The sequence below is a fragment of the Candidatus Nitrosocosmicus sp. FF01 genome, from assembly GCF_047711275.1.
GTDB lineage: Archaea > Thermoproteota > Nitrososphaeria > Nitrososphaerales > Nitrososphaeraceae > Nitrosocosmicus.
Genome location: NZ_JBLNIG010000004.1, coordinates 173,015 through 230,685 on the forward strand (window position 1 = coordinate 173,015; position 57,671 = coordinate 230,685).

The 57,671-nt window shown below is 34.2% G+C and carries 57 protein-coding genes and 3 pseudogenes (2 of these 60 running past the window's edge); 22 read left to right on the forward strand and 38 right to left on the reverse strand.

Going from position 1 to position 57,671, the window contains the following annotated elements:
• The 6 genes from ACMT7R_RS12980 to ACMT7R_RS13005 form a co-directional block, all read right to left on the reverse strand.
• Positions 1-877: the 5' portion of a glycosidase gene (locus tag ACMT7R_RS12980; RefSeq protein ID WP_415312376.1), read on the reverse strand. 101 nt of this gene lie to the left of the window's left edge; only the first 877 of its 978 coding nucleotides appear in the window; its start codon is at positions 875-877; its stop codon lies beyond the left edge, outside the window.
• Between the two features lie 474 nt (positions 878-1,351).
• Positions 1,352-1,555, reverse strand: a complete 204-nt coding sequence (locus ACMT7R_RS12985; protein WP_415312377.1) for a hypothetical protein — start codon at positions 1,553-1,555, stop codon at positions 1,352-1,354.
• A 488-nt stretch (positions 1,556-2,043) separates the two neighbouring features.
• Positions 2,044-2,967 (reverse strand): transcription initiation factor IIB, encoded by a 924-nt coding sequence (locus ACMT7R_RS12990; RefSeq protein WP_415312378.1) that lies wholly within the window; start codon positions 2,965-2,967, stop codon positions 2,044-2,046.
• A 155-nt stretch (positions 2,968-3,122) separates the two neighbouring features.
• Positions 3,123-3,617: a DUF2299 family protein gene (locus tag ACMT7R_RS12995; RefSeq protein ID WP_415312516.1), complete on the reverse strand. Its 495-nt coding sequence runs from the start codon at positions 3,615-3,617 to the stop codon at positions 3,123-3,125.
• Between the two features lie 50 nt (positions 3,618-3,667).
• Entirely contained in the window at positions 3,668-4,018 is a 351-nt protein-coding gene (locus tag ACMT7R_RS13000) for a hypothetical protein (RefSeq protein ID WP_415312379.1), read from the reverse strand.
• A 20-nt stretch (positions 4,019-4,038) separates the two neighbouring features.
• Entirely contained in the window at positions 4,039-4,176 is a 138-nt protein-coding gene (locus ACMT7R_RS13005; protein ID WP_415312380.1) for a hypothetical protein, read from the reverse strand.
• Between the two features lie 99 nt (positions 4,177-4,275).
• Between ACMT7R_RS13005 and ACMT7R_RS13010 the strand changes: the two genes are divergently transcribed.
• Entirely contained in the window at positions 4,276-4,632 is a 357-nt protein-coding gene (locus ACMT7R_RS13010) for a hypothetical protein (RefSeq protein WP_415312381.1), read from the forward strand.
• 294 nt (positions 4,633-4,926) lie between these two features.
• Here ACMT7R_RS13010 and ACMT7R_RS13015 read toward each other — a convergent pair whose 3' ends face one another.
• Positions 4,927-5,448 (reverse strand): hypothetical protein, encoded by a 522-nt coding sequence (locus ACMT7R_RS13015; RefSeq protein WP_415312382.1) that lies wholly within the window; start codon positions 5,446-5,448, stop codon positions 4,927-4,929.
• Between the two features lie 630 nt (positions 5,449-6,078).
• On the opposite strand from ACMT7R_RS13015, the gene ACMT7R_RS13020 reads away from it, so the two are divergent.
• Positions 6,079-6,636, forward strand: a complete 558-nt coding sequence (locus ACMT7R_RS13020; RefSeq protein WP_415312383.1) for a MarC family protein — start codon at positions 6,079-6,081, stop codon at positions 6,634-6,636.
• Positions 6,637-7,110: 474 nt separating this feature from the next.
• Here ACMT7R_RS13020 and ACMT7R_RS13025 read toward each other — a convergent pair whose 3' ends face one another.
• Positions 7,111-7,455, reverse strand: coding sequence for a hypothetical protein (locus tag ACMT7R_RS13025; RefSeq protein WP_415312384.1), 345 nt, complete (start codon positions 7,453-7,455; stop codon positions 7,111-7,113).
• A 720-nt stretch (positions 7,456-8,175) separates the two neighbouring features.
• Between ACMT7R_RS13025 and ACMT7R_RS13030 the strand changes: the two genes are divergently transcribed.
• Entirely contained in the window at positions 8,176-9,141 is a 966-nt protein-coding gene (locus ACMT7R_RS13030) for a radical SAM protein (RefSeq protein ID WP_415312385.1), read from the forward strand.
• A gap of 723 nt (positions 9,142-9,864) precedes the next feature.
• On the opposite strand, the gene ACMT7R_RS13035 is transcribed toward ACMT7R_RS13030, so the two are convergent.
• Positions 9,865-10,317 (reverse strand): response regulator, encoded by a 453-nt coding sequence (locus tag ACMT7R_RS13035; RefSeq protein WP_415312386.1) that lies wholly within the window; start codon positions 10,315-10,317, stop codon positions 9,865-9,867.
• Positions 10,318-10,603: 286 nt separating this feature from the next.
• On the opposite strand from ACMT7R_RS13035, the gene ACMT7R_RS13040 reads away from it, so the two are divergent.
• Positions 10,604-11,110, forward strand: coding sequence for a hypothetical protein (locus ACMT7R_RS13040; RefSeq protein WP_415312387.1), 507 nt, complete (start codon positions 10,604-10,606; stop codon positions 11,108-11,110).
• Positions 11,111-12,376: 1,266 nt separating this feature from the next.
• Here the strand turns inward: ACMT7R_RS13040 and ACMT7R_RS13045 are convergent.
• From ACMT7R_RS13045 to ACMT7R_RS13075, 7 genes and pseudogenes are all read right to left on the reverse strand, one after another.
• Positions 12,377-12,589, reverse strand: coding sequence for a hypothetical protein (locus ACMT7R_RS13045; protein WP_415312388.1), 213 nt, complete (start codon positions 12,587-12,589; stop codon positions 12,377-12,379).
• The gene (locus ACMT7R_RS13050; RefSeq protein ID WP_415312389.1) at positions 12,570-12,983 is read right to left on the reverse strand and encodes a DDE-type integrase/transposase/recombinase; all 414 of its coding nucleotides are present in this window, start codon (positions 12,981-12,983) and stop codon (positions 12,570-12,572) included. Before ACMT7R_RS13050 ends, ACMT7R_RS13045 begins: the two co-directional genes overlap by 20 nt.
• 873 nt (positions 12,984-13,856) lie before the next feature.
• A complete protein-coding gene (locus tag ACMT7R_RS13055) occupies positions 13,857-14,072 on the reverse strand; it encodes a hypothetical protein (protein ID WP_415312390.1) in 216 nt (71 codons plus the stop codon).
• Between the two features lie 414 nt (positions 14,073-14,486).
• Positions 14,487-14,918: pseudogene (locus ACMT7R_RS13060) on the reverse strand (DUF1326 domain-containing protein).
• 7 nt (positions 14,919-14,925) lie between these two features.
• A complete protein-coding gene (locus ACMT7R_RS13065) occupies positions 14,926-15,126 on the reverse strand; it encodes a DUF1326 domain-containing protein (RefSeq protein WP_415312391.1) in 201 nt (66 codons plus the stop codon).
• A 124-nt stretch (positions 15,127-15,250) separates the two neighbouring features.
• Positions 15,251-16,210 carry a DUF2182 domain-containing protein gene (locus ACMT7R_RS13070; protein WP_415312392.1) on the reverse strand — a complete coding sequence of 320 codons (960 nt, stop codon included), beginning with the start codon at positions 16,208-16,210 and terminating at the stop codon, positions 15,251-15,253.
• A 43-nt stretch (positions 16,211-16,253) separates the two neighbouring features.
• Positions 16,254-16,886 (reverse strand): DUF1326 domain-containing protein, encoded by a 633-nt coding sequence (locus ACMT7R_RS13075; protein ID WP_415312393.1) that lies wholly within the window; start codon positions 16,884-16,886, stop codon positions 16,254-16,256.
• Between the two features lie 377 nt (positions 16,887-17,263).
• On the opposite strand from ACMT7R_RS13075, the gene ACMT7R_RS13080 reads away from it, so the two are divergent.
• A complete protein-coding gene (locus tag ACMT7R_RS13080) occupies positions 17,264-17,944 on the forward strand; it encodes a type 1 glutamine amidotransferase domain-containing protein (protein ID WP_415312394.1) in 681 nt (226 codons plus the stop codon).
• 435 nt (positions 17,945-18,379) lie between these two features.
• Here ACMT7R_RS13080 and ACMT7R_RS13085 read toward each other — a convergent pair.
• Both ACMT7R_RS13085 and ACMT7R_RS13090 read right to left on the reverse strand, forming a co-directional pair.
• A pseudogene (locus ACMT7R_RS13085) lies at positions 18,380-18,919 on the reverse strand (DUF99 family protein).
• Positions 18,920-19,423: 504 nt separating this feature from the next.
• Positions 19,424-20,827 (reverse strand): alpha/beta hydrolase family protein, encoded by a 1,404-nt coding sequence (locus tag ACMT7R_RS13090; protein ID WP_415312395.1) that lies wholly within the window; start codon positions 20,825-20,827, stop codon positions 19,424-19,426.
• A gap of 244 nt (positions 20,828-21,071) precedes the next feature.
• Here ACMT7R_RS13090 and ACMT7R_RS13095 point away from each other — a divergent pair, with 244 nt between their 5' ends.
• Complete coding sequence (locus tag ACMT7R_RS13095) at positions 21,072-22,322, forward strand: serine hydrolase domain-containing protein (RefSeq protein WP_415312396.1); 1,251 nt, start codon at positions 21,072-21,074, stop codon at positions 22,320-22,322.
• A 191-nt stretch (positions 22,323-22,513) separates the two neighbouring features.
• On the opposite strand, the gene ACMT7R_RS13100 is transcribed toward ACMT7R_RS13095, so the two are convergent.
• The 3 genes from ACMT7R_RS13100 to ACMT7R_RS13110 form a co-directional block, all read right to left on the reverse strand.
• Positions 22,514-22,723: a hypothetical protein gene (locus tag ACMT7R_RS13100; protein WP_415312397.1), complete on the reverse strand. Its 210-nt coding sequence runs from the start codon at positions 22,721-22,723 to the stop codon at positions 22,514-22,516.
• Between the two features lie 181 nt (positions 22,724-22,904).
• A complete protein-coding gene (locus tag ACMT7R_RS13105; RefSeq protein ID WP_415312398.1) occupies positions 22,905-24,020 on the reverse strand; it encodes a serine hydrolase domain-containing protein in 1,116 nt (371 codons plus the stop codon).
• A gap of 120 nt (positions 24,021-24,140) precedes the next feature.
• Complete coding sequence (locus ACMT7R_RS13110; protein ID WP_415312399.1) at positions 24,141-24,443, reverse strand: hypothetical protein; 303 nt, start codon at positions 24,441-24,443, stop codon at positions 24,141-24,143.
• 722 nt (positions 24,444-25,165) lie between these two features.
• Between ACMT7R_RS13110 and ACMT7R_RS13115 the strand changes: the two genes are divergently transcribed.
• Complete coding sequence (locus ACMT7R_RS13115) at positions 25,166-25,474, forward strand: hypothetical protein (RefSeq protein WP_415312400.1); 309 nt, start codon at positions 25,166-25,168, stop codon at positions 25,472-25,474.
• Between the two features lie 834 nt (positions 25,475-26,308).
• Here the strand turns inward: ACMT7R_RS13115 and ACMT7R_RS13120 are convergent.
• The 3 genes from ACMT7R_RS13120 to ACMT7R_RS13130 all read right to left on the reverse strand — a co-directional run bounded on the left by ACMT7R_RS13120 (position 26,309) and on the right by ACMT7R_RS13130 (position 27,585).
• On the reverse strand, positions 26,309-26,668 hold the full coding sequence (locus ACMT7R_RS13120; protein WP_415312401.1) for a P-II family nitrogen regulator: 360 nt from the start codon (positions 26,666-26,668) through the stop codon (positions 26,309-26,311).
• Positions 26,669-26,812: 144 nt separating this feature from the next.
• The gene (locus tag ACMT7R_RS13125; RefSeq protein WP_415312402.1) at positions 26,813-27,331 is read right to left on the reverse strand and encodes a tetratricopeptide repeat protein; all 519 of its coding nucleotides are present in this window, start codon (positions 27,329-27,331) and stop codon (positions 26,813-26,815) included.
• The gene (locus ACMT7R_RS13130; protein WP_415312403.1) at positions 27,319-27,585 is read right to left on the reverse strand and encodes a hypothetical protein; all 267 of its coding nucleotides are present in this window, start codon (positions 27,583-27,585) and stop codon (positions 27,319-27,321) included. Before ACMT7R_RS13130 ends, ACMT7R_RS13125 begins: the two co-directional genes overlap by 13 nt.
• 156 nt (positions 27,586-27,741) lie before the next feature.
• On the opposite strand from ACMT7R_RS13130, the gene ACMT7R_RS13135 reads away from it, so the two are divergent.
• Positions 27,742-28,497, forward strand: a complete 756-nt coding sequence (locus ACMT7R_RS13135) for a ParB/RepB/Spo0J family partition protein (RefSeq protein ID WP_415312404.1) — start codon at positions 27,742-27,744, stop codon at positions 28,495-28,497.
• Positions 28,498-28,499: 2 nt separating this feature from the next.
• Here the strand turns inward: ACMT7R_RS13135 and ACMT7R_RS13140 are convergent, their stop codons facing one another.
• Both ACMT7R_RS13140 and ACMT7R_RS13145 read right to left on the reverse strand, forming a co-directional pair.
• Positions 28,500-28,958 carry a universal stress protein gene (locus ACMT7R_RS13140; protein ID WP_415312405.1) on the reverse strand — a complete coding sequence of 153 codons (459 nt, stop codon included), beginning with the start codon at positions 28,956-28,958 and terminating at the stop codon, positions 28,500-28,502.
• Between the two features lie 6 nt (positions 28,959-28,964).
• Positions 28,965-29,258, reverse strand: a complete 294-nt coding sequence (locus ACMT7R_RS13145) for a hypothetical protein (protein WP_415312406.1) — start codon at positions 29,256-29,258, stop codon at positions 28,965-28,967.
• Positions 29,259-29,433: 175 nt separating this feature from the next.
• Here ACMT7R_RS13145 and thsA point away from each other — a divergent pair, with 175 nt between their 5' ends.
• Positions 29,434-31,140: a thermosome subunit alpha gene (thsA, locus tag ACMT7R_RS13150; RefSeq protein WP_415312407.1), complete on the forward strand. Its 1,707-nt coding sequence runs from the start codon at positions 29,434-29,436 to the stop codon at positions 31,138-31,140.
• Positions 31,141-31,292: 152 nt separating this feature from the next.
• Here thsA and ACMT7R_RS13155 read toward each other — a convergent pair whose 3' ends face one another.
• Positions 31,293-31,685, reverse strand: coding sequence for an urease subunit gamma (locus ACMT7R_RS13155; RefSeq protein ID WP_415312408.1), 393 nt, complete (start codon positions 31,683-31,685; stop codon positions 31,293-31,295).
• Positions 31,685-32,803 carry an agmatinase family protein gene (locus ACMT7R_RS13160; protein WP_415312409.1) on the reverse strand — a complete coding sequence of 373 codons (1,119 nt, stop codon included), beginning with the start codon at positions 32,801-32,803 and terminating at the stop codon, positions 31,685-31,687. Before ACMT7R_RS13160 ends, ACMT7R_RS13155 begins: the two co-directional genes overlap by 1 nt.
• Before the next feature lie 349 nt (positions 32,804-33,152).
• Here ACMT7R_RS13160 and ACMT7R_RS13165 point away from each other — a divergent pair, with 349 nt between their 5' ends.
• Entirely contained in the window at positions 33,153-34,631 is a 1,479-nt protein-coding gene (locus ACMT7R_RS13165; protein ID WP_415312410.1) for a sodium:solute symporter family transporter, read from the forward strand.
• A gap of 66 nt (positions 34,632-34,697) precedes the next feature.
• Complete coding sequence (locus ACMT7R_RS13170; protein ID WP_415312411.1) at positions 34,698-35,225, forward strand: hypothetical protein; 528 nt, start codon at positions 34,698-34,700, stop codon at positions 35,223-35,225.
• Between the two features lie 218 nt (positions 35,226-35,443).
• Here ACMT7R_RS13170 and ACMT7R_RS13175 read toward each other — a convergent pair whose 3' ends face one another.
• Positions 35,444-35,599, reverse strand: coding sequence for a hypothetical protein (locus tag ACMT7R_RS13175; protein WP_415312412.1), 156 nt, complete (start codon positions 35,597-35,599; stop codon positions 35,444-35,446).
• 732 nt (positions 35,600-36,331) lie between these two features.
• Here ACMT7R_RS13175 and ACMT7R_RS13180 point away from each other — a divergent pair.
• On the forward strand, positions 36,332-36,790 hold the full coding sequence (locus ACMT7R_RS13180) for a hypothetical protein (RefSeq protein WP_415312413.1): 459 nt from the start codon (positions 36,332-36,334) through the stop codon (positions 36,788-36,790).
• A gap of 1,196 nt (positions 36,791-37,986) precedes the next feature.
• Here the strand turns inward: ACMT7R_RS13180 and mgtA are convergent.
• A complete protein-coding gene (gene mgtA, locus ACMT7R_RS13185; protein WP_415312414.1) occupies positions 37,987-40,431 on the reverse strand; it encodes a magnesium-translocating P-type ATPase in 2,445 nt (814 codons plus the stop codon).
• Between the two features lie 309 nt (positions 40,432-40,740).
• On the opposite strand from mgtA, the gene ACMT7R_RS13190 reads away from it, so the two are divergent.
• On the forward strand, positions 40,741-40,917 hold the full coding sequence (locus ACMT7R_RS13190) for a hypothetical protein (protein WP_415312415.1): 177 nt from the start codon (positions 40,741-40,743) through the stop codon (positions 40,915-40,917).
• A gap of 403 nt (positions 40,918-41,320) precedes the next feature.
• On the opposite strand, the gene ACMT7R_RS13195 is transcribed toward ACMT7R_RS13190, so the two are convergent.
• Entirely contained in the window at positions 41,321-41,905 is a 585-nt protein-coding gene (locus ACMT7R_RS13195; protein WP_415312416.1) for an OsmC family protein, read from the reverse strand.
• A 92-nt stretch (positions 41,906-41,997) separates the two neighbouring features.
• On the opposite strand from ACMT7R_RS13195, the gene ACMT7R_RS13200 reads away from it, so the two are divergent.
• Positions 41,998-42,591, forward strand: a complete 594-nt coding sequence (locus tag ACMT7R_RS13200; protein ID WP_415312417.1) for a hypothetical protein — start codon at positions 41,998-42,000, stop codon at positions 42,589-42,591.
• A 213-nt stretch (positions 42,592-42,804) separates the two neighbouring features.
• The gene (locus ACMT7R_RS13205; RefSeq protein ID WP_415312418.1) at positions 42,805-43,275 is read left to right on the forward strand and encodes a hypothetical protein; all 471 of its coding nucleotides are present in this window, start codon (positions 42,805-42,807) and stop codon (positions 43,273-43,275) included.
• A gap of 336 nt (positions 43,276-43,611) precedes the next feature.
• On the opposite strand, the gene ACMT7R_RS13210 is transcribed toward ACMT7R_RS13205, so the two are convergent.
• Entirely contained in the window at positions 43,612-44,310 is a 699-nt protein-coding gene (locus ACMT7R_RS13210) for a YncE family protein (protein ID WP_415312517.1), read from the reverse strand.
• A gap of 441 nt (positions 44,311-44,751) precedes the next feature.
• Between ACMT7R_RS13210 and ACMT7R_RS13215 the strand changes: the two genes are divergently transcribed.
• From ACMT7R_RS13215 to ACMT7R_RS13225, 3 genes are all read left to right on the forward strand, one after another.
• The gene (locus ACMT7R_RS13215; protein WP_415312419.1) at positions 44,752-45,183 is read left to right on the forward strand and encodes a hypothetical protein; all 432 of its coding nucleotides are present in this window, start codon (positions 44,752-44,754) and stop codon (positions 45,181-45,183) included.
• Between the two features lie 587 nt (positions 45,184-45,770).
• A complete protein-coding gene (locus ACMT7R_RS13220) occupies positions 45,771-47,729 on the forward strand; it encodes a heavy metal translocating P-type ATPase (RefSeq protein ID WP_415312420.1) in 1,959 nt (652 codons plus the stop codon).
• Positions 47,730-47,876: 147 nt separating this feature from the next.
• Positions 47,877-48,290: a hypothetical protein gene (locus tag ACMT7R_RS13225; protein ID WP_415312421.1), complete on the forward strand. Its 414-nt coding sequence runs from the start codon at positions 47,877-47,879 to the stop codon at positions 48,288-48,290.
• Positions 48,291-48,908: 618 nt separating this feature from the next.
• Here the strand turns inward: ACMT7R_RS13225 and ACMT7R_RS13230 are convergent.
• Positions 48,909-50,387 (reverse strand): multicopper oxidase family protein, encoded by a 1,479-nt coding sequence (locus ACMT7R_RS13230; protein ID WP_415312422.1) that lies wholly within the window; start codon positions 50,385-50,387, stop codon positions 48,909-48,911.
• Between the two features lie 880 nt (positions 50,388-51,267).
• On the opposite strand from ACMT7R_RS13230, the gene ACMT7R_RS13235 reads away from it, so the two are divergent.
• Together ACMT7R_RS13235 and ACMT7R_RS13240 are read left to right on the forward strand one after the other, a co-directional pair.
• The gene (locus ACMT7R_RS13235) at positions 51,268-51,627 is read left to right on the forward strand and encodes a four-helix bundle copper-binding protein (protein ID WP_415312423.1); all 360 of its coding nucleotides are present in this window, start codon (positions 51,268-51,270) and stop codon (positions 51,625-51,627) included.
• Positions 51,628-51,740: 113 nt separating this feature from the next.
• On the forward strand, positions 51,741-51,968 hold the full coding sequence (locus ACMT7R_RS13240) for a heavy-metal-associated domain-containing protein (RefSeq protein WP_415312424.1): 228 nt from the start codon (positions 51,741-51,743) through the stop codon (positions 51,966-51,968).
• Between the two features lie 737 nt (positions 51,969-52,705).
• On the opposite strand, the gene ACMT7R_RS13245 is transcribed toward ACMT7R_RS13240, so the two are convergent.
• On the reverse strand, positions 52,706-52,849 hold the full coding sequence (locus ACMT7R_RS13245) for a YHS domain-containing protein (RefSeq protein WP_415312425.1): 144 nt from the start codon (positions 52,847-52,849) through the stop codon (positions 52,706-52,708).
• A 296-nt stretch (positions 52,850-53,145) separates the two neighbouring features.
• Here ACMT7R_RS13245 and ACMT7R_RS13250 point away from each other — a divergent pair.
• Together ACMT7R_RS13250 and ACMT7R_RS13255 are read left to right on the forward strand one after the other, a co-directional pair.
• A pseudogene (locus tag ACMT7R_RS13250) lies at positions 53,146-53,607 on the forward strand (universal stress protein).
• 128 nt (positions 53,608-53,735) lie between these two features.
• On the forward strand, positions 53,736-54,533 hold the full coding sequence (locus tag ACMT7R_RS13255; protein WP_415312426.1) for a hypothetical protein: 798 nt from the start codon (positions 53,736-53,738) through the stop codon (positions 54,531-54,533).
• Between the two features lie 71 nt (positions 54,534-54,604).
• Here the strand turns inward: ACMT7R_RS13255 and ACMT7R_RS13260 are convergent, their stop codons facing one another.
• From ACMT7R_RS13260 to ACMT7R_RS13275, 4 genes are all read right to left on the reverse strand, one after another.
• Positions 54,605-55,333 (reverse strand): hypothetical protein, encoded by a 729-nt coding sequence (locus ACMT7R_RS13260; protein ID WP_415312427.1) that lies wholly within the window; start codon positions 55,331-55,333, stop codon positions 54,605-54,607.
• 1,028 nt (positions 55,334-56,361) lie between these two features.
• Positions 56,362-56,721 (reverse strand): YnfA family protein, encoded by a 360-nt coding sequence (locus ACMT7R_RS13265; RefSeq protein WP_415312428.1) that lies wholly within the window; start codon positions 56,719-56,721, stop codon positions 56,362-56,364.
• Complete coding sequence (locus ACMT7R_RS13270; protein ID WP_415312429.1) at positions 56,699-57,076, reverse strand: YnfA family protein; 378 nt, start codon at positions 57,074-57,076, stop codon at positions 56,699-56,701. The genes ACMT7R_RS13265 and ACMT7R_RS13270 overlap by 23 nt, the downstream gene beginning before the upstream one ends.
• 494 nt (positions 57,077-57,570) lie before the next feature.
• Positions 57,571-57,671, reverse strand: partial view of a Chromate resistance protein ChrB gene (locus tag ACMT7R_RS13275; RefSeq protein ID WP_415312430.1) — the final stretch only. 442 nt of this gene lie beyond the right edge of the window; the window shows 101 of its 543 coding nt (coding positions 443-543); the start codon falls outside the window, past its right edge; the stop codon is at positions 57,571-57,573.

Genomic DNA, 57,671 nt, shown 5'->3' on the forward strand with positions numbered 1-57,671 from the left:
TGATAATGCAAGCACCAGTAGGAAAAACTACGTTGCTAACATCACCATATTTTTCATATTGTTTGGAAGGTACTAAAATAGGTTCTTTGCTTCTGCATAAAATTTTATAAGGATTTTCCAAATCAAGAAGAGCAGCACCAGCGCTGTAGGTTCTATCAGCACTCACACCATGGTATATTATCAACCATCCATATTTTGTTCTAACTGGCGGGGAACCAGCACCGATTTTTAGTTCTTCCCATTTTTGTTCTGGTTTCATAAGCAATGTATGAGTCTCAAAATTTGTCAATTTATTACCCTCTCCGATCCATATGCTAGGTTTATCTATTCCGTAGGCATTACCTATCCAAGAACTTGGTCTATGTAAACAGAAATATGTTGTATTGTTACCATCAACATCATTTTTAGATCGCAACTTTGTTGGAAACAACACTACATCCTTGTTATCGGTTCCTTCATTTGTTATAATTCCCAATCTATCAAATTTTGAGTAATCGGAAGTAGTTGCTAATGCTGTTGACACCATTGGGCCGTTTTTTGGACGATCAGGTAATACCACATAAGTGATGTAAACCTGATTATCAATTTCACATAATCGAGGATCCTCGATACCAAACTTTTCATAGTCTAATGAGGGGTTAATCGCTACTCCATTACGCCTTCTAAAGACGTAACCGTCATCGCTTGACGCATAACCTATTCTTGAAAAATAGTGTTTATATTCTCCAATCGCGCGATATAACATATGAATTTTTTTTCCATCATATAGTATCGCACAGTTAAAAACAGCTACTGATTCCCACCAGTTATTCTTATCAGGTATAAGGATGGGATTATTAGAATATCTTTTCAAGATTTCAGATACTTTGGAATTCAATGGGATAGACCATTAATAACAGATTTTTCTTTTGAAATTATGTTTCCTATAATTAGTATATGCATGCTCCTTCTTATACAACAAAGGTATTAAAGACATGGTTCATAAATGGTTTTATAGTATACGCGATCTATTTGTTAGGTATAAGGATTAAGTTACGTTATTAGGACCAATTTATTTGATACATCTGTATTAATAACCGACTTTTACAAAAAAAACCGTATCCCAGAGATGATAATATAAACTTAGATATCATAATAAATTATGGTCGATTTTAAAAATTATTTTGAAAAGATACATGCGTCTAAAACTGAAGATGAGAATTATATTCAAGAGAACTTTGATACAATAATCCAAAAAAACAATATCCAATTAATAAGGCTGAATGGATACATGATGCTAATCTTTAATAACTAGGGGTATTTAGATATGATGGATTTTACCTTATCGTCATGGCTATATCAATGCAGTTAATCATGTAACTTGAATTGTTCTTCCACAGAAGGGACAATTCGTTATCTCGTTGTAGTCTACAAATCCGTTATAGGGTTCCAGATCACTGGTCCCATTATGCTTCAAAATTTTCAACCATATTCTATTATTTTTGTTAGATATTCCCATTACTCCATCTTCTATCATACGATTCATACCATCACAACATCTCTCAAGATTAGACATAAGGAAAATATCCATTTTCTTGTTATAAATGTTAGTGAAGTCTACATGAGTACCAACTAGACCTAAATAGTTGCATACTTTTAGAATATTGTAGAAGCTAATTTGACTATCCAAATATACCTGAACTATTTGAAGTCTGACTAGGTTCTAGTTTAAGAATTACCTAGAGGATCTGGTGCAAACATATCGATCCGACAGTTATTCCACTACGTAAATTACCTGCATTTACAAACAAGACATCGGTGATCATAAAATTGTGGACTAGGTGGCTAATTTATGTGCTCATCCCAAGTATGAATGAAATTTTTACATATAACTATTTGAAGACTATCAAACTCACACATCTTATGATGAATATTATAAGTTAATGATGATTACAAAAATTATTTGAATGGTATAATTCTGTAAAGAATTTTTTTCTAATATCTATACCAAGAATAGTATTTAGAAAAAGTCAGATTTCTTAACTATACTAGTTTAGATATTCATTAATTTAAGAAATGTGTATTTACAATCAAGGTGTTAACTTCTGATAACCTCTTCCTTAGAGTCATGATATTGATATTTGCTGCTGAAGCTAGTTTAGCTTGAGAGATTTTTTGTTTATGTTTTCTGCAAGTGATATAGAGAATAGCAGCAGCAATTGATAGCGAATTTTTACCTATGAATACGTTTTCATTTTGTATTGCTAATAACAAGTCTATCGACTCTCTAGCGGTTCGCTCATTTATATTGGCCTCATCTGCAATTTTTCTGATAAATATAGCGGGTTTAAACTGGACGTGGGTAATCTTTAATTCTCGCATTAACAGCCTGTAACATCTGGCAGCAAATATTTCGTCTGCTTCAACTATTTGTGAAATTTCTGCCAACGTCCTTGGTATGTTAATTTTTTTGCAAACAAGATAAACACAAGCAACTATAATTTCCTTGATAGACCTTCCCTTTATTAGGCGTTTTTCAAGAGCTTTTTTGTAATGTAAAAGAGCATCCTCTATACAGACGGACGTCAATGATAGCTTGTCTTTGATTCTGTTTAGTAAATCTATAACTATCTTTAGATTTCTCTTCTTATTTGAACAACTTACAATCTTGTTGAGAAATTCAATCTTGTTGTGTTCTTTTCTGTTAGAAAATCTTTTTGAACTGTTTGCATCGTAATCTGCAATAGATGTAGACATTCCCCTATCATTTAGAATTAATGAATGGGGCATTACGGTGTTCATACCACTTGTATATTTATAGGAATTAGTATCTAGTTCAGTATCATATATTTTGTCCTGAACGACAACACCGCAAGTCTTACAAAGCTTTTCACCATTTGTATGATCGCAGATAACAGAATGTTGATGAGTATGAAAACGGGATTGTAAATCTTCTACATTACTAACAATTAAGATATTAGACATCATTAGTGTCAGTTAGCATACTATAAGAAGCAGGTGTTTACAAAAGGTTACATATTGATACTTTACAGATATTCATATAATCATAAACGCATATGATAGTGCGATGATAATGTAAAATTTATTACGGGACCAGAGAATCAGCCAGCTATAGAGGTATTTCACCTAAATATCAGTTTCTTTCTTTGAATGTCTCGAAAATCAAAATTATTCATTACAAATTCCCACGCAAGGGAGAGGTCTTTGAGACATTCAAAAAGAAGGCTTTCAGTCAAATTTTCTAAATGTAAATCCTTACTAATAGAGATATTGTTAAAATATTTCCCATTAAAATCTGCTGTGATTTTAAAGTTCTTATCTTCATAAATATCAGTTAAGGATTCAATAAATTGTCGCTTTATTTTTATGCTTTTTATGCTACTTAATGCTTCTTTGTCTATATCGTCAAGCCTCCAATGCCAACCTACGACTACGCAGTTTTGAATTGCATAGTTTTTAAAGTAATCTAAAGATATTGAGATCGTTTTGCCATCATTAAAGAAAATCCATAATTTGTAATAGAGATATGGATGAAGACTATGATCCTCTTCTCTATAAGACAGATCAGGCGCTTCGTCAAGCCATTTCTTTATGTTTTTTAATTTAGAATATGGGATAGGTTTTCAACTTGTCCCTTTCATGCTTACTATAATCTGATTTCAGTTATTTAGATACTATTTACCTTATACGAAACAAACGAATTCCAATCCATATCGATTATTATATAGTTATCATCAACTTGCTTTGATTTTGATTTTGGGATATCGTATCTCTGTTCATAATCTCCAAAAACTACTATTCTTGAATCAGTTATTTCCATCACAAACCCTACAAAGCTATTATCCGATAAACCAACTTTCTTGTTAAATAAAGAATTAGGAAATACATCCAAAGCAGTTCCATTAGTAGCTTTATCTCCCGCAAGCTCTATTTCAAAACCTGAATTCGTAGATAGTAAAATATCATTTCTGGCTAAATGATACTTTTTTAATTCACAATTTCCAACTGGTTGTGTCATCTATGAAACAATTGTCTTAATTATTGTAAAATAACATCAGATGCCTTATTACTGCAAAAAGCATTCATGACTTCATCTTCCATCTCACTTGCTGCAATAGCCTTGTAAAGTGAAGGTATTGACATCATTAAACCATTAGTATATTTTTTGTTTTGCACATATGATATACACGTTTGTACCTATTAAGGAAATCATGTCGCATCTCGGCTCAGTTCATATAACAAAATCTTATAGATTGAAGACGTCTTATTCCATATGTGTTTACCAGAAATAAAACGCCTCCGGAATACGTCTATCGGTCCCTGTATTTGTATTTTTCAGGCCTATCGCTTAGGAGAACCTCTGAAAAACTATCTTGTTTTATAAAGAGAAACCATGTTACCATTTGGAACTGGATACAAAAATACCATCCTCTAAAGATATCATCCAATAGAAAGAGAATTTCAGAACATGTTGTTGATGAGACCGTATTGAAGGTAGGGTCAGAGTACATCTGGCTATGGATGGCTATCGAACCAGAAAATAAGCAGATCCTCGCACTATCCATATCAAAGGAGAGAAGCATGTTTGTAGCCGTAAGATGTCTTTCAGGTTTAGTCAAAATCCATGGATAGCATCCTGTATCCACTGATGGAGGTACTTGGTACCCGATGGCTTGTAGATTTCTTGGGTTAGAACATCACATTCATTCTCCGTTTGCGAAAAGCATTATCGAAAGAACTATGCAATACATTAAGGACAGGACCGAGTGTTTCGATGATTATTTTCCATGTAAATTAAAACATTCTAAACTAAAACATGTACAGCATTGGCTAAGGTCTTTGTAGATTATCGTAACAGGGAATAAAACAAATTAAATGAACAGAGCCTTCTGTTCAGTATTTGAGACGGTGGGAGTGATTTGATAACTAATTAGCAGGTAAGGGCTCACTTTTATTAACTTTGTATTTATCTAATCCAGAAAAGTCAACCTTTAAAATTACATTCATACCAACTTGATATATTTCAGATTTTGGAATGTCGTATCTTATATCGAATTCTCCGAAAACAACTATCGTATCTTTTGTTTCTTTAAGAACATGACCTACATGATCCTCATTCTTTGCCCTCACTCCTTTATTGAACAGCCCACTGGGATATTTTCCTTCATACGTTGCTAAATCTATCTGTTTATCATCTGCCTCCCAAGGTTCTGTTCTACCGGCCGGTAAAGGAGACCCTCTTGATACAGAATACTTTTCTACCTGATCGTATTTCAAACCAATTAACACATTAGCTCCTACTTGTTGAATTTCTTCAATAGGAATGTCATATCTTTCATTTTTGCCACCAAACACAATAACCTTGTCAGGTGTTTCTTTTACCACAAAACCTATATCTGATTTATCTATTGTTTTTACTCCTCTATTGAAATATTTGCCTGACGTCATATGTAATAGAAACATTTCAATCTATTTAAGTTAGATTGAGGCACTAATTGATTCTGTTGACTTTATTATCAATTTCTTTTTGTCATGGTATTTAGTAAATGTATAACCAATTTTCACTTGTATAAGTTCATAATTCATTTACTTGGAGGAAAATAACGCAAATTCTAGAATAGATGGGTAAAACCGACTTACATCAGTGATAGAATTTGGTCAAACTTGTTCCACTTATCCCCGAATTTTTATACTAAGGAACTTTATGCGGAAATCAAAATTCATTCTAAAACCTATTAAATATACTTAAAATCTTCTTGTTTGTTCAGGATATCAAATTCAGACTTTAGTCATGATTTGTCAAATATCCTTACACGGGAGGACACTGCTTTTCTGGAGATTGCGATCCCTTTTTATTTACTCCACTGCATTACGATTTCAGATTTTTCTTGACAACAATGCGTTTGCTTTATTTTAAATATCCTGCGATCTATGCAACCTATATTCTGTTGGTTGGAGGAATTTTAATTACAAGGCGATTTCTACTATAGGTATTGATTCCAGAGATAGTTTCCAATACATTACTAAATTTATTTGCCTTTTTAAATATTTTAAGAGATGATCTCTTAAGGTCTGCTATTGCTCTTTTTTGTTGTGATCAATCTAATCGGTACTATCCCATTATTTGCAAGCATTACTCAAAAAATTGCAAAAAAAGAACATAATATGGTACCAAAAACAACTGTTATCACTGCAGGTACTTTATTAATGGTCTTTGCAGCTTTAGGAACGCAAATTCTTTCAATCTTTGGAATTACCATTTCTAGCTTTATGATTACGGGGGGAATATTGCTTTTTGTAGTTTCAATAGAATTATTAACACATGGTGCTTGGAGATTTGGAGGAACTGTTTCTGATGACTCGGGTGTAGTCCCATTAGCATTTCCTTTATTGGCAGGCCCTGGTGCTATCACTGCTGTAATACTTTCATACCAAACTGCGGGATTGATCGTCACAATGTTATCAATTGCGATTGTGATAGGAATTACCTATATGGTGTTCTATTCAACTAGGACCATCTATAGAATACTTGGTAGAAGAGGTTCTCTAATTGTTAGCAGGATCTTTGCTGTTCTGATTGCGGCTATTTCTGTACAATATATAGTAGATGGTTTAAAAACAATTCAAATTTCATAAATAATTGTTATTGTATCAAGTATGACATGATAAAAAGTTTCATTAATAACAAGTAATGGATTAAAAGTATAATTAATTAACTTTTAAAAACTCAATTCTGCAAAATAAGACTATTGGAGTAGACTACCATGTAGTATTATATCACGTAAATTGCCGACATTTGCAAAGTAGGCATCGATGGTCGTAGAATTTTGGTCCATTAGGTTCATTTCGGTGTTCACTCTTGGTATGAACGCAGTTTTTGCAGATAGATATTTGAAAAGTATCTAATTTATTCATGTTTTTGATGTTCATAATACATTATTAACTATTAAGCAACCTAACACCATTATAAACCCATGATAATAATGGTAAGTATCATGATAGAAAAGTATTGCTATCTATTCGTGGAATAACTGTCTCCAGTTGGAAGAAACACTGAACTGGAATCTAAAAAGGAAAAAAACAACCTGTTTAAAATTAGAAATAAATATTTTATCTAGAATTCTCAAAAAATCGCCTAGCAAATTCCTTGGAGATTTCCTCTTCTTTAATAATTTCCCCTTTACGTCCAGGTGTTCTCATCATTTGTTGTAATACACTTCTTCTCTCATCGTCTAATTCGTTAAACCCTCTGTCATTATCATAAATCTCCTGTTTTTTTGACCTTAATTCATTAGCATATCTTGTACGAAAGGATGACTCCATATCTACTAAGGATTGTTCTTCCGCTAGGTCAACAATTACATTAGGTATATTTTTTTTAAAAATCTTATCATCGTTATTAGAGTCTGATAAAGTGGTAGAGGAGTGTTTATAATGGTTTTTTACAATTGACACACTTATATATACACTTTGTTCCTATTAAATATGTCATAACGAATACCGTTTTCTAATGGAAGTAAACAGTAAAGGAACAGTTACTGTGAATGATTTCGTCAATAAGTCAATTAATTTTCTCATTTCAATTAAACTAAGGTACGCTATTCTGGTTGGCTGGATATATTACTGACTATACTTTCCGCAGCATCATCATAGATGGGTTTACCACTTGAAACAACAAGCACATATCAATGCTAATAGTATACAAGAGAAATCTGTATTATGGAAAATACAGTTAATAGCAAGTATGACGTATAAGGAACATGGAAATTAAGAATTAATATGCCTATGCTAATGCTAAAATGTAAAACTTGTGGTATTATATTTAGTTCAGTATACACATCTGACATGAAAGAATTTACGAAAAAATCCAAAAGTAATTCAAATGGGATACATAGTTGCTCTAGGGGTCATTCTAACGAATATTCACTAGAAAATTATATAGATTTGTCCTGAATTTTTGGTTCACACATATTTCAAAATCCATCATTAGAATGGAATAACTGATTCAGGATAGGGTACAATTATGTCCCTATTACTAACCTAATTATCAATTATGTATAAATTGGATAATTTATCAACAATGATATTTACTTTAATTCAAACTTTATACCCATTTTCAATAATCAAATGTGATATTCTTAATATATCATAACATCTACTAATATTTGATTATTATTGGTAGATCTTGTATATGGTTTGGGTATGACCGACATTATTAGAGATTTCCCCGCTCATTTTAGTATGCTTACTAAATACATATCCATTAAGCTATTTAAGTCAAAACCTTTCATTTATGGTTCTGCAGATATTATCAACATATGTAACCTTCACTGCTCTCATTGTTATTGGTGGAAAACTAGAAGAAATGAAAAAGACGAATTAAGTGTAGAGGATTGGAGGAAATTAATCAATGATACTTTCAAAAAACATCACGTATACGTGGTTACTCTTGTAGGAGGAGAGCCCTTGATGAGGCAAGATGTGATCAAGACTTTCTGTGACGAAATGCCTAGACGTATATGTGTGGTAACAAATGGGACCTATCCGTTACCGCGATTCAAAAATCTTTACTTTTACTGGGTTTCTCTAGATGGTACTGAACAAATACACGATAGCATAAGAGGTAAAGGAGCATATGCAAAAACAAAGAAAAATATTTTAGACTATATAGCAGGACCCCCTAGAAATGGCAAACCTGCTTGGAAAGATATCTGGATAACTATGACTATAAATTCACTGAATTACAAGACTGTAGAGGATTTAATTGCAGAATGGAAAGGAACTATCAATAAAATTGGATTTCAGTTTCACACACCGTTTGATGATAATGATCCTCTTTGGCTTCCATTTGGAGAGAATAGAAGTAAGGTGGTTGACAACATAATTGAATTAAGAAAAAGGTATCCTGATTTTATTATGAACACAGATGAACAACTCCAGTTGATGAAAGGATCATGGGGTGGTACCAAGACTACTCCTATTGACTGTCCTTCTTGGGCGATTCTCTCTATAGATCACAAAGGAGAGACAAAGCAACCTTGTTGTATAGGAAGTTCTGATCCTAAGGCACTTAAACCGATTTGTGAAAAATGTGGTGTAGGATGTTATTCCATTTTGGTGGCCCAAGGATTGAAGAACTAATAGCATAATGATCAATCTAGCTGAATTGGTTTTTGCCATTTAATTCTCTACATACCTTCGCACAATTATCTAAATTTTAAAAGTAGTCTAAAAGTTAATTTTTGAATTATTCAGAGTTGAATTCTAACATCTGTGGTTTTATTTAAAAAAATTGGAGTTTACATTTACAAAAACGATATTGGAAGGGTCAAAATTATATCAATGCCATGTATCTTAACCCAAAATGGTAAAACTTTACAGAATACAGTTAATAAAATAGTCAATGACTTTCTCCACAATCTCCTCTCTTTTTATTATTTTCATTTTCAGTCATTGCAAATTATAATGAGTAATAGAGCATAAATAATCAATTGAAGATTTACTAAACTCTAAGAGAACTAATTATTTTGACATAAAAAATCAAAAAATTTTAATGCTAATAATAGTAAATTAAGTATCCAGATATCTTAAAGCCAAAAAGCACATTGTAGTAAGCAAGAATTAACATGTGTGTCACCGATAATATATTCATACTATTTCGCTTTGTTGTATTTTTACCAATAATTTACTCTTAAGATACTAATTGTGGTATTCCTCAAAAGGTTGTATATATTACTAAATGCAAATTTCCGAGCAATTTACTATTGCCACGATTTCCTATGACAGTGTCAAGATATGGTTGCTTGACTAAGACCCAGATGATTTTATTCTAAAATCTCAATTTGCTAGAAGGTCGACCGTTAGTTAATTAGTTTTTAGTGCTGTTACAAGCGTTGATAGTTTAAAAGGCATTGTGAGAATATCTTTTTCTTTTATTCCAGCGGTTTTTATATCCTCGGCAGGTAAGTATTCTTTTGGAGTTGTTGTGATTAGTACTAACTTTTGGTCTGGTTTTTCTAAGTATATTCTATTGGCAACATCAAGGCCAGAAGGGTTATCCAAATGGGTATCTAATATAATAGCATTGTATGGTTTTTCCTTCCTCTTGCTATCATTAAAGTAATCTGGAGCCTCATGTCCACTATTAGCTGTTTTTATACACATACCAAAAGAAGACAAATAAGTCCTAAATAGAATTAACAGCTCGCTTTCAGCCACGGCAATCAAGATCTGTACTTGCTCTAATTCTTTTTTTAATAGAAATTGAGCATCTATTACTTGCTCACTTCGAAGATAGCCATTTCTACTACATTTCACCCGTAATGGAATATAAGGGTTAACATTGTTTATATAAATAGGTAAAAATTATTTATGTCCATTCGGTCAACTACGAAGCACTATCGGAACCATTTCATATTAGGATCCTCATCTAGGTTAGATCGGTACACTACCCAGTACGCACCAATTGCCCTTTTTTGACATTAGAAACATTTGAGCTGTCAAAGAACTCTACATGGATTATTTCTAATACCTCGAATTGAATCAACTAGATTATCTTTTCATCAGTATTAAATAACCTATTGAACATATTTAGCTATATCAAGTGAAACCAATAACTCAGAACAAAATAAACAGATTCTTCATAAAGGCCTATGTAAAGTATTATGATACAATCTCTCTGAACAAAAATTTACTAATTTCAGGTTCAGCAGGCTTTCTGTCTAGTATTATTATTGCATACTTTGTTGCAGAATTTTCTACTAGTCATATTCTAAATTCTGCAATAACTGTTATCACAGGATTCCTGACATACAAGGTAATTTTTGCAATTCTTTTTCATATTGACAATAAACAAAATTACACAAAACGCTTAACTGGAAAAATTAACTTTATTGCGTTAAGACGAATCTTGATTAAGATGATATTTGCTAGCACCATATTTGATACTGTCAATAATGCAACAAGATTTATTCTCATGATACAATTACTAAAGTTAGATTACTCGGCTATAGGGGCTGCTACCATTTCATCATTTGTTGCTTCAGTACTTTCGTATGCAATCATTAACTTTGTAGTAAAATATATCCATCTGTTTACTACGAAAAGATAATATAAATTTGTAATGCGTTAGATGTTTCAAGCTAGAGATGTTAGAGCATGTAAAAGATATTGCAAATATTTAGATCGGTAACGTTCATTGGAGAGATTAACGTTACGAATTTGCCATATCAATTATCTCATTTCTTTTAAAAATATAGGTTGATTATGATTAGAACTTAATTTATTATACTGGTTCACTATAGAATTTTATTAGTTTCTTTCTCCTTTCCAAATCAAATTCATATCCCGGTATAGGATGTTGATACATACCTACAATAGGTTTGTCACAATGAGGATAGGTTTGATAATAAATCTCATAAGCTGATTTAATCTCTTTAGTAAAGCCTGTTATACGTTGAAAGGTGAGTTAATATTCACTATGATAATGTGGATAATTCATATTTATTAATAGTAATATAGCTATTCTTGGTAATAAACAATTATTACATTTCTCTTAAATAGGAAATTTTATACTATCAAATTGTACGTAGACGAATAATTGTAAATACCCTCCTTTGAAACAAATGATTAGTAATATGATCCGATTTACCAATAATCTCCAGTAATTGCTTTAATAGCTCCTTGTTTTATAACAAAGTTTCGAGCCCAATCTAAATGGGAAGAACAATAAGAATTAAACAAATCGAGAAGCAAGGGAAATTAATTGTAAATCCATAGTCTTAGAACTTTACAATCAATTGATATAATGAATCCCTTACCTTCTACAGTTTCTGCCGTGCCTAATCTATGAAATCTTATTTTTCTTACAAGAGGATCATAGGTATTTACAAGTAATGGGAATATTATAAAAATGCAGCTAGTAACGAACTATCATGAAAATAAAAAGAAAAGAACAGAACTAAACGGTGGATTTCAAGTAATAATATTGCAAGTGCAAATCTCTTTGCATCGTTTACCCCATTTCTACCTAAATGGTATTGATATTACACATTCCTTGCATAATTATATACAGAGATTCGACTATAAACATATGATCGGTTAAACAATACTACATAATATCAGGTTCAAATTTTCATAAAATCCGACATCTAAAATTCTGCATCTGCAGAATGAATGAGTTTACTGATGTGGTATAGATATTAGAAATAAATTGCGATTGTAAGGATCAGAAATTATTTAAACTAAGATCAAGATAACTTTTTTTGCAATATCTAAACATTTGAATCCTTTATTATAAACCAATAAAAGTTTTTCAACAGCCATTGTTATTTCAGCATATAGTCGCATAGGATTATTAGACTTCTCCTGGCTCTGTTCAGTTAACAGGTTTTAATTCCTTATTATGATAGTCGACAAACAGGTTCAACCAGTTTTTTACATGTTTTAGGTTGCAGTTCTTTATTCTGCAGGGAAAGTAATCATCAAAATTCTCTGTCCTATCCTTTATGTATTGTATTGTTCTTTCAATCAAACTTTTTTCATAGGAGGAATGGAGATGGTGTTCTAATTTAAGGAATTGACAAGCCATGGGGTACCAAATCACCACCGTCTGTTGAAACTGGATGCTTTCCATAGTCTCTGATTATGTTTAACAGAAACCGTTCGGCAACAAACATGTTTCTCTCTTTAGAGATAGATAGTGCGAGAATTTCCTTACTTTTTGCATCTATTGCAACCCATAACCATGTGTATTCTGAACCTACCTTAAGCAATGTTTCATCTACAATGAATTCACATATCCGTCTTTGTTTTGTCTTGATAATCTTAGGTTGGTACTTTTGAATCCAGTTCCAGATAGTGACATGATTTCGTTTGATACAGTATGATAATCTTTCAGATGTTCTCCTAAGAGATAGCCCTGAAAAATACAAATACAAGCCCCGATAGACGTATTCTGGAGGCGTTTTATTTCTGGTAAACACATATGAAATAAGACGTCTTCAAGCTATAGGTTTTTCTTAACTGAACAGAGCCCTTCTCCTTTTTATCATATTTATATACTAAATCATTGTAGTATTCTTACACACGTATTTTCTAGGTTATCATTTGATGATATTGATGATGATATGTCCTCCTTTGTAATTTCGGAAATACAAGAGGAAGGAATGTTGTGGCTATATTCATGTAATAAGTCTTTTTTGTGTGGAGATGAAATCATGGAAGGGTGTTACATTTACCTAGTTTATGCCATCACCTTCTTCTTCTTTGATTCGGATAGTCTCATATTAATGATGAACTTGATTTATACACGGGGTTAACTCAATAATCATGAATTGCGATTAATTAATGAATGAGTTAAATGGTAACATAATATTTAGTCATTACCAGTTTTTAGAATATAATCAGAAGATAGCGTCTTGACTTCTGTGAACACTTATATTATTACTATTAAAAATTATAATCTGATTCTACACATTTAGATACACATCCGCAACTAAGACAACTTTCTAAATTTGAAAAATTTTTATGGAAAGTATGATCACCCATTCGGTAAATATTTGAAATATAGTTATAATCATATAGCTGGCATTTTATTCTTAGAGTAACAGTATATAATGCCCTCGCATAGTATATTAGTCTTTTATAATGAGAATAGAAATCACAGCCTTACTATATATTCTTAATTAGAAGTATGATTTATTGCTTAATTGTCTCACTATTTTAGTAACGAATTTGGATGTATAAGTTGTATAAGTTGTATGTTAATATCAATTTTCATTCATTAAACCTTTTAGAAATAATGGCCATTGCCTATTTTTAGAGTAAAGGTCCGACAAACTTTTTTTTGATATTTATTATTTTATATCCTTTTTTGAGCATGATTCACAGTATTTTTCTACAATGGTAGCTCCGTCTACCGTAAATATTGCTTCCTGAGTAGCCGGAATGCCGCAAATTACACAGGGTTTTATCCTTCCGTCAACATCAACGAAAGGTCCAATCGATGAAAATTTCTTAAAGGAATAGGGTAAAGATACAGTCATAGGGTTAGAATTTTTTTCGCTTATCACATTATATATATACATTTCCTATCTATTAAGTATGTTATGGCGCATATCGCTGGTAGATTACTCTAATCGTTACTATGAGCTGAAATATAGAGCTTTCCACTTGTTCTATGGAGTAATGACGGAATCCATGTAGATGCATAACTAACGTTGTTTGACAAAGTATGGAATATCACATACCATTAATTGTGTGGTAACCATTGAATATTCTGCTATTGCAGTTTAAGAGATTCTGATTGAAAAGTATTGGAATGAAGTGGAGTTTGAGAATCGTAAATTATTGATCCTGCTTGTTCCTGATCTACTCATTTGTGACTCTTTCCACCGAACCCGCTACCTATTTATGGTAACAATAGCGTATAATAATAAGAAACAATTTACATGAAAATTATTATTTTAACTTATATATTGGTTTAACTATGGACCTTCCCAGTTAAAGGGTATGTGCTTACTTGACCTGCCTTCTCTTTTCCATTTAAAGCCCATTGCGTCCACTTGATCACTAATGGCTATTCCCCACGTAGCAACTCCACCTGGTCCTACCTCACTTCCTGGAGGGTTTAATGTTTGAACCCTCTTGCCTGGTGGAGTAGTAGGACCGCCAAGAGCTTCTGCTTTTGCGATTACTTTTCCAGGAATCTCTGCACTCCAATAATCCAAATCATCTGAAATCTCAAATTTGATGGGGGCAAAGTCTAATCCTCTAGTCTAGCCCATCAGTTTGGCTATTTAGGCCATAAATCCGCCCGCCTTGCCGATAAATATCATCTGAAGAGCTTCTCTTTGATCTTTGTCCGCCCTTTCGTCAAAAAAGAAACTCAGATTGATCTTTGTTTCTCCTTTCCATATATTTCCTTCAAAGGCTCCTAGAGCTAATGCATTTCAATCCGTCTAGAGATATATCACCATAATGTCCTTTGTTAATATGATATGCCGATACCCTTTCGCAATCTCCAAAGGTAGGTTCTTGAGCAAATTCCCAAGGACAGGGTATTTTACATTTACATACATCAAACCAATCTCCCGAAGCTTTCCAAGAAGGGATGTTTGTTGCCATCTAACTAGATAAACATACTAAAATTTAAGAATACCTGATTTCGAAACAAATTTTGTGATATTCAAACAAGATTATGCACACAATACAAATTACCGTAATCCTTTTTACCTGATTTATAATATTTCTAAGGCATTTGCATATTCATATCCATCTTGTCATTCATATTCATACCGTTAGTATCTTTGTCTAGATTTGAGCCTTCCATCATCATGTTGTTCATACCATTCTGCGAATCATTCATTCCATCTTCTGTTGAAATTGATATTATTCCTGTTATTGATAACAAGCCTATTATTACAAACACAAAGCCCGCTACCCTTGCAATCCAAATTCCTTTAGACCAGACTTTTTCAGCAAAAATAATTGCTGCAAATATTACCATCCATAATATGTTCATCCATCCTAATGCAATCATGAGTAAAAAATAAGGCCAACAGCATCCAAGACAGTACATGCCGTGAAACAGACCCATCTTTAATCCGTCCTTTAATTGATTTCCTCTCCATCTTTTCATAAAAAATGCTAGAGGAGATTCGCAGTAACCTAAACATCTTTTCTTCAATGAGCTAAATTGGTAAACTCCAGATATGATGAGCAAAATTCCAAACACAATCGCAAAATCTTGTGCGCTATATCCTACTAGCAGATTATTCATAATTATAGACCAAAACACTAGCAGCATAACACCTGTCAATGCCCAGACCAAGAGGTATGTTCCAACAAAGCCCGATGTTTTAATTATACGCGTAGAAATTATAGGATTCTGGAAATCTTTGTTATCGCTCTTTTTGCCACGGTTTGACACATTATCATTAAATATATTATAAAGTGAAAAATTATCATTTTTATTGACATCTTCCTGACTTGTGGAAATCAATCGATTATACAGTAATACCATTGGAATTATTGCTGGAAACATCATTGCAGCCATTCCTATGGTCCAACTTATTGCAAATATTGTAACTGCCAATGGATTTAGAGTCATCATGGCTTCCATCATATCTGGCTGTTCTATAGAGAAATACCAAGTAATGGCTGAGATGGAAATAATGGATGAAAGTATAATCTTTTGAGATTTATCCAATTAAAAACACTTTGAGATGGAAGAACTTAATAAAAAAGGTAACCTACGGCCCTTTGTATTCAACTATCGAATATAATGCATTCTTACCTGAATGGTCATAATTAAGTTGAGGAGTAGTGATTCTCATCACCTTAGTTTTCGCAGCTTCTGCGAGTTTCCAAATAAAACCTTTGGGTAATTGTATTTTTGTATCTTGCTCCTCTCCTGTAACGGGATTAACAAAGCTTTCTGATTGAACCTCTATAATACCTGGAACAGAGAAACTGCTTTTCTTACCATCTATCTTTGTTTTAATATCTACAAATTGGGGTTCTAAGAAAAATTTGAAAGTCCCAGCGAATAAAGCAAATGGTCCTTCACCCTTGGCCTGACCTGAAAATATAGATATCACAGCGTCTCTTTGTTCACCGGTTGTATTTTTTGATATGAATAACTGACCAGTACCATTTCCCTCATGAATTGCTTTAGGCCAGGAGAATGCACATATTACATCAATTCCTTCAAGACTTGTATCACCATAGTTTCCCGAACGAAGGTGAAATAATACTAATGCTCTGCAGAAACCATTAGAAGGAAATCCATTAAAATTACATGGACATCCATAATCACAGTTACAGGTTTCAACATAATCTGCTTTAAAATTCCAGGTGGGAATTTGATTTAAAGTAGAACTCATATACTTTCACTGTAATCGAAATATATTAAATTTTAAGGTATATATTAAATAACATGATTGGTCCTAAACAAATAAGTTACTAGACAATTTTAAATGACGGTTATCTTGAGATTAATCATTTGTTTTTGATGCTAACCCATGTGATTTTTCACACGATTTCCACCGAATCCGAATACCAATTTATAGCAACAACATAATATATCATCCTTTTTGTATTTAAGTAAGCTCGAGAACTGAAAAGATTGAATTATGATAAACATCCAATGGATTAAGGCATTGTTTATTAGAGTAAACTTGAAACCTATTTGATAAAAAGACTGCCTTTGTGAGTTAAAATCATTTACATTCGTTTTATATGATGCTGATTACTTATTTGTATGAAAAAAGTCCTTTTTGTATTGCCTTCTCATGATAAATTAGGAGATACCGGACAAAAAACCGGATATTGGCTTGAAGAATTCGCAAGTCCCTACTATGAATTTATAGATAATGGTTATGACGTTGTTATTGCATCTCCAAAGGGTGGAAAACCTCCAGTCGATCCAAAAAGTTTACAGCCAGAAAATCAAAGTGAATCAACTAAACGCCTTCAAAATGATCTGGTAGTTAAACAGAAATTAGAAAATACTTTGATTCTAAACGAAATTTCAGATGGCGAGTATGATACCTTGTTCTTACCTGGCGGTCATGGTCCAATGTGGGATTTGTCACAAGACAATGATTTGAAGCGGATAGTCGAGAGTTTTTACAATAACAAGAAAATAATTTCTGCAGTTTGTCATGGTCCTGCAGGATTATTACGGGCCACAGACAATAATGGTAACTCCATTCTCAAGGATAAGAGAGTGACTGGATTTACTAACGACGAAGAACACACAGTTAAACTGGATAAGACGGTTCCATTCTTACTAGAAGATAAAATGAAGGAATTAGGAGGCAACTTTAAGAAGACCGAGAACTTTAAACCATTTATTGTAAGTGATGGTCAGATAATAACTGGACAAAATCCTGCATCGTCTCTTCTAGCAGCTAAAAGGGTAGTAGAAGTCTTGAAATAATTCCATTCAAGCTCGAATCCGTAATAGCGTTGTAAATTGCAGTAGGTCAAATCTATCTTAAAATATCTTAACCCCCATACCATAAGGAACCTAATCCCACGGAAGCCAATCTTATTCAATATATAAATAAATTGAATGTAGGTAAATGTGTCAGAGATCCTACTTATTGTCTGTATTGTTCCTTTATAGAGAATCATTAGTGATTCAAATACTTAAACCAATGTTGATACTATTATTTGAAACAGGAAGACATCATTACTTGAATTCAATTGTATTAGTTTTAGAGAGTAGGATTTAACGCCATTGACAATCTGTAAGATACAATTTCTTATCAACTAGATATGCTTATAACTATTCCATTTGAAAATAATCTTATAGACAACTAATTAGAGAAATTATGTTACAGTTTATTGAAGTTAGATAACCAAGTATGGCCTATTTATTTCGTATATTTACTCGCGCAGCAATCTTTGCTATTCTAATTGGTTCAGGAATTGAACCTTGCAGAGTAAAGGAATTAACTATCGTGGATGCTTCCTTTAGACCATTTCCCCGGTATCGTATGAATAGGCTATGACGGGTCCTTAATAGGATTTTGTCTTGCATGCCGAGTTTATGATATTGTTCTAATTTTATCCTGGGGTCAGTGGAAAAATGATGATTTATAGCTCCTTCAAGTCCTTACGAGTCTTTGAAAGTTATTGCTACAATTGGAACATTGGTGCTTTCATGGATTTCTCTACCGTTTATAATATTGTACATGCTTATAGTAAGCCCATCAAGCATTATGCAATTAATGTCGTTTCTCTTTAATGACTCATACATAGATAAGATGTTTTGTGTTGCATCATTACCTTCGATCGTTGCATTTCCAAAGATCATACCGTCAATTACAAGATCACGACGCATTACTATTCCTGCAAGTGTAGAGCAAGTACTAGTTTTTTGAAGCTTTCGGTTATACGTAAAACCCATATCCCTTTTTTCTTAACATGGAATTTCATTCTTATTACCAATCTTTTTAAAGTAAAACATAATATCCATAGGATATATCCATATATACAATATGACTCTACAGAAATGTATAAATCCCATCCGAGGAACAATAGGAACTTATCAAAGAATACTGTAAATTCAATTATGAAGCAATATTAGCATCGTAGCCCAATTTGATTAACTTAATACGTAAATCTTGTAATAGTTAGAACAATAGCTTTATTGGTCTTGATGCCTCAATAATTTGTGCTTTTTATGTTATGCTACAATATGTTTCCCCGAGATCATTGATTAAATTCTGCATGAATATTAGACCCGTGTGGATATCCGTATGATATCCGCCGAACCCTTACATTGTACGGAACTTAATCCCACCGAACCAGTTACTAATACATAGTAACTATATATAACATGATTTAGATATTGTGTTAAATTTCTTATATGCCGCTTCTCTCTTACACAAAAATATTAGAATAACAAAAATTAAGAATTGTCATTTAACATTTCATCAAGCCAGTCAAATACTCTCTGATGTGTTATCGCCAATGCACCTGTTTGACAGTGTTCTTCTGCACCTTCCTCTTCTGTAAACAGTATGTATTTCTTTGATTCAGGTGGTAGTGAAACCAACCCATCGTAGACCTTTTTTGACTGCCCTGGAAAAGAATCTTCCTTTTCAGCATCTAACACAAGCGTCGGAATTTTAATATCTTTTAATATGTCTTTGACCGAATAGTTTTTTGCCCCTATAATCAATTCATAAGGGGAATTTGTTCCTGTAGTCCGCATACCATGTTTCATGTTGAATTTTACATTAGGATCAGATTCCATTAAATTAGTTAATGTAGTATTTACAAATTCTGAATTGCCTGTATTTAGTGCGTCTAACAATTCCTTTGGAAAACTTGTCTGAATAGCATCATATCCGTCATAAACGCCATTGTAAAGGACACCTGCGGATATTCGTGGCTCAAATGCAACCGCCCTCGCAGCTAGATATCCGCCCATGCTGATACCCATAAGTGCAATCCGTTTTGGATCCGCGTTAAATTCATTTTGATTGGATATTACAAAATCGGAAATTGGTGTGACTACCTTTTCCCAATCGTATCGGAATGGGAGATTCTTCTTATAAATAACTTCTCCTTGGCCTGGACCTTCAAACGTCAAACAATTATATCCTCTTTCCACAGCAGCGGCTGCAGCAGAAGCGTATAATTCCTCCAATGTCGAATCAAAACCACCTACCACTATTAGTGTAGGGTATGTGGTAGTAGTATTTTTGTTAATGTTGTTATTAGTATTTTTATTGTCTCCTAGTTGTTGTTGTTGATCGATTTGTTTGCTATCCTGGTTTATTTTTCCTCTCACTGCGTGGTAAAAATAGCCAGGTAATGTGGTTCCTTCATACGGTATCTGAATTGGTTCTACAAGGTAGGTAAATAGAGATGTAGCTTTTTTAAAACAATCTTTACTAAGATCTAAAGTAGTTAGAACCCGTGGATCATCAGGCTCAATCAACAAAAATCCAGAAGCACGATAATAATTTGAAGCCCTTAAATATGCCTCCTTGGCACTGGTTAAGTGATTTTTAGCTAGACAATCTTCTGCATATTGATGAATCCTTTTTGCAGTTTTTAACCATTCTTCATGCCAGCTTTCAAAATCACCTTCCTTGACGCGATAAGCTGTAGATATACATTCTCCGATATCTGCACATTTGTAATATGTTTCACCTATTGTTCTGAGTAATTGTAAAGAGAATGTCGAATCATTGAAAATAAACTTCATCATGATTATTACGTCACATGCCCAATAAGTATTACTTGTATGCAATCCAACTCCAATAATGTGGATGACACCTATGTCAAAGTCTTTATCAATCACAAGATAATAACCTAGTGTATGATTATTATTAAAATAATAGAGCGGTCGAAATTGTTCCCCTAACGATTATACGGTACCAAACTTTATCCTACCTAACCCATTGCCAATTATAGTAACAATATTTCTTTTCGATTCATATATTTAACTAACCCGATACTTAGCAATTACCATTGAAAGATAATTCGAGTCTAATATGGTCACTTTATTCTTTACTGTGCTTATTTTGTCAATATTAGTTCCAACAATGTTAAAAACTAATGTGGTATCTGCCTCTTCCCAGACTGAATTTCCAAAAACATTTAAATCCTCTTCTTTAGGCAGCCAAGTTAATGACTCTGTACCTCAATTCAAAATTACAAATGACCTAAAAAATTTATTAAAAAACATTGTGGACACGAATAGAACCAAAGGCGCATTTGTAGTAGGACTTGTTGATCCAAATGGAACTCAATTTTATGGCTATGGAAATGCAAGCAAAGCAAATAATTTCACTGTTAATCAAAACACAATTTTTGCCATTGGATCTAACACCAAAGTTTTTACCGCAGTACTTTTAGCTGATATGGTCGTAAATGGCCTCATTAAACTAGATGACCCTATAGAAAGTTATCTGCCTTCAGATGTTGATGTGCCTGAGTATAGGGGACACAAGATTACCGTGGAGGATTTAGCAACTCATACTTCAGGATTACCTGAATTTCCAGATAATTATTGTTCTGAAATAGCAGGTGAAAATCCCCAAACTCCTAATGAAAAAATTCAATTTCAAATGAAATTTGCTGACTGTGCCAAGGATTATACGATTGACCAATTCTATCAGGGACTTTCTAATACTACCATTACAAGGGAACCAGGGACAAAATTAGAATACTCGACATTTGGTTCTGCATTGCTTGGAAACATCTTGCTGTCTTTATCAAACGAAACATCTTACGAAGATCTACTAAAAAACCGGATTTTAGATGTTTTGGGAATGAATGACACTCGGATATTTCTTTCTGATGAACAAAAATCGAGGTTGGCAATTGGACATTTGTATGGACAAGAACCAACATTGTTTAACTACTCAAATCCCATAGTTCCAGGTGGTGGACTCTACTCATCTGCCAGTGATATGTTAAAGTTTATCTCTGCTAACATCGGATTGATGAAAACAAAATTACATGATGCTATGCAACAATCACATTTAATAAGACATACTTCTGGCGAGACAATGGAAAATAACATACAGATAACCAGTCAAAATAGTATAGATTCTGTAGGGTTTTATATTGGATTAGGATGGTTTGCTACAACGAATTTTGGTACTGAAATAATACGACACAATGGTGCGACAGGAGGCGGGTATAATGCCTTTATGGCTTTTAATCCTGACACTGAAAGGGGTATCATAATTATTTGTAGTTCAGATATGAGTAATGCAAACATTACAACTGCTGGTCTTTATGAATATAATCCTCTTTCATATTTTGTATGGAATTTACTCAAAGGATGAATAATGTAATTTAATCGGTTAATTGCAAATGAGTGGTATTTATGAATCAAATTTGTTTCACATACCACCGAACCAGCTACTTGTTTTGGTAACGGATGAAAATGCAAAAAGGATAAACTATTTCCGATTGTTTAAATTATCAATAAACTACCGCCATTTTATATATCAACAAATTTTCAATTAAATGGAATTTATTTGTGTGTTCTTATGAATTCTCTTAATGTGGATGCTTCTTCTTTGTATGCCTTGATTGTGTGAGATTTACCGTCTGGACATACTATTGATACTTTTACTATGTTGACCTCTGCATCAGAAGCATAGACTGGTGGTTCCACTTTTTCTATTTTGCAATTTGCATTGAGCAGTTTCTTTAATTCAGAAATACAGTTAAGTTCTGGCATATGTAAATTTCGTATACAATGCTATTTATCAATCATTTTGATGGCATTTTTCAAACAGGTGGTGAGAGTTAGGGCATATGTACTTTGATATTTATTCTTCCAAGAATTATGATATTCCTACATCTTCCCAATTACAAACTCATATGAAATTGCACACTCGTCCCATCGAACCCGCTACTATTTATGGTAGCGATGTTGGGGCCAGGTACGCAGCGAGTGCTTTGAAGATGTCGGTGGCGATGCTCGTGCCCTCCGCGGCGTTCGGGCCGTGCGTGTTGTCGATCACGATCGAGAGCTGCTGCGACGGCAGGTACGCGGCAATCCCCTCGTATCCGTTGAAGATCGGGTTCTGCAACACCCACCCATTAGCGATGGCGACCCCAAGTCCGTAGCCGATCTGCCCAGGCGCTCCCGGCAAGCCCTTCGACAGATCCTCGACCTGCTCGCTGGCTGACTCCTTCGAGAGCATCTTGCCGGTGCCTACCGCCTTGATGAGCGTGGTCATGTCGTGCAGCGTCGACGTCATGATGAGTCCGTCGCCGAGGCCCCACGACGGGCTCCATCCCGTCGACTCCTCGTAGACACCGCGCTCCGACGTGTAGGCGTGGAGTGCGGGTGAAGGGATGGCCGGGAGCTTCGTGATATTCGTTTCGGTGAGCTCGAGCGGACCGAGGAACTTCTGCTGCAAGAGATCGGTGATCGACTTCCCGGTGATCTTTTCGACAACGTTGCCAAGGATGATAAAGTTGGTGTGCGCGTAGTGGAAGCATGCGCCCGGGTCGCAGACGATCGGCTGCGCGAACGCATATTGCAGCAGCTCGTCGTCCGTCCAGTGGCGGAACGGCTCCGCGAGCTGCGCCGCCTGGAAGGTTGGGTTCTCCTGGATGTAGTCGGGGTAGCCGGAGGTGGCACTCGAGAGCATCCGCAGCGTCACCTTGTCGGCGTTGGGGTACTGCGGGAACCACTTTGACAGGGTATCGTTGAGGCTGAGCTTGTCCTGCTCCTGCAGCTGCAGCACCAGAGTCGTGAGCATGGGGATAGTCATCGCGCCGGGACGGAACTTCATATCCGGCGTCGCCGGCACTCCCTCCTGGGAATCCCCAAGACCCGTCTTGACGACGGTGTCGTTGTCGACGTCGACGCGCAGGAGCACCCCTTTGGCGTCCTCCTTCTGCATGACACTCTGCGTGATCGAGATAATCTGCTTCGACACCTCGGCCTTGCTCGTGCACGTGCCGCCGATGTCGATATGGTTCGACGAGCACTTCGAGTTGGTCGTCGTTGTATTGGTACCCATAGTAGAATTCGCAAGCGTATTGTTTACTCCAGTCATGTTCTCAACTTGTCCCATTGCTGTAGTTGGAACGAGTATGAACGCTGCCAGCACTAAGCCTAAGTAAAAGGGTTTCATTTATAGTTACTCCAGTTTCGTCACGAACATACCCACGGCCTTCATTGAACTAACACTAAATTGATTCAATCCAAGCTCTTTAGGAATCCCACCAATTACAACAGATCGATCCGTGGGTTCAATGACCGTTCCATTATTATCTTTTGTAGAAGAAGGATTCCACACAAAATTACCTCCACCATCATCTCCTATGGTGGTATGACCTTTTACAATATCTGTCACATTTAATTTAAATGAATCTTGAATTATTTTTCCACCTATAACACGTAATTCACTTATTCTATCTACTGTTATTACGGACCCTATCATATTTTCAAGTATGCAGATTGATATAAAAATTTTTGATGTCAATAGACAAAATCAAGAATCATCCGAAAATGACAATCAATACGGGTCTAAACTGCTAAAACTAGTTAATTCATGAGCAATTTCTGCATTGAGTTTATATTAAAATATTCATTCAAGAACTTATCCATGCTTGGAAGATTCGAAAGTCACTGATGAATATTAAGATATTAACTGGTGCATAAGATAGAAAGATTTGTGAATCATTTATGGATATAGAAATGCACCTATAATCCAAACTTCTGAAATGTCGTGTTTTACGAAGATATAAAATTTTTATAGAAATTAGGATATTCTTTCTTACGGTTATCGATCCATCACGCATATTTTGTTTGTATCCATACTAACTTTGCGTTAGGATTGGGCCATTTAAATAGTCAAATTTGTTACTAGTCCCATTGAGCCCGCATTAAAAATTTATTACTTCTTATTACAAATAGATTACAAACTGATTATGATATCAAAATAAAAAAATACTTTATCAAACCCATGTGGGTATCCTCAAGAGTTCCATCGAATCCTTATACCATACGGAACTTAATCCCAGCGAACCCGCAACAATATTGGTCTTTTTATTCCACCCCGTTCATTATATTAGTATACATCATCATGAGCGACCGTGACCCCAACAAACAACCTGAGAAACTTGAATTACAATCTAGACAAATTGCCGTGATACTAGACAAATGACCATAACCAAAACCCAACAAATAGAGCTGACCAGAAAAATTTTTAAAATACTTGGGGGTGAAAAGAACGTATACAATTTACACTTTTACTGGAATAAGGGCGACGGGTTAGAGTTTTACACTGGTAGTATATCAAAGGTTCAAAAGAAACAAATCAAAAAATTGTTTGATAGAAATAGATTCTACATACTGGTAGAGAATTCAAAACCTAACCCATTAGAATCATATCATCCTAACAATGGTTTACACTTTTGGATATACGAAAAGCCCACCTATAAAAACCCCCCCCAACATTATGAGCCTTAACATACAAGCGCCCCATCTTTTAATACCTCATTATATTATAGACTCACCATCTCTGTCTTTTATCTTTTCTAAGGAAAAAGAATCTGCGTAAATCAATTTCTAACCTAAAAAAGTGTATTTATCAACAAATAATACTTTTGTTATGTATTCATTCCGTAATAAAACCTAAATCCTACCCTACCTGATGTTATAATAAATTCTTATTCGACTTGAACTTATACTAAGAGATTTTGGATTTATCTAAATCATTATTGGTTTGAATAATATTGGAGAAAGATTTTAATTTTAAATCTCAACCGAACCCTTATACCATACGGAATCATCCAACAGCATCTTTCAAGAAAGTGGATACGATAATAAATTTCGGAAATAATATCAAATCGAAGGATTTCATTCATTCTTGAATTACATCCCTCAGGATACGGCAATTTGAGAATTAATTTGAATCTCTGCCATATGCCTACTAGATCGACAATCTATTCCTGGAAATATTGATTTCTGTTTTGGTTATATCAAGTTACACAATTCTTCAATAAAGAAATCAATGTAGGACTCTATGTTCCGAGGTTAACTTTCCACTAGCCGGCTTCATCACTCTGATGAATAATAATTTGATACTTGGCCTATAGTCAACACAATGGTGATAACTATAATGACCCTATACAATAGTTTGGTAACGGTAACGATCTTAAAGATACCTGCAAATAGAAATATGATTTTTGTATCACAATAAATCAATTATCAAAATCATTTAAAAATTTTTAACTTTTTCTTAATTTTTCGTAAATATAAGGTAAAATAATTGTGGGATTTTCATTAGACAATGATTCTAGATTACTGAGTAATTAACAAGGCGTCATCTCGTAGAGTTGTTCCCAGTTCATATGCATTCAAAACATCTTTTACAAAAAGAACTCCAAAAGGTCCTTCTTTACTTTCAAAACTATTTGTTATCTCATTGACTATCATATCAACTTTGTTATCCGAAACTATAGAAATCACATGTGTTTTGCCTATAAATCGGGCCAAGGTAGTTCTTCCAGTTTGATAAGATTGAATATTTTCTGGAGTTTCTTTTGGAGTTCTGCCTGTTCCTTGAACATCAAAAAAGGTTACACCAGCTTTATGTTTTTGAAGGATGTCTGTTACCTTTGAAAGATCCTTTGAATCTATAAAGATATCAATTTCTTTCATCTCTATACTTGAGAGGAGATCATATTAAACTTTACTAATTATGTCATAATTAATTAATAAATAAATAATCTTTCAAATTGCAGAATACATATGAAAATAAATAATTAAGAAACGATATCTATTAAAATTAACTTTTGATTAACCTTAAGATCTTAATTTGATCTTTGAAAATAGGAATGGGTCTAACTTTTTGGCCATAGTAAGACATGACTGTGCACTTGCTGTTTTTCCCTGCATTTCGAGACATCTACCTTTGTTGTACCACGCTTTTGAATACTCTTGGTTGATTGCAATAGCTTCATCAAAACAAGATATCGCTTCGTCAATTTTTCGCTGCTTGATCAGAGTTAAGGCTTTATTATGCCATGTTATGGCGTTTTTGGGGTTAAGTTCTAAGGCCTTTGCGTACATATTGATTGATTCGTTTAGCTTACCCATATGGTCCAAAATCAGCGCCTTGTCACCATAAGCATAATCACATTGTGGATCAATCTCTATAACTTTCTCCAAAATGGATAATGCGTTAGTAAAATTATTTTTGCTGACTTCCTTTTCACTTTCTATCACCAACTGTCTCAGGTTTGATTCCTTATTATGGTCCGTATTATTCAAACCAGATTTTGCTGTTTTGGGTTTTAAATAACTCAAAATTACTTTAAACAACTACACACACCCAATCTATCTAAAATATAGAAACATAGGCTAATATCCCTTTTCTTAATTGGTAGTGATTTAAATCTCGGATCCAATTCTTTTAGATCCTCTATGAATTCATAGATTTCCTCTACAGATACACTATCACTTGAATTCTTTTTTTGAATACTGCTAACATAGAGTGATACGATATATGAAACAAAAGTTGCCTTGCTGATCTCGCTATATTCAAGATCTGGATTGGCCTTGACCTGACTTTGCATCAAGTATTCTTCTGATTAAGTGATATAAACATTGATTAAATAAGAGTAGATTACGAATAAAGAGCGGCATTTTATACGTATTATACCAAATGAATTAATTGTATATGTATTATCGAATAAATATTTAATATATATGTATCAGATATATTATGGTGTTTGAAGATTAAAAATATTCCTCTTGATCTGATAGATATTGCTAATGAAAACGTTAGAAAGGATTTTTCTTTTGGGAATAATCCCAGTGATGATTTAATGAATGATCACTTATCAAAGTTTGAATTACTCCAGCCTGTGGTGGTGAGATTTGATAATCTTACAAAACGTTATAAACTATTGATCGGTAGGAGAAGGTTTCATGCCTTGCATCAGAAAGGGGAAAAGGAAATTCCCGCGGTTATATCAAACCTACGTGGAGCTGAGGCAGAAGCGGCTTCATTATTTGAGAATTTGATTAGAAGAGATCTGTCTCCACTGGAAAAAGCTCAGATGGTCAATAAGTTAGTGAAATCAACAAAATCAGGGATCACCGGGGTGTCAAAAAAATACGGCCTGCCAAAAAGTACTGTTAGCGAGTGGCTAAGCATCCTTACACTTCCGAAGGAATTGCAACGAAAAATTGAGAACGGTGAAATAACTTTGCACGAGGGAATCAAAATTGCAAGACAACCTGTAGAAATACAAAACAAGTTAGCCATGGCAGAACCCAACTCTTTATCTGAGGAAATGGTAAAGTTTGGAATCAAGAGAGGAGCACCCAAAGGGCTCTTAACCGTCCGACTAGTGTTTAATCCCTCAAAGGACATCGATAAGAGAATGTGGAAAGACCTTGAAGAAAAGGCCAAAGAAAATGGCTATGATATAAACGACTTTGTAAAGAAAATACTTTCAGAATATCTAAAGAAAAGCAGGTAGGTTCATCTTATTACCAAAACAGGACATTTTGAATGGCTGATTATTCCTGAAGCAATACTTCCAACGAGCATCTGTTTAAAACGAGATAAACCCCGTGATCCAATGACAACCAAATCAACTTCATTATTCTCAATGAAATCGACTATAGTTTCAATCTTGGAATTTTTTTTATCCTCCAAAATTTCTACGTTATTTTTAATTCCCTTTGCAGTAGCCCTTTCTTGAATAGGTTCTATCCATTTTAAAGCATTTTTTCTTCTTGCATTCTCAAATCCGTTGATCAGTTTGGTATCACCATATCGTGCACGTAATCCAATTGCCCCTCCTTGCTTAATATTATCCAAAATATGGATGAAAGTAATGGATGAATTTTCGAGTCCACTTATATAAATAGCATATTCGGTTGCCTTAGCAGAGGCTTCAGAACCGTCAAACGGCATTAAAATGTTTTTAAAGAGCATAACTATTTACAATGGGGCCATTTTGTCTATAAGCCTAGAATAGATTACTTGGCCGTCTTTTTCCTGTATTATCAGATCAACAGTGTATTGTAGATTGTCTAGCATAAAGGTCACCTGGACATCCCATCCATCTCTTGACTGGGATTCAGTATCCATATCATCGCTGTGAGTAATTATCTGATCCGCAGAATATGGAAAAACTTCACGTATCTTGATACTCTGGACCGAAGAACCGAAAAGTGCGTTTAATGCTTTTTTTGAAGCGTCCTCAATTTCTTTTTCAGTTGACACAACTGCCATTATGGAATTATTAAATAATAACTATAAAAAAGTATTGTAAATAAATGGAATTTACATATCTGAACATGGAATATGATACGTAGATTACATTAATTATTTAAGAACAAATTCTAATTTTGTGTAAAATACTTCTTTCACATTACCATATATAAACTACCAAAATAATACCAGAATCGTGTCAAATCTTGAGTTACTAAGCAATGATGACCGCAGGACAAATGGAAAGGACGTAAGAAAGTTCAATATTCATGCAGCGAGGCTGATCAAAGGTATAATTGAGAGATCCTTTGGTCCTCAAGGGAATGAAAAGATTTACATAGATATTATCGGCGAAGCAACTTTTACTAAGGATGGTGCGGCTTTTTTACGAAAAATTGATGTTCAGCATCCTGCAGCCAAAGTGCTGATAGATGCGGCCAATACCGTGGATAATGAGGTTGGTGACGGAACTTTATCGGTGGCAATAATTTCTGCAGTCTTATTGGAAAAAGCTGAAGAAATGCTATCTTCAAATTTGTATCCTGCAACAATATCCAATGGATATTCATTAGGATTACAGTACTCCTTAGAGGCATTAAATAAAATTTCAAAGAATATAAGAAAATTTGATATGAGTTTTGTTCAAAAAGTACTAACCAATGCGTTTGGAACAAAAATTCTGTCTTTTCCGTCAGATCAATCCAAAGAAAGGAGCATCGCCGATCTAGTTTTTGATGCAATCAATACGGTGTATATGAACAACGGCAATACATTGGACATTGATAGTATAAAGATTGAAGAAAAATTAGGCAATGTTGATGAGAGTCGACTAATTGATGGAATTCTGATTGATAAAACAATAGATAATGGTAACATGCCAAGAGTTAAGGAGAATGCAGCTATACTTTTGTTAGATGATGATTTAGAACCCAAGAGAACAAGGACAGATGCCATATTGTCTATCAAGAATCCGAAAAATATGGGTCTTTTTTACGTAGAGGAAAATAACATAATTAAAGAGAAACTACAAAATATAGTCGATTGTGGTGTCGATGTAGTATTTAGTAGGAAGGGAATAGGACTATTTGCCCAGGATCTTTTGTCGAAAGCAGGGATAATCTCCGTTAGGAGAGTAAAGGAAAATGATTTGCATTGGTTAGAGAAAGCCACTGGAGGCAAGATAATAAAAGAACTAAATGTAAAAGACATCAAAGGGAATCTTGGATTTTCAGGAAAGGTGTACGAAAAGAAGGTTAATGACGACAAGATGGTATTTGTTGAAAAATGTAATTCTCCAAAGGCAGTCACAATATTGATACGAGCAAATTCAAAAATGATTTTGGATGAATACCATAGAGCGATTGTTAGGGGTATTACAATGGCTAAAAGATTCATTCAAAATCCGTCAATTGTAATAGGAGGTGGATCATGCGAGGCGATTTTAGCCCATTACATAAGGAAAAAGGCTCACAGTATTTCCGGCGGAGAGCAAATAGCGTTAACAAAATTTGCCGATGCCATTGAAGAAATCCCATTGACATTAGCTAGAAATTCAGGCATGAATGTGATTGATTCCCTCATAAAATTAAGACATAACTTATCTAAAGAGATTGTTGATGAGAAAATAAAGTGGTTTGGAATAGATACCAACAAAAGAAATATTTGCGAACTGGATTGGGAATTAATAGAGCCCACCGTTGTTAAAGAACAGATATTGATTACTGCCACAGAAGTAAGTAGATTGCTAGTAAACATAGACGACATCATCATAAAAAAACCTTTGATGAATACACATACTCACGAAGATGGAACAGTACATTCCCATGAAGGCGGAAATGAGAAACATGATCATTATTTTGATAAACTGGGAAAACAACAGCGACCAAATCATCACTATTATTAACTATTTTTAAAATTCAACTAGCTAATTGTTTATATCCCACTAGATAGAGAAAGAGCAGATTTTCTACAAAAATTTTTAACTAGGAAGACGAAAGATGATAGTCCCCCCCTATTGCCGCGATATTTTATCTTCGTTTTGAATGCCTTATCGGTCTAAATTAAATTACATGAAGTCGTTGTTGAGTCACTGCAGTAGTAAATCAGATTTTCTATATCAAAGTGAAACTGTTTTTTTCCTATTGTAATTTCAAAGTTGTTTTTTTTCATAATTTCAGGAACACCAATCATCACTCCATCATGAGACAATAGTTTTGATATCTTTTCCTTTATTTGACTTAAATTCTTCCCGAGTCTTATTTCTTTTATAATATATCCACAGTACAGCCAGATCGATTCATCGAGGTTAACTCTTAATCCATGGTTAACCTTTGTTCTGATCTTTTCATAGGTATTATAAAAAATAATTTCATCTATGTTATCAGCTAAAAAAAAATATTTTTGAGTTGGTGGCATTATTCCAATACAACTTACTTTTATTCTGATCATTAGTCCCTCTTTGGTATCTTTGCTTTTGGACCATTACCAAAATCATATGTATGTCCCTTACCTCTGTAAAATTTAGGTCGTACCGGTCTTCCTTCGGTTTCCCCTCTTTTAGTTAATGATAAACCTGCCATTAATTCGACTATTAATCTATTTGCTAGTCCCGAGGTTATACCTCCATTGTATGAATTAACATCGCTTACATCATATGTAGGAGAAACTTCAACCAAATCAAAAGCAAATCTATCAGGATCGAAGGATGTAGACAGCAATCTCATTAATCTCATTCCCTCTCTAGAGGTCAATCCATTTGGCTCTGGTTCACCGGTTCCAGGAGCATATGCGGGGTCAAATGTATCAATATCCCAACTAACATAGACTGCATCCACATTATCATTAGCCCTATCGGCAGCCTCTTTGGCGATTTGATCTATACCAAGCTCTTCAACATCCAGCATTGTAAACCATTGAAAGTCCTGGTCTGCCATCCACTTGTAAAGATCAGGACCCGGCCAATAACCCCGTGGCCCAATCAAGGTGTAATTCTTTCCTTTAAGGCACCCAAGTTCCATAATTCTTCTTATATGGGCCCCATGATCGTATTTGAATCCACACAAGCCCTGTGGAGCGCAATCGGCATGACAGTCTATATGTATCATTCCTATATTTTTATACTTCTTTGATAGAGCACGGACATTTGCAAAAGTAACAGAATGGTCTCCTCCCAGTATGATAGGGATTGCATCAATATCAAGAATTTCTTTTACTTTATTTGTCATTCTTCTATGGGATTCGATAACATCTCCAGGTGAAATATTTACATCACCATAATCAACAGCCTTAAAAATTCCGAATGGATCGACACCAGTTTCGATATTAAAATGCTCATATGGTGGAGAAGGAACTGTTGATGCAGCTCTTATAGCACGGGGACCATAACGGGTTCCAGGCCTAATTGTGGTCCCAAAATCAAAGGGCTCCCCTACAATTGCAATATCTGGGTTCACCTTTTTTAATTCTTCATATTTTTTTATGTAAGGTAATTTAAGAAATGTAGGTATGCCAACAAAAATAGGTTCATCATTTCCCTTATATGAGTCGCCATAAAATTCCATTCCCATAATATATCAATATTTACTAATTCAAATAGCTAATTAAATATTGTTAAGTAAACTACGTTTCGAAGAGAGTTCGACAACCGAATTATTTGAACACAATTTTATCAGAATCAACATTTTCAGGTATATTACGTCTAGACGGTATGATATAAAAGGATGCGAAAATTCCAAAGTAGTTATCAAAATTAGATCTAAATAATTAGATAATTCATAATAGAAGTGTAAGGATTTTGAATTACAGTATCTTATGATTTACCTGTTCTATGAATTGTAATAATATTTATATATTTACTAATTATATAAATGGGAAATGGTTGTAATTGATGGTTATGGAATAGCTGTGCTTTCATTTATGGGCCTAGTATTGACTGTTGGTATTTTAACTTCTTTATTGGTCAAAAAAAGCAGTAAAAGATATATGGTCGCAGGGAAAAGCTTGCCACTATTATTTGTAGGAACGATGCTTTCGGCCCAATCAATAGATGGTAATTCCTCCCTTGGTAACGTGGCGCTTGTATATGAATTTGGTTTTTGGGCTGGAGCGGTAATACCAATCGGCTTAGCAATGTGCCTAATATTGACAGGTACCGTTTACGGAAAAAAACTGAACAAGATGTCGATGCTCACTCTCCCTGATTTCTACTATAGAAGATATGGTGTAGGAGCGGAAGGAATTAGCTCTATATTGCTATCCTTAAGTTTTATCGTTCTTGTAGCAGGAAACTTTGCAGCAGGTGGTTTTATATTATCGACTGTCTTGCAAATACCACTCTTTTGGGCAATGCTGATAGTGTCTTCTGCCGTTTTAGTTTATACATTTGCAGGCGGTCTATTCTCCTCAGCATATACCGATATTTTTCAAGTATATCTCACAATTGGGTCTTTTTGGGCGGCATTCTTGTTCTTTGCATTAGGTTTTGGCGGCGTAGATTTCGGAACTATCCTGGCATCGACTCCTTCAGATTACCTAGATTTAAGTGGGCTAACTGATCCGGACAAGGGTGCTATTGTTAACTGGGCAGGCATTCTAGCGTTAGGATTGGGTGATGTGGTGGCTTTAGACTTTATGGAAAGAGTCTTTTCGGCGAGGGATGGAAAGACTGCACGAAGGGGTGCACTTATGGGAGCCACTTTAACGATCTCTGTTATAGTACCTGTTGGTATGATGGGAATAATTGCATTATATCTATTACCCAACGTTGAGGATCCGTACACCGTTTATCCATTGATGGCAATACATTTGTTGCCTTTTCCTATAGGAGCTGCTCTATTGATGGGAGTTCTGGGGGCTTCGATGTCTACATCTAACGGTGGATTGTTAGCTATATCCAGTGTAATAGCGCGGAATCTGATACAAAGAGACATTTTAAGATCATGGTTGAAAAAAACCGGACTAGAGGATAAGAAGTTGCTTATTACAACTAGATGTATCACGATACCGATTATGTTGGCGGGGCTCATGTTGGGGTCAACAATCCCTCGGCCTGGGGTTTATCTAATACTTGCATTTGACATTGTTTTTGCAGGAGCCTGGGCGCCTCTAACATTGGGATTGTTTTGGAAAAAATCTAATCTTCCTGCAGCATTGGCCTCTTTAATATTCGGCTCCGCTCTAAGATTAGTGATGTACTTTATTACCCCTGTACAGTATGCGGGATTTGATACACTTATACCGCCGATTGCTTCATTTGGAGTGTTCATAGCTGTTGCACTGCTTACCCAAAAGAAATATCCCGGATCCAAACGCCATGGAGTAATTGAGTATGTGCCGCCAGAAGAGGACGTTGTTAACGGAGAGGACTTGAAAGGTTACATTCCTCCTAAAACCTAATCTCCCGTTACTCATTTCTTTCAAATGTTTTCAAATAAATTAATAAGTATAAGCGAAAATACTAAGGTGATGCCTACGAAGGGATATGCAACCATCGGTCTAAAACCATCAGTTTTAACTAAATTACAAAATTGCACTGATGAACATTATCCCGGAATGTTTCTTCCTAGTGCCCTTATTATGATGATGAACGAGATAAAAAGGGGGCAATATTCTGTTGAAACTCATAACATGAAGTTGGACTTATCCGGAGGCTATGTTTCATTAACTATTAGGCTTGATGTAAGAACATGGTTAAGAGAAAACTATGAGATTTACAAAGAAGAGTATATGAAAAAATACAGGTCAAGAAACTTTACACAGTTTGCAGGCATATTTATGATGAATATGTTTGAATCCAAATCTAGGACTAGCCGATATATCATTAAACTTAAAGAATCGGACTTTTTATGGCTAGAAGAGGAATTTAAAAAGCGAAAAGAGGATTATAAAATGAGATTTGGGATCACGGAGTTTGATAAATTCGCAGACATTTTCATCAAGGAGATATTTGAGAAATTAAACATGGCCAAAAAAGTTTTAACAATGGATTAAAAATCTTTTATCGAGTTAGTTTTTACGAGGATATTTAATTAATCATTCTGTAACTAATATTTGGGATCCCTCCTCTCTTGGGGTATTATTAATCCAATAATGAATGGTTTATATCAAATTATAGTAAAAACACTTACTGACCGATCTCATTTTCAGATGTCTGACATAGCGAGTATATCGAACGAATCAATCTGATAAAAACAGAATAATATAAAATACTATAGCCTTTTTACTTTAGGGAATTGTTGATTAACTTTTTGTTCTCTCTTTTTTATATCTTCTTCAATTTCGGGTTGAAATTTATTCTTGGCAAACCATGCTATTAATCCACAGGTTCCTATTATAAAAGCAATGGTCAATGCTTCAGTTAACATTTAGCTATTAAAAAAAGAGCATTCAATAAATAGATATAGAATAGAATATTCTTACAACTTACAAACTTTACTTGAAAATTTCATATGTTTCCTTTAACATTCAAACAAAAATTGTACCGCCGATCTTTCTTATATAGATAATCTAAACACTGAATAGAAGGTATCGGTAAACTGAAAATTTTGGTATTATGTGTATAGATTCTATGTTGTATAGAATTTCTAATTAAATAAATTCCAAAACCTTAAGGAAGTTCATCAATCATGTCATGTAATCCAACGAATTCAGATTTTTTAGATTATGATGAATATTTTAAATCTAAAGAGACACTATTATCTGTCATTCATTGAACGTGAAGAGATTCGATATATATGTCGAGAATAGATTTAGCCCCTGTAAATAATATGATTTTTACCTAACCTTGTATTAGACAAAAGTTGAGACTTCCCAACCTCTGGGGATTGATAGAATAATAAATTTGCAAAAAATCATAATAAAATTTGAAAGATTTCATTCATTCTTGAATTACATCCCTCCGGACTTGCACCTCCAATCACATCTAAATAATTAATACAATACCAGTCAAATGAACCGAACCCTTATACCGTACAGAACTTAATCCCATCAGACCCAAAATCATATTATACTTAATTTCGTTCTAACCAACTGATGAAATGCTCGATTCTACCCTTTGTTTCTAAAATTTTAAATATGAAACTAAAATGCTGTAGATAATGAATCATTTAAACAAAAATTGTTCTCAAAGTAGCCTAATCTCGATTTTGATCTTGTTAGCTGTTGGAATGACTATATTAGTTATGGATCTGCCTAAAATGTCACTTGAATCTGCTTCAGCTCAACCCCCGTTCAATATTAATTTAACAGGTACTTGGAAAGCTGATGATGGCGGGATCTATTATATAAGAAACATAGGCAATGATGTATGGTGGCTCGGTATTAGTGGCTCGGATGATGGAAAGACTTTTTCCAACGTATTAAAAGGATACTTTCACAAAAATAATGGGACGATAATAGCTGAATATGCTGATATACCTAAAGGATCGAACAAATATCATGGGACCCTGACTTTATCTATCGAATCCGATACCCTCTTACAGAAAATCAATGAAACTGGTTATGAAGCCAATGGAAATCCATCTTGTTGTTTTGGTGCCACAAAATGGGAACGATAAAGTAATGTATATATTCCGTTGAACCTATTTTTATATTGTCTCAAAGATTTTTTAGTACTTTCTCCCTATCAGAATGACTAGATAAATTTTACATCAAAGAAATTTGAAATATGCTATTAATTATTCGATTCCATTGCAATATGCTGATATGATTTTATTCTTCATAGAATCAAACCCTTGTGGGACTTGTTATTTCTGCGTTCCTTATGTATTACAAGTAATATTGAGAACCAAATATTAAATCACGGGGTTTTATGATTGGATATTTGGTTTAGTCAACACAAGAAATACGACATGCTATGGCTTAATGCTATTGTATCCATGAATTTCTAGACTTACATATCATCATTATCCATTTATCGATTTATTTGTGTCACTTGTAGTTCTTGATGATGAAGGGTTATCAATATTGTTATCCTTTTTCAACTTATTACAGATATTTTTTATCCAATTACTAAAATTCATTTTTGTTCCGATCTATAATGACCGACACAAGTCAATATTTAAATGGTCTTTAAATATAGAGTTAAATAGAGCGACTATATTTGGTCTTTCTTTCCTATGATTGTATTCACCATTTACTTCTCTTTTTTGAGTTTCAATTATTGAGAATTTTGCAAGCAAAATTAGAGTACCTTACAACAGTATCTCAATTTCCTGGTCTTATTAGTCTGTTATAATATAACACTGCATTCGCTTTTGAAGGAATCTGAATTTTCCCTTGCTTTCTCTGTAACATGTTGCAAACTCCTGAGAAAATTCACACAATTTCGACCGAAACCGAATCGATTTCAGTTCAAAAATTGGCCGGGAAAAAATTGAAAAATATAATGGAAAAATCAACAACCACTAAACAAAGTTACCATCTCTGTAAAGTTAGGCTTTAATGATGTTGTAATGATGATGGACAAAAAGGAATCACAAGTCATAAGCGTCATATGTGAATGATATAATGAGAATTCGCTCTTTACAATTGTTCCTGCTAAAAACCTTCCTGATCTACTAATTTATAATATATTCTTTTTATTCCCTCAGCCGAAATTAAATACGTTAAAACAATTAATCCCACTATCCCAATATAAAAAATCGGGATTTCAGATAAACCAAAGATCTTTCCAACAGCGGTAAACGGCAGAATTGTTACTATGATAATCATGGCCAACGTGGATAATATCAAATATTTGCTTGGTTTGCTCTTAAAAATAGGTCTTGAAGTTCGTACGATCAGGTACTATTAAACACGCAGAGATTATCGACTCTATAAACCAGGTTGTTCGAAACTGTTCTGTAGTTGAAGGATTCAATATAAAAATAAGAATCCCAAAAGTGATAAAATCAAATACAGCGCTAAGTAAACCAAAAACTAACATAAATTTTCTGATAAACTTGATATTCCATCGTCTCGGCTTTTCGATGATTTCTTTATCAACTTTATCTGTAGATATTGCCATTTCTGGAATATCGGTTAACAGATTCATAAGTAAAATCTGTTTTGGCAACAAAGGAAGAAACGACAAGAAAATTGATGCTCCTGCCATACTAAACATATTACCAAAATTAGCACTAGTAGCCATGAATACATATTTCATTGTGTTCGCAAAAGTTCGTCTTCCTTCACTAACACCATCTGCTAATACGCCAAGATCCTTTTCTAAAAGTACAAAATCAGAAGCCTCTTTGGTAACGTCAGGAGCGTTATCAACAGATATCCCGACATCGGCTGCATGAATCGCCGAAGCATCGTTAATTCCGTCTCCTATATATCCGACTACATTGCCTTCAGATTTTCTCAATGCCAATATTATCTGTTCTTTCTGATTCGGCTCTATTTCTGCAAAAACATCTACATACTTGACTTTAGTAACTAGCGCGTCCGGTCTCATAGAATGTAATTCTGGTCCAGTAAGAATAGCAGTATCAAAATCAGTACTCGCAGTAGTATTAATTGGCATGCCAATTTGTTTACCTAAACTTGAAACAACATATTTGTTATCTCCACTGATTATCTTGACCGAAATACCTAATTTACGTAAACTAGATATAGACTCTAATAAATCCGGTTTAATGGGATCAAAGAATACAAGAAAACCCAACAAGGTCATTTGTGTTTCATCTTTCTTGTCTATACGTATATTTGGTGCTTCTAACATTTTATTATCATCTATTATATTCTTGTAGCATAATCCTAGAACTCTAAATCCTTGTTTTCCTAGTTCTTCATACCTACGAAGAATGTCCTGTTTTACTTTTGATATGTCGACGATTTTACCATAAATTTCTGCTTTTGAACAACTATCAAGAATATTATAAAGTGCTCCTTTAGTGATCATTACAAAAGTTGTAGTACGATTGGGATGATCGGAGCATGTTAGTTTAATATCTGAATGATTATTTGTAATGGAAACTAGAATGGTAAGTCTCTTACGTATAAAATCATAGGGAATTTCATCAACCTTCTGGTAGTCTTTTAAATCGAATTTGTCAGTGCAAAAATCTCTGATAGCCTTATCTATCGGATTTGTAAATCCTGTTTCAAATTTAGAATTAAGATACGAATATAACAGAACCTTATTGTCTTCATTTCCACCAACATCGATTGCAGACTTTAATTTTACTTCACCAACAGTTAGTGTCCCTGTTTTATCAGAACATAGTATATTCATACTCCCAAGATTTTCTATTGCTGCAAGTCTTTTGACAATCACCTTTTCATTAGCCATTCTTTTTGCACCATGTGCAAGGTTGACACTAATAATTGCTGGTAAAAGTTGTGGTGCTAGTCCAATTGCTAAAGCCAAGGAAAATAAAAAGGACTCTAGAACCGGTCTTTCAAAATAAACATTTATTATTAGGATTGAAATTACCAAAATCAGGGTTATTTCCATAAGAAAGTATCCAAATTTTCTTACACCATGTTCGAAATCTGTCTCAGGATTCTTGTGCTTTAATTTGTTTGAAATTCTGCCCAATTCTGTATGAAATCCCGTTTTGACGACCATTACCTTTGCAGTACCGCTTACCACAAAAGTACCCATAAAAACAGAATTTGATCTTTCTTTTAAAGGTATATCTTTATGGAGAACACCAGAGATTTTTTCTACCGGGTAACTTTCGCCAGTCAATGTAGCCTCGTTTACAAATAGATCCCTTGATTCAATTACGATAGAATCAGCGGGTATATTGTCTCCAGACTTGAGAATAATTATATCTCCTGGGACTATTTTTTCTGAAGGTGTTATTACATTACTTCCGTCACGTATAACGGTAGTTTTTGACTGTACCAAATCTTGCAATTTATATATGGCATAAAGTGCTCCTCTCTCTTGCCAAAACCCCAAAAATCCGCTTACAATCACGATTACAATGATCAATAATGCATCTTCTGGCTGACCTAGAAAAAATGATAATACTGACGTAAATATAAAAATTATAATAATCGGGCTTTTGAATTGAGAGACCCACAATGATAATAGATTGTGGCTTTTTTTATGCTTCTTCACAGAATTCTTTCCATAAAACAATAATCGACTTTCTGCATCTTGAGATGTCAAACCCTTTTTTGGTGATGTTTGAAGTTTATGTTCTAGTTCTGATAAAGAATTACTCCAAAACTCTGAATGTTTGACTTTACGCAAAGCCATTATTGTGGTGACTCTTTCAACTATTACTAGTATTACTCAATATATGTATATGCGCAATTCCTTTGTAATTTTTATTTAAATTGGCAATTTAATTGCAAAATTTATGTAAAGTTGCCTAAATATACTTGATATATTGAGTTACCGTGAACCCAAATAGGTTATTGTTTAGCTCAAATCGTATGTATTATCAGAATACCATCTTAGCAACTGATCAAATACCCTTTGTTGTAATGATGATCATTACCACCTGGGTTCAACCAAACAACATCTCTAATCTTAATAACCTCGATTAACCAAGGTGAAGAACTATTGGTTTTAAATAATTTAACTGAAACGCATACATTCACAAATGGCAATGGACCTGGAGATGAAACGGATGGTAAGAATTTCTCAGTACAGATGGCACCCGGAAGTTTTGCAGAGTATCTGGATTCAAATATATCTCCAGGTAACCACTCCTTTTATTCAGAAAATAATCCTGCCTAACTTGATGGGCGAATTGGTAATAATGCTATAAATTTAACCCCTTTTTTTAATCTATAGTATAGTTAAGAATTCCATTTTATTAGATTATGAATCAAACTTATACATCTTTAGTTATTGATAGATCAAACAACCTCTTACTCTATTTGTGAAAATACCCGAACCCATATACCATACGGAGATTAATCTCACCAAACACGCTACTAATTATAGTAACGACAAAATGCATGATATTTAGAAATTGAAATATAAATATATATTATTTATTAGGGTTTTAAAATATTCTCTTTTGTACGTATCCGGTTGATGAGTTTACGGCTTATATAAATAAGAATAATTCTAATTATGAATATAAAAGGAAAAAGTTGGTTTGATGAGATTTCACATTTCCATCTGGAGTAATGTTCTAACTTTGTAGCGAAACTTCGACAGGAGTTGGGCGTGATATTATATCAAATACTGGTGATCTTTTTTGTGCCAGATCCACTAGTTCTTTTATTTTTTCTTCAGATGCATCTGCTTTTACCCTAAAAGTAACTTTAATTTTTTCATACCCATTTCTTACCTTCTCAGACATTCCAAGAAGCCCTTGGATATCAAGGTCTCCAGATAAGGTAGATTCAACTTTTTCTATTTTTATTCCTTGGGCAGCAGCATGGTAGATTAATGTTGTAGTAAGACAACCATTTAGTGCTGAAAGCGCATACTCTACTGGATTGGCGCCGAGATCTTTTCCTAATAATACTGGCGGTTCGTCTTTGTCAAATACAAAAGGCTGATTTCGAGTATGTGTTTGACATGCTCCATCAAATTCGTTAATTGTAGTTTGATTATGTCCTCCATTGATCCACTGGCCTTTAGCACGGAAATTAAACTTTGAAATATTGGGGTTATCTGTGATTGCGTTTATGGCTTCAAAAAGATTTGTAACGTTTACCCCATTTATTACTTTTTCATTTTCTATTTTGTTTGATTGACTTGTTTGTGTCATACCATTGCTAGCATGCTAGCATTATATAAATGTAATGTATAATGCTATCGTGCTAGCAATATCTATAAATATTCTGTATACCTAACCTAATTGTGACTCGCACTCTTGTAATCAGAGGATTTAACGATAAGGTTCATGAGAAATTGGGTAATTTAGCAACCCAGAAAGGTATTTCCATAAACTCCATAGTAAGGGATGCTGTAGACAAATGGCTAGAACAGCAACAATCTGAGACAATTAGGAAGCATCATCTAATAATATACTCAGACGATGAATCTATGATAAAATTGCTAAAATCTATGGATAAATTCGCAATGGATAATAACTTGTACAGGTGTTTTTGTGGGCCTACAAATACCCAAGCAACAAAATTGCTAGGTAAATTAGAATGGTATAACTGTACTGTGGAACCTTATTTTTACTCTAATAATAACCGTCATATCCAACAAAAGAATATGTCTAAAACCCAAAATGAGAATGACATCATGAATTACTGTAGCAAAGTAATGGAAAATATTGCAAATAATGCTGATAACAAACCAGTGTGCTGTTTGGATTTTTTAATAAATGATGTTGGACACAGTTCCTTAACGCAGGCATTAGCGATTGAAAGAGCATATGACAATGATAGGATAGGTGGGTTTATGTACCTGTACATACAAGACAGATGTTTTACTCGAGTCTAATACACAGGATCTCATAGGACTATTTGAAACACATGATCAAATCTTTATTTTAAAAAAAGATGAGGTGTATAAATTGCATGTCACCAAGGAGAACGTACATAAGTTATTTCTAAATTGAATCAGACTACAACAATTTTAGTGAAGTAAAAAGTATAGTCTCTACATTTTATATTTTGTAGTTTTAATAGTGTCTGATAGCTTGCTAGCAATGGTATGAAGAATCAATATATAAAAACATCTGATATAGGGACTAATGAACGAAGGGACTACAGAGATGCACCAACAGAAGGTGATAAACATTTACTTTTATCCGAAACAGTAAAGGCTGAAATCTTAGAACACAAGGTATTCAAACGATCAATATTCATAATTTTAGAGAGCAAATTTGAGTATGACCGAATAAAGGAATTATTGGATTCGGTAATGTATCATAAAAAATTGATGAATTGTTATGGATTGGATATGATACATAACAAATGGGATCTTACAAAATTTCCTGTTACTAAAACTGACGGCCAAATGGAAGGGATACAATGTGACATACAAAAATACAATGAAACGGTGCATCAGTATCATGAATATTCTAAACGCCTTGGCTTAGAATATGGCATAGATATCCTCGGCGAAATGAAGAAAGGTTGTAATGTAATATTTCGCCCTCCCTCAATTGATTATAATGGATAATCTAAAGTATTGAGAGAATTTTATGGTGCTATATCAATTCAATGTATTTTTCACGTGATCGTATGTGCATTAATAATGTAAAAAAGGATTATCCTTTGCAATTTTGAAATCAATTCTAACTGCGGGTTATAAATTCCGTCAAATTTGTTTCACATACCACCGAACCCGCATAGTATACGGAACTTAATCCCACCGAAACCGCTACTCATGTATAGTAACTATATGAATTAATTCATGCAGACTTAAGAGCAATGTTAATTACTTTATTTTGAAAATTGATTTTCAAAATGATGGATGATTAATTGCCCTAGTTATCTGCTCTGTTCAAAAAAGCTCTCAAGATACTAACTGACTGTCCTGCTCTGTAGTTTGTCCTTGGAGAATAGGTGAGTCTGAATAGGTTCCTCCAAAACCTGGTTGTCCACCTACAATATCACCAGAATTTTCTTGAGATTGGATGTTTATGTTGTTTCCTGATCCGAGTATACCAGAAAATGGTGGTATAAGAGTTCCAATTACTGAAACAGTACCTGCACCTGGCTCCCATGAGTTTACCACATATAGGTATTTGTTGCCTCCATTGTAAGTTATAGAAAATGGAAAATCTCCCACATTCACAGTATCTATCACCTCATTGTCTTGATTTAGGACCGAGATGTTTTCTAACTTGCCTGTAAAACCACCCCTTGTCGCATAAAGTAATCCATTTCCTGGATTGTAAACCGCTGCACATGGAAAATCTCCCACATTCACAGTATCTATCACCTCATTGTCTTGATTTAAGACCGACAAGGTGCCCGAACCGCCGTTTACCACGTAGACATATCCATTTTCTGGGTTATGTGTAATATCCCGTGGTCTGTCCCCGGCCTCTACAGTATCTATCACCTCATTGTCTTGGTCTATAACAGTAACCGAATCGGATCCATCGTTTGGCACATATATTAATCCATTACCGGGGTTGTAGGTTGCCCATAATGGAGAATCCTCTACTGTTATTGTTGCTATCACCTTTCCACCAGCCTGAGCAAGCACTTTGGCCAAGTCTGCATATGGGACTAATAAAATAGTTAAAATAACAAACGCTATCTTTTTAGGAGACTACCCTGCTGTCCTGCACTGTTGATTGTCTCTGTAGTATTGGAGATTGTGAATCCATACTTCTATCGCCATATCATGATTGTCTACTTACATTATAACCTGAATTCTCTTGAAGCCTGTTGATATACTTCAATAAATTATCTCAACTCTTTCGCTGTTTCAAGTGAATACTTGCAATCAACGGTTGTCTTACGTATGCATCGGTCAACAAGATCATCCAAATTTGAATTTTTGTATTCACATCACTTATTGAAGTTTAATAAAATTTAACTATTTTACATAATTAATGCAATAATTGTGTTTCTTACCCTAAAATATTTGGGTTTTTAATACTATTTCGGTATCTTCAAATATAAAAAATGTGTTATTATATAAATGAGCTGTACGGAGGAATTAGTAAAAAGATACCTGGAATTTGATGAACGCATGAAAACCTGTCTTCCCAAGGTTGATACCCATCTAATTTTGGATATTCTTCACCGTTTATCTGAAGACAAGAGTCCCATGTATACTTTAGAAATCTTCCTTAATAGAAAACCAGATGTTGAGGAGTTGAGAAATAAGATATCCACTGATTTGGCGGTGATGCCCGCATTTTTTGATGGGGGAACGCATGTAGTAATTGCCCATAGAATTGATCTTAAAATGCTTGAATACTTTTCCTCGGATGAAAATGTTTATAGGATTCGAGGAACCTACACCGGACACGGGCTAGGTGCTTCCATTGGTCCAGTATTTGAAAGGGATGATCCAGAGGAAACCTGGGCTGATTATGATAGAACACATTCTCAAATATCTACAACGTGATTTAGAAAGAAATATTCCAGAAAAATTGTGATCTCGTCGGAGGGGAAATCTTTTCCGTAGGTTTACTTTGCTATCCTGGATTATCTTGTTGTTTCTAGTGTTTTAAAGCAATAGTTCATGGTCTAATTTGTTCTACATATCTCGAACCAGTATGGTTTATGGAACCATCCATCTGTGTTAGTCATCAAACCCATCTAAAAATTCACACGATTTCCACCGAACCCTTACATTATACGGAACTTAATCCCACAGAATAACCGTTGAATGTAGGGAATGGGAGAGTCTGGATACTAACGAACCCAAATAACTAGTGTATAGTAACGATAATGCATAATACGAAGAAATAACTTTTATGAAAATCATAATTCTAATTTATATGTTGGAATAACTTTGGACCTTTCCCAGTTAAAGGATATATGCCTACTATAACTGCCTTCTCTTTTCCGATGAAAACTGGTATTTGATCATATTGAGTATACTATAACCTAGAGTATCAATGAGAAAAATTAACATTCAACCAAAAGTGTGCGTTCTAAAAAGGTTAAATTAAAGGAACGCCAAGAAAATTTTAAAAAATTGCAAAGAATATGCAGAAAGATATTGTAATAAATAAAAATACACTAATGCGGATATATTATAAGAGTATAATTTCTATATCCCTTGTTAAAAAATATCCAATACCTATATTTGCAATTGTAGGATTATTTTTTGGAATAATTTGCCATTATGGATTGAATGATGCAGAATTGGGACACTTGATTTGGTTTATTGTATTGATAATAGGAGGATTGCCAATAATATATGAAACAATAAAAGGACTCGTACATAGACATTTTGTTTCTGATATTGTGGCAACGCTTGCGATTATTACCGCGATAGTGACAAACGAAGCATTTCCTGGTGTAATTATCGTTATCATGCAATCTGGTGGAAAGGCTTTGGAAGATTATGCCTTTCGGAAAGCCACCAACTCTCTTGATGAATTAATGGCAAGATCACCCAAGATGGCACACAAGAAAATCAATGATCAAAATGTGGAAGACATCGAGGTCAAGGATATTAGAGTCGGAGATCATTTAGTAATTCGACCAGGAGATCTTATTCCAGTTGATGGTATTATTATTTCAAGTAATGCAGAAATCGATGAATCTTCTGTTACTGGTGAGCCCTTGTCTAAAATTAGACTACGAGGAGAAGAAGTCTTTAGTGGAACTGTCAATATAGGTAACGCTTTTGAAATAAAAGCAAAACGCATTAGCGAAGAAAGTCAATATTCAAAAATAGTAAAACTCGTAAAAAAAGCACGAGAAGATAAAGCGCCGATACAAAGAATCGCGGACAAGTATGCTTTATTGTTTACGCCACTTACGTTAGCTATGTGTGGTTTGGGGTGGATTTTAACTCAAAATGCTCAAACTGTTCTAGCAGTGCTTGTTGTGGCAACTCCTTGTCCTCTTATATTTGCAACTCCGGTAGCCATAATAAGTGGAATAAACAAGGCATCAAAACAAGGAATAATAGTAAAGAGTGGAGCAGCGATTGAACAGATTGATCGGGCTAAGGTAGTGGTATTTGACAAAACAGGTACTATAACATATGGAGTTCCTATCGTGGAAGATGTTTTGTTGCTTAATAAATATGGAATAAACGTTACGGATAACAAGTTAGGATATACTACAGATGACATATTATTTCGATCAGCGTCTTTAGAGCAAATGTCTTCTCATCCATCTGCACAAGCCATAACTAACGCCGGAAGAAAAAAATTCCATAATTTACCATTACCTGTAAACTTTGCCGAAGAAGCTGGTCTAGGAGTTAAAGGTTTTGTTAATGGAGAACATGTAATGGTTGGGTCTCCGTCTTTTATTCAATCTCAGTTCGATATGACTCGGGCAAGTGGTCTTCCAAATTTAAAAAACAATCTCTTGAAAACAATTTCAGATTTACAGAACAATGGAAAGATGGTAGTACTAGTAAATATCGATGGAACGAATTCAGGAATAATAACTCTTAGTGATAAAATCAGGGAAGGTGTTGTCACTATGATCCAGGATTTAAAGAAATCAGGAATAAAAAAAACCGTTATGCTTACTGGAGACAGTTTGATTAATGCAAGGTCCATATCAAAACAAGTTGTTTTGGATGAATTCAAGTATGATCTGCTGCCAGAGGATAAGGTTAACGAAGTAAAAAAAATAAATGAAAATTATAAAGGTGTTATTATGATTGGAGATGGTATCAATGACGCTCCCGCGTTAACAACTGCGACTGTGGGTATTGCAATGGGAGCTAAGGGTACGGCTGTTTCCGCAGAAGCAGCAGATGTAGTTTTGTTAGTCGATGATGTAACCAAAGTATCAAACATAATACAGATTAGTAAACGAACAATAAACATAGTAAAACAAAGTATTTTTGTTGGAATGGGAATAAGTCTTATTTTGATGATTATTGCTAGTTTCGGATTGATTCCTCCATCAATAGGTGCCTTGCTTCAGGAAGTATTAGATATTGGTGTGATATTGAACGCTCTCCGAGCTAGATGACTATATCGAATCTATTAACAAGCTTGTTTATTATTGATCAAATATACAAACAAATAGATTTCAGCATTTCATCTGTATTCATATTATATAATTTTATATGAGTATTAAGCATTTTTTTCAATAAAAGCCAATCTAGGACGAATAATTTTGTCATCACTTTTATTCTCAACTATTATGGCAGTAACATCTGTTGCAGCCCCGCAGGTTTATGCTCAAAGTACGCATTCAGAAGCTGACTCAACACCCATTACTGCAGTTATAATGATGACTATTGATGACCAAGGTAATCCTGTATTTAATCCCGCGACAACTACAATTAAACAAGGTGAAGAACTATTGGTTTTAAATAATTTAACTGAAACACATACATTCACAAACGGCAATGGCACAGGAGATGATATGGATGGTAAAATATTTTCAGTTGAGATTGCGCCCGGAAGTTTTTCAGAGTATCTAGCTTCAAATATATCTCCAGGTAACTACTCCTTCTATTCGGAGAATAATCCTGTATCTGAACGGCGAATTGGTAATATTACCCTAAGTTATTTCTTCACCCTTTAATTTATTATCGAGATAAAATTCTAATTTAGTAAATAAGGGATTTTTATTAATTGAAACATCCACCTTGTTGATAGTTGATAAATAAAAAGATCAACAATAAACTCGATCTAATTTATTCATAAACCGAACAAACTGCTAAAATCAAACTTCCACGAAAAAGGATTTTGATAACAATTGCTTATTTTTAACGTGTTCAGTTTGCCTTACCCTTGGATAAGTAATTTAACACCATATGTAATAAAGACTTATTTAATTAAAATAGATCAGAATGACAATTAATTAGACAAACTCCTACATACACTGGAATGATTTACTGGATATGACATAGTCGAATATGCCTATATTAGCCGATATTTGATTTTTTGACAACATACCTTCATTATATGGTTTTAAAATATCTACCTTTATCTACAATATCATGTATTATGTGTGTGTATTAATTATTGGATTCTAATATTTTTTGACCAACACAACTTGCACTATAACCCCGGTATCGTCCTGTATCCCCCAAGTCCAAGTACATTAGAATTGGAGAAACAGATCAACGCCATAGCAAACCGCTTTGGTTAATAAAATTGATTCATTTTTATACCTTCATCTTAATTTCAAATTACTTCATCAATCCCTTGGTGTGAATGGATCAACCACCTCAACAATGCCCATCATACCGGTATCCTCATGCGGAAGAATGTGACAATGAAAGACGAATTTTCCAACGAAATCCGTAAATGGAATGCGAATCACCACTTCACCACCTTGTGGAATTACTACCATATCTTGTAAGCCATGCCCATCATAGGGTTGACCATTCACTGACATTACCTGAAAGTCATTGACATGAATATGGAATGTATGATCTTCACTATCGAGATTTTTGAGTGTCCACTCCTCCACATCTCCTAACTTCACTATATAATCGATCCTATCATGATCAAAAACTTTTCCATTGATCTGGTTAGTTCCCATATCGCCAAATCGATTTGCAGTTTGATTGTCTGGTGAGCCATTAAAGATCAGTGTACGTTGAGTCTGGATCTGATCATTTTCCAGATCATGCTCTGGTACTAGACTCGATAGAGTTAGTTGTGCTGCCTGAGCTATAGTTTTGTCTTGTACGTTTATCGTTGCAAGGGTTATCTCAGAGGTTGGAGAGAACCCCGATCGGTTATATGGGAGAGATTTAAGTGGATAAGTTCCGATTTCACCACCAGTAACCAGAACTTCATATCTCTTACCCGCGGGAAGAACAAGGTTTTTTCCATCCCATACTTCCCATACGGGATTGCCGTCTTCTGCGATTACATTAAAGGTATGACCGGGCAATGTTATATTGTAAAACGTGGCGGGATCGATATTTGCAAATCGCCAAAGTTGGGTCTCCCCTGGTGAAATATTTATAACAGGATCAAGTTGACCATTGACGGTAAAATGATTCGCCCATTTATAAACTGGATTACCTGAACTTCCGTTTAGACTCCATGGAAAAGCCTTCATGACTAGATTTTGCTGAGTGATATTTTGCAAAGTACTAGGTAAAAGGTTATCTAAGCCTTCAATATTGATCAAACCCGACATCCCGCCACCTACTTGAGTAGTTGCTAAACCATGAAGGTGCGGATGGTACCAAAAGGTTCCTCTTGGATGATTGATCGGAATATCGATGACGTATCTTGCAGTTTCTCCTGATTTAACTACACGAAAGATATTGTCTGAGCTGCCTGTCGGTGACACATGCAGGCCATGAAAATGTAAGTTAGTTTGATCGATCTTGTTGACAAGGTTTATTATCAGTCGTTCGCCAGGTTTGATGTTTAGTGTTGGCGCCATGAGCGATCCATTATAGACCAGCGCTGTGACTGATTGGTTCCCATCCCTGGTCTGCTTTTCTTCAATAATCAATGAAACATTCAGGATTCCGTGCTTATTGCTGTACACATCTAAAGGGTTGGAAAAGTCCATCTCCTTAATAGGTGACGACTCCTCCTGACTAAAAACAACTTTGTTAGCAGTAATCATAAATGTCAAAAGTAAAACGAAAATCGTAACAAATAGGTAAGTTGAGTTATAATCTATTACACCCTTTTCTCTAAATCTCATTTAGTTAGTTTCTGATTGAATTAAACATATTTGAACTTTCTTAAGGATTGATTGACCGCAAAAAGTCACGTCTATAACTTGAGAATAGGAGTACAATTTCATCGTCTATAATCTGCGCTAAAACCACTTCAAAATAATCTATAAAATTTTGAATGTAATAAACAGGTTTATTTTTGTGAACACATGCGTATCTACTAACGACTTTTTTTGTATTGTAAGAATGATACGCGAATATTTTTAGCTAGTACAACAACACCAGCATCTTTATCCTGAACAGATCCTTTGAAATTTCCGTAGTAGGATATATTAAGAAATATTCGATTCAACTTTATAAAAAACGTACACATCAAGAATAAGTTATATTGACTTTGATCCATGTGAAAATCCAATTTTCATCGAACCCGCATAGTATACGGAACCTGATCCCACGGAACTTGTTATCGAGTCAAAGTAAATGAGGTATGTAATTGTTAAAGACATCATGTGAAATTTATTTCTGCTATTCCAGACTGATCCAATATAGGTTTTAGTGTAACTTCTTTAGTGGATCATGTGGATGTATTACTATCAACAGTTTTGTATCTGATCAACAGGCGAAATACAACTTTCCTTCTGTCCTATGATATTAAACCTAAATTGTTGTGTAAGAATCTTGAATACCCTATTCCATTAAGGGTTTCTCAAGCTCATTTTACAGATTTATTTTCAAATGCTAGGATATACCATCTTTTTTAGATGTTTTATTGATTCTAGATCTAGTTCGATATATTATTTCATTTCGAGTTATTCTACTGGTTCACTCTGGCTTATTGAAGGCAGTTGATTTGGGTTTGTTTGAAGAAATTAGGCATCTTAAATAGTATAATGTTGGAAATATTTCATGTCAATATCTGAGCCAACAAAAACCCTTCACAATTCAAAATACATAGAATGTATAGAAGCATGTAATCATTGTGCGAATTCATGCGAATATTGTGCTACATTATGCTCCCGAGAAGAAAATGTGAAAATGCTCCTAAAATGTATTGAACTTTGTGAATATTGTGCGGATGTGTGCAGAATCGCTTCCAAGTACATGTCCAAAGATAGCCATTATGCTCAAGCAATCTGTGAAACTTGTGCAAAAGTATGCGATGCTTGTGCTAAAGAATGCGAGAGCCATACTAATATGGATCACTGTCAACAGTGTGCTCAAGCCTGTAGAAAATGTGCTGACGAGTGTAGAAGGATGTCTGGCTAAACTAGCAAAACAAGACGGCTTTGTCTATCTGTTTTGCTACATAACTTTTTTATTTTTTTTAAAATTAGAGAATACTAAATTATAGGATCATACGTGTAAAGATACATCTACAAATGACGTCTTTTGAAAAAACCCATTTTAAAATTGTTGGAATGTATTGTTCAACCTGCAAACCGATAGTTGAAAATCAATTAAAAAACATTAAGGGAATTAAAAAAATTGATATAAACTATATGACAGATAGTGTGGTTGTAGAATTTGACCCTTCTTTAATAACAAAACAAGAGATTAAAGAAAGATTAGAAAAGTCTGGTTATAAATTTGTCAGGGTGCCTCGCTAGTGATTAATGGCCGGTAACTCTGTTCGTATCATATCAGGAGATTTATTGAATAGCGGTAGAATATCAAAATCGATTATCGAATGTATTACAAAATTAACTTATTCTCTAATGTGGAGATATATCTATCTCCTGAATTGAACTTTACAAATATAAAGAATAATATAACTTTATTAAACAAAAAATTGGTAATTGTATGCCATTCAGTCTTGATGAAGTTGATGTGTCTATTCTAAAGTCAATATTAGCAGACGGGAGAAAATCTTTCAGACTGATATCCCTAGATACAGGAATAACAGCCCCACTGTGAAAGCCAGATATGAATGACTAGTAAACATTGGATTTATCAAAGGAGTTTTGCCAGTCTTTGATTTTGAAAAAGCATAATCAAATGAAGATATGAAAATTTCATCCACCTGGATGATCTGAAAGAAAATACAAAGGCGAGAAAGAATATCCAACAAAAGAGTAATCAAAATATCACTTTAAAGGAAGAAATATTTGAAATTCAGAAAAAAATCTCAAGTGGTATTGCAATTAGTATTATTTGTGATTTTTGTGATGGTCAAATGCATGGTAAACCCAAAGTTCTAAAGTTTACAAATATAGAAAGTTCTTTTGTTATACTTCGTACAAATCAGGCTATAACCAAAAATACCGTGATAGAATAGAGTCGATTAAAAAGATATGGGGGTAAATCTGAGTTAGATGAATAATATATCTCTTCTTTAAGATTTATATCAGTATCCGTATTTTGATGGATTCTGTTCTATCTGTTGTTTACAGCTAGCAGAACACAAATATATTTTATTACCATTGATTTCTGATACATGTTTTGCAGTTTTTTCATCCACATTCATATTACACACAGGGTCTTTTGCCATACCATACAATAATAAGCAATAATCTGTTTAACTATGAGCGTTTACAAATGTAAAATAGTATACGAAGGCTTCCTCCTCAAATAATATGAATATGCCAATATGTTACTTAGACCTGTAAGGCTAGTGAATTGAATTGCGTGATATTCATTTTATTCATATTAGTTTTTACCAATTTACCTTATTGCTAATTAAAGCTCATATAGTTATTGAAATAAACATAATGTTACAATTGGTTGTTATGGTCTATATTCATTGACTATCAATAGTTAATGTACATGGTCAGGATAGGAATTATTATGATATCTAATATCGTAGTAACAGACTATGCTACAGAATCCTCGGAAAAAGCAATTGCAAAGGCTGTTGAGCTGACAAAACAATTGAAAGCCCGCTTAACCCTGTTACATATTATCAATAATATTGAGGTTCCAGCGTCATTAATTTTAGGTAATGACAAGGTCTTAATTGAGAGTGCCAGAAGCAAGATAGGTAAAGCACTTGAAAAGGGTTGGAATAAAAGAGCCAAAGATTTTGTCGAAAAATTAAAGAACGACAAAGATATTTTAGAAATTGATAGTAAATGTTTAACCGGGAATCCGGCAGAATAAATTCTGGAATTTAGAAACACCAATAAAACAGATATTATAGTTATTGGTGCTAGTCTTAGATTAAAAGGTATGTCAAAGATAAAAGCACTTGGTGGCGTTACTAGAAAAGTATCAGAATTGGCGAATTGCCCTGTGCTTATTGTTCATTAATCATGTTATACTTACAATATTTACGCAGAACTACTGAAATATAAAAAAGTCAAAAAAATCCTACAATTTTAGGATATTTACATTTGTAAAGCTTGGTAGTTATATTTGTCTTTATTTAATATGAATATGTGATAACACAAATAAATACTAATGGTAACGCTCATTTACATCATCGACAACAAATACAACAGCAACAATACGAACAAAAAGAAGAGCCATATGGTGTCAATCTAACATATAATCCAAAAATTCCAGAACCAGGACGACCTACACTAATTACTATCGAAGTTATTGCAAAGCAAACTAGAAAAAAGATAAAGAAATTTGATATCCTTCATAAGAAACTAATGCATATCATAATCGTTTCAGAAGACTTGTCTAACTTTTCACACATTCATCCTGTATTTGACTACAAGGATGGTAGATTCACAGCCCACCATATATTTCCCGAAAATGCAAAGTACAAAATATGGGTAGACTTTAAACCAAAGAATGGAAATCAGACTCTTATTACATTCAAACTAGATAACATGATTGATACAGCTGACAAACCAATATTCTTTACAAAGGAAAGACAATATACAAAACAAATAGATAAAAATCATTACGTTAATTTACTCATTCCCAAAGAAATAAAGTCAAACAAACCAGTTGATTTAACATTCGTAATCTTGGATCAAAATTCAAATGCAATTACAGATTTGACTCCTTTAATGGGAGCCGGTGGTCACAGTGTAATAATAAGCAACAATCTGCAGGAATTCTTGCATGTTCATCCAACCAAAGAGGTAGGTTCCGATTGGAAAGGTGGCCCTGAGATTTCCTTTAGTACTATATTTCCATATCCGGGTTTGTATAAAATATGGGGACAATTTCAGCATCAAAATGTAACAATAACAGCCGACTTTGTTTTGGAAGTTGTATAAGACGGTTATCTTACTACCATATAGTAGTGATTTGAAGCGGATAAAACATAATTGGAATAAAACTCCATTTTTTAAATTCTCTTTACGAATGTTTTCTTTAGCATAGCAGCTCCCAAAATTACAACCCATGTTAAGAAAATTATCATCGATATCCCTCGAATTCCTTCAAAGTTAGGGTATGCAAAAGCAAAGTAAGAAACTTCTATTCCTGAAATTACTGTAATGATACCTACTATCACTCCACCGACTCCTATCCATCTATTGACAAATAAGTTCTTCGCAATTGCAAGACCAAAGATTATTGCAACAGTACCTTGCAAAAGTCGAAATACGCTATTTACTCCATATTCAGTCCACCGAATTCCCTCACCAACCCTAAAGATTAGATCTTTTTCATCCCCCTCTGGGGAAGCTATCCAAGAATCTACTGCGAACTTTAAAGCAACTCCGTCAACTGCTTGCAGAATAGCAAAAGTACTAGCTGTAATTATTGTAAGGGATAATCCAAGCCAAGCCAATAAGGATATAATGCTTGATTCAGAGTATACAAGCAAGCGGTAGATAGCGACAAATCCACCAACAAAAACCATCATCGTTCCAACGAACTGACCTATATGAATCCCTACCCAGAGCTCGCTATGAGCATATTCTGCTAACACTAATGGATGATTAAATGGATCTTCACCTGACGGATGAATCATCGTAGACAAAACCATGATTATTGCTCCAGCAATAAATGAAACCGATCCTAAAATAAGCACAGGTCTCTGAGACAGATTAGTTGTGGTAGTATCTGTCATCTCAGAAATAGTCTCCTTTATTTGCATTTGTTGTATAGAGCAATTTTTCTTTCTTTACCTCGGCGATATATAATATTTATGGCAATCAAAGTCAAAATCCGACACGTTATATTATTAAATGTCGCGGTCTAGAGGGCAAATTATCAGAAAAGAAATCAAATTCATAGATTCAATCGGAGGAGATGGATGTGTTAAGTATAAGCGACTAAGGGTGATAATCGAACTGCATTGGTGATCGTTACTATAAAAGTATTATAACATGCTGGATTGTCCTTTACTTTTGTTTCGTTGGATTGTTTTTACCTAATAGTCTGTAATGTATGTTTATGATTATATGATTTTGTCTATAAATTAAATTACAATTATGAAAATCACGAAAACTAAAAAAATAGCGTTGTTGTTATATACCTTATGTTACTCACAACAGCAATAACACTAACCGTTTTCTTTTTTCTCCATACTTTTGTCATCATTTTCTTGACAACAATTATCGAGGTTCATCTTATTCATTATCTTTATCTAGCATAAACAGATCGATAAGCACTGGGCTTTACTAACGTAAATGGGATGAGAATTTAGGATCATTTACAAATGTAAAGCCACTATCTTAATCATGTTTTTGTCCTGTGGATAGTTTTAACTAGGGCCCTTCCCAGGACAAGACTAATCGCAGTTAAGGATCATGAGCCATTGTCTTTATACAAATTAAGAACTGAGAATGCCAATTTGTATGATTTATTAAACTAATACTATGTGGAAAATTGTGTATCTCCATCCTTGGTTTGTATGTTCGTATGACGCTAATATTTCTGATAGTTAAAATATCACATACTCTAATTTTTTCAATGGAGACAGATGAATATGATTCTGGGCTACTTAACATCTCACGGATCAGATACTCCTTCAATTGATATCGTTATACAAAAATCAACGGTTGTAAAAAGCAGAATATCTCAGGTCAGTAGGATCAATTTCGTTACATAAGATTTTTAAACAGTGCAAAAAATATCTGGAATCCATGATAGTAATCATCTAGGTGTATAGAAAATTGTAGTGGCGCCAATTAGAACGATAATTCCGCCAATAATTTCATATCTGTCTGGTCTTTTTTTATCAATCATTAAACCCCAAACGATAGCCACGATTACAAATATTCCACCATAAGCTGCATAGACTCTACCGAAGTTAGAAGGTTGAAGTGTAGGAACTATTCCATAAATAAAGAGAATAACACCTCCGACTATAGCTAAAACTATTGTCTTCTTTTCTCTTAACCATTTCCAAACAAGATAGCCACCACCAATTTCTAAGAATGCAGCGAGTACAAACAATCCAAATGTCGATAGGATCAGTGTAATGCTATATTCAATTGGAGGAATCGATTCCAATTCTTTCACCTTCGTCCTTGCGTGGATAGTAAAATATGATAATAACACCAATTGTCGCAATTATAGTTCCAAGTATATCATAAGTATCTGGAACAATTCCTTCAAAGAAATAACCCCATCCAATAGCCATTATTATGAATATACCTCCGTATGCTGCATAAGTTCGGGCAAAATGTGCTTTTTGAAAAGTTGGAATTACTCCATACATAAACAAAACAAAGCCTCCTAATACTCCAAAAATCCAACTATAGCTTTCTCTTAACCACAACCAAACAAGATAGCCACCGCCTATCTCACATAAACCTGCGATAAAGAAGAAGAATAAAGAGTACAACATATATCTAATTCTAATCAATAAGCTCAGTTATCCTTAATATTTAAGAATAATATACATTTGATAATTTCTCTTATCCGTTAACGGATAGATTAGAAAGAGACTGTAAAAAATGTGTAAACTGATCATCTATATGAATGTCCTATGTCTAATTTAAAGAAAGACAACTAGTAAATTACGGGAGTGAAAAAAGAACCTTGAGATATTCTATGGAGGATAAGCTTGAAGGTCTTCGAAATGCATGGATGTTAGGTCTAGTAAACTTCTTTACCGATTTTTGTAGAGATGATTCTAGGAGTCTTTCCAACATTTATTCTCAATAATTTAGGAGCATCTAGAGCTATTTTAGACGCAATAGAAGGATCTTCAGAACTTACTAGTTATGCATTCAGGTGATATCTGGATCCCTATCAGATAAATTTAGGAAAGCAATACAAAATGTGTAAATGATCTAAATGTCTACTCATGTTATTAATTAGTATAAACGATTAACCTCCATTATTTTGATTATAAATTTAGTGGCTATTTCTACTATATGATAATTCTGCAAATTGATCCATTGCTTCTTGGCATTTTTTTAGACATTCTTTTAAGTTTGTAATTTTGGGTGATGTTT

Bases quoted from the DNA above. Each gene is read 5' to 3' on its own strand.
- ACMT7R_RS12985 (WP_415312377.1), bottom strand. From the start codon at position 1,555: ATGTCTAATCTTGAGAGATGTTGTGATGGTATGAATCGTATGATAGAA.
- ACMT7R_RS12990 (WP_415312378.1), bottom strand. From the start codon at position 2,967: ATGATGTCTAATATCTTAATTGTTAGTAATGTAGAAGATTTACAATCC.
- ACMT7R_RS13000 (WP_415312379.1), bottom strand. From the start codon at position 4,018: ATGACACAACCAGTTGGAAATTGTGAATTAAAAAAGTATCATTTAGCC.
- ACMT7R_RS13015 (WP_415312382.1), bottom strand. From the start codon at position 5,448: ATGACGTCAGGCAAATATTTCAATAGAGGAGTAAAAACAATAGATAAA.
- ACMT7R_RS13045 (WP_415312388.1), bottom strand. From the start codon at position 12,589: ATGGCTTGTCAATTCCTTAAATTAGAACACCATCTCCATTCCTCCTAT.
- ACMT7R_RS13065 (WP_415312391.1), bottom strand. From the start codon at position 15,126: ATGGCAACAAACATCCCTTCTTGGAAAGCTTCGGGAGATTGGTTTGAT.
- ACMT7R_RS13075 (WP_415312393.1), bottom strand. From the start codon at position 16,886: ATGAGTTCTACTTTAAATCAAATTCCCACCTGGAATTTTAAAGCAGAT.
- ACMT7R_RS13080 (WP_415312394.1), top strand. From the start codon at position 17,264: ATGAAAAAAGTCCTTTTTGTATTGCCTTCTCATGATAAATTAGGAGAT.
- ACMT7R_RS13095 (WP_415312396.1), top strand. From the start codon at position 21,072: ATGTTAAAAACTAATGTGGTATCTGCCTCTTCCCAGACTGAATTTCCA.
- ACMT7R_RS13100 (WP_415312397.1), bottom strand. From the start codon at position 22,723: ATGCCAGAACTTAACTGTATTTCTGAATTAAAGAAACTGCTCAATGCA.
- ACMT7R_RS13105 (WP_415312398.1), bottom strand. From the start codon at position 24,020: ATGGGTACCAATACAACGACGACCAACTCGAAGTGCTCGTCGAACCAT.
- ACMT7R_RS13110 (WP_415312399.1), bottom strand. From the start codon at position 24,443: ATGATAGGGTCCGTAATAACAGTAGATAGAATAAGTGAATTACGTGTT.
- ACMT7R_RS13115 (WP_415312400.1), top strand. From the start codon at position 25,166: ATGACCATAACCAAAACCCAACAAATAGAGCTGACCAGAAAAATTTTT.
- ACMT7R_RS13120 (WP_415312401.1), bottom strand. From the start codon at position 26,668: ATGAAAGAAATTGATATCTTTATAGATTCAAAGGATCTTTCAAAGGTA.
- ACMT7R_RS13130 (WP_415312403.1), bottom strand. From the start codon at position 27,585: ATGCAAAGTCAGGTCAAGGCCAATCCAGATCTTGAATATAGCGAGATC.
- ACMT7R_RS13140 (WP_415312405.1), bottom strand. From the start codon at position 28,958: ATGCTCTTTAAAAACATTTTAATGCCGTTTGACGGTTCTGAAGCCTCT.
- ACMT7R_RS13145 (WP_415312406.1), bottom strand. From the start codon at position 29,258: ATGGCAGTTGTGTCAACTGAAAAAGAAATTGAGGACGCTTCAAAAAAA.
- ACMT7R_RS13155 (WP_415312408.1), bottom strand. From the start codon at position 31,685: ATGATCAGAATAAAAGTAAGTTGTATTGGAATAATGCCACCAACTCAA.
- ACMT7R_RS13160 (WP_415312409.1), bottom strand. From the start codon at position 32,803: ATGGGAATGGAATTTTATGGCGACTCATATAAGGGAAATGATGAACCT.
- ACMT7R_RS13165 (WP_415312410.1), top strand. From the start codon at position 33,153: ATGGGCCTAGTATTGACTGTTGGTATTTTAACTTCTTTATTGGTCAAA.
- ACMT7R_RS13175 (WP_415312412.1), bottom strand. From the start codon at position 35,599: ATGTTAACTGAAGCATTGACCATTGCTTTTATAATAGGAACCTGTGGA.
- ACMT7R_RS13180 (WP_415312413.1), top strand. From the start codon at position 36,332: ATGAATCATTTAAACAAAAATTGTTCTCAAAGTAGCCTAATCTCGATT.
- mgtA (WP_415312414.1), bottom strand. From the start codon at position 40,431: ATGGCTTTGCGTAAAGTCAAACATTCAGAGTTTTGGAGTAATTCTTTA.
- ACMT7R_RS13195 (WP_415312416.1), bottom strand. From the start codon at position 41,905: ATGACACAAACAAGTCAATCAAACAAAATAGAAAATGAAAAAGTAATA.
- ACMT7R_RS13205 (WP_415312418.1), top strand. From the start codon at position 42,805: ATGAAGAATCAATATATAAAAACATCTGATATAGGGACTAATGAACGA.
- ACMT7R_RS13215 (WP_415312419.1), top strand. From the start codon at position 44,752: ATGAGCTGTACGGAGGAATTAGTAAAAAGATACCTGGAATTTGATGAA.
- ACMT7R_RS13220 (WP_415312420.1), top strand. From the start codon at position 45,771: ATGCAGAAAGATATTGTAATAAATAAAAATACACTAATGCGGATATAT.
- ACMT7R_RS13230 (WP_415312422.1), bottom strand. From the start codon at position 50,387: ATGAGATTTAGAGAAAAGGGTGTAATAGATTATAACTCAACTTACCTA.
- ACMT7R_RS13235 (WP_415312423.1), top strand. From the start codon at position 51,268: ATGTCAATATCTGAGCCAACAAAAACCCTTCACAATTCAAAATACATA.
- ACMT7R_RS13240 (WP_415312424.1), top strand. From the start codon at position 51,741: ATGACGTCTTTTGAAAAAACCCATTTTAAAATTGTTGGAATGTATTGT.
- ACMT7R_RS13245 (WP_415312425.1), bottom strand. From the start codon at position 52,849: ATGGCAAAAGACCCTGTGTGTAATATGAATGTGGATGAAAAAACTGCA.
- ACMT7R_RS13260 (WP_415312427.1), bottom strand. From the start codon at position 55,333: ATGACAGATACTACCACAACTAATCTGTCTCAGAGACCTGTGCTTATT.